Below are 57,671 nucleotides of genomic sequence, written 5' to 3'. Positions count from 1 at the left end.
ACGGGTTTGAACATGCAGTTGCTGGGCGGCGTGCAGCCCACCCGCAACGGCCAGCCTTTCGACCTCACGTCGTTGATGACATACAAGGGCCTGATGTTCTCCGGCGTGCCGAACTTCGCCATCACCTTCGGTTACACCAACGCATCCTGGACGCTGAAGGCCGACCTGGTCTCCGAATTCGTGTGCCGCCTGCTGAACTACATGGACGCCAACGGCTTTGACAACGTCGAGCCGCAGCAGCCCGGCAAGGACGTCAAGGAACTGCCGTTCATGGACTTCAGCCCGGGCTACTTCCAGCGGTCGGTGCACCTGCTGCCCAAGTCGGGATCACGCGCGCCGTGGCGGCTCAAGCAGAACTATTTGTTCGACATGCGCACGATCCGTCGCGGCAAGGTCAACGACGAGGGCCTGCGCTTCACGAAAAAGCGTGTGCCAGTATCGGTTTAGCGTCTAGACCACGACGATGCCGTCGTCGTCGCTGTAGGCGATCTCGCCGGGCACGAACGTCACCCCACCGAGGCTGACCTCGACGTCGCGCTCGCCGACGCCACTCTTGCCGCTCTTGCGGGGATTGGTGCCCAGCGCCTTGATGCCGATGTCGATGTCGCGCAATGCCGCGGCGTCGCGCACCGCGCCGTTGATGATCAATCCCGTCCAGCCGTTGGACCGGCCGAGTTCGGCGATGAGGTCCCCGACCAGGGCGGTGTGCAGCGAACCTGCGCCGTCGACTACCAGCACCCCGCCCTCACCCGGTTGTGACAGAACGGATTTCAGCAGGGCGTTGTCCTGGAAGCAGCGCACGGTGCTGATCGGCCCGGCGAATTCGGAACGGCCGCCGAACTGGCGGAACTGAAGGTCACAGCTGCGGACGTCGGGCCCGATGCGATCGACCAGGTCGGCCGTCGCCTCAAACGACACGCTCATCAGCGGCGCCGCAGCTGACGGATGAGCAGGATCGCGAGCAGGCTCAGCGCGACAGCGACCACCACTGGCACATACGACTGGGCTGGCGCCGACTGCGGTATGTTCGCGGAGACCGGGTTGTTGGCGCCGTCCACGGTAGACTTCGCCTGCGCCGCGGCATCTTTGGCGGCAGCGGCGATTTCGCCATTGGGCGGCTGTGGCGGTTTTGGTGGCGTGGGCGCGGGGCTGCCGGCCGGCGCCTTCGCGGGTGCTTTCTTGGCCGGTGCTTTTTTGGCGGGTGCTTTTTGGGCGGCCTTGGCGGGCGGCGTCTTCGCCGGCGGCGTCGCCGCGCCGTTGGCCTCGCGGTCGGGCTGGTCTTGAGGGTCTGCCATGCGGCCGCTCCTTCGCAGCTTGCTCTCGGCATTGCTAGCGCCACCAAAAGTTACTCGGACCCCATCATGCCAGCCCGGGCGATCAGGCCCCGCCGACCAGGGCATCAGGCCTTGCGGCGCACGGTCCACAACAGGGCCGCGCCGACGATCCCGGCGGCCGCCGCGACAAACGGCCAGACGGGCAGGTCGTGGCCGGAGTCGCTCCTAGCGGCGGCGGGTCCCGGCGTGCCGGTACCGGCCACCGTCAGCCGAAACGTCCAGGACCCGGACACCACATGGCCGTCGGCGGACGTCACCCGGTAGTTCACCGTGTAGCTGCCCGCCGGTCCCAGTGGGCGCACCGCGACGCCGACGATCGCGCCCTGCACGGTGGTGTCTCCGGTGGACCAGACGTTGCCGTCCGGTCCGACGACGGTCATGGTCGCGAAGGTGGTCTGCAATCGCTCGTTGAAGGTCGCGCTGACCCGGTCCGGGCCGGTCGTGAGTGCCGCACCGTCGGCGGGCTCGGCCGACACCCGGGTGGCGTGGGCCGCCGCGACCGGCGCCGTCAGCGCGGCGAGGGACAGCGTGCCGGCCAGCAGCAGGCCCGCCCAGGCGACGACGACCAGCCGCCTCATATCCTGGGGCGGCGGACCAGCACCAGGGCTATGCCGAGGGCGGCGACCACCAGGGCGGCCCCGCCGAGCACGCGCGCGATGTTGTCCCCTGACGTCGCCGCGCCGCCGTGGTCGGTGGACGTGCCCGGGTGGTGGTGCTCATGCGGGCCGGCCGGCCCGGCGCCGAGGGTCAGCATGGGCGCCGGATGCTCGGGTTCACCGCCGCCCGGCAGCGGCTGCTGATCCCACTTGACGACCGTGCCGTCCGCGTAGCTCTGGGTGGCGGGGAAGCTGACGGTATCGGTGTCGGGCAGCTTCACCGAGATACGGAACAGCGCGAACTGGTCGGCGCCGATGCCGCCGCCCGGGGCGGCCGTCCACGTCACCGATCGCACGGTGCCCGATGCCGCGTCGCGGTCCAGCTTGGCCGTCCACCCGGGCATGGCTTCGGTGCGCGCGGACGCGACATTCGGAAGCGTGACGGTCAGTGCCGTGGTCGCGGCGCCCTTGTCGGATTCGTTGGGCACCTGGAAAGTGACGATCGCCATCGCTCCGCGGGCCGCATTGTCACTGCTGGCGTGGACGTGCGCCGCCGCCGTGACACTGGCCGCGCCGGCGTACAGCGCGGCGGCCGCGGAACCGACAACCAGGGCACGCGAGATCCACCTGTCGCGGAATGGCATGTCAGAACACTACTTTCAGGTCAGTCCGAGCCGAGCCATCAGATCTGCCTCGATGCCGTCGAGCTGGGTCGAGATCGCCGAGTGCGCCGCGCGCCGGCGCGCGGCCGGCATGTTCTCCGCTGCGGTCACCGCGGCCGACAAATCGGTGAGCCGCTCGGAGATGGCGGCCACGAACTGCTTGGTCTCGGCATCCTGGGGCTTCTTGTCCTGCACCATGCGCAATGACTTCTCCGAGCCGGCGATGCGCGCCGACAGTTGCGCGCCATGTCCGGAGAATTGGCCGATCTGCGCCAGCGGTATCCCGAGTTGATCCGCGCGCCGCTGGTCGATCACCGCGCGGACGGACATCGCCGCGCGGTAGATCACCGGCGTCAGGATCGGTGCCAACAGTCGCGACACCGTGAGCACCCGCCGGATTCGCGTCGGCGACAACAGCTTGCCCTCGCGCGCGGCTTTGAGTTCGGTCTCGGCGACTTTCAACGCCGCGCGGTCACTGTCACGCTGCGACTTGATCTGCGCCTTGAGGGCCTTGTCGGCGGCGCGGCACTCGGCCTTGAACCTGCGCGCCTGGTTCTTGGCGGCGAGCTTGGCTTCCAACTTGGCTCGAGCCTTGATCGCCCGGGCTTCGGCACGGCGTGTGGCGCGAGTCTTTCGCTTGCGAAACAGGCCCATTCCCGGCCGCCTCCCGGTGTCTTGTGGACTATCGCTGTCGCGTGTACACGATCCGTGAGGCCAACCCTAATCGGACCACGCCGGCGGCAGCCCAACAGGGCGGGCCGCGATCGGGCTAGGCGTCGAGGTGTTCGGCGCGGCGCAGTTCGTCGACGTGCTCGACGATGTCCTGCTGCGCCTGCGGGGACAGCCCGGCGGCGCGCAGGGCGATGCGGCGTACCCCGTCATCGCGCATCGTCGACATCCACGTCAGCTCCTTGTCGAGCTTTTCGTAGTACTCGTCGTCGGTGAAGTAGGCCGCCTTGATGCGGAAGAAGTTGGCCAGCGCGGCCATGGTGGCCGACGACGGGTTCGTGCGATTGCCGGAGCGTAGCTGCGACAGGTAGGGAGCCGACATCGTGATGCCCTCCGCCTTGAGTGCCGCGATCACCTCCGCAGAGGTGTGCGGCCCGCGTCCGGGTGGATACACCGTGTCGAACAAGCGGTTCAGGCGGGCGGCAAACGTCGTGCTCATCAATATGACCTCCACTGGGCTGTAGAAGTGAAACTATTACCTAAGTGTATTTGCTGACCATGGTAGCGAGTCTTCGAGTCCGCAACCAGGTGCAAAGGGGGGTGGGTTCGCTGATGGCGGCCCAGGCGTTCGCTGCATCCACACGTGTCGAGCGTCCAACTAAATGACGGCAGTGTCCATAAAGCGAACAAAACTCACAGGTTATCCGCAGAAAGCAAGTCTGGTAGTCGAGTGCTTCAGCGCGGCGCCCCGCGGTAGCGCAGGGTCTGGCCGGATGGTGTCGGGCGGATATCTCGCAACGGGCTGTTAGAAAAAACCTATCGAAAGGCTACTTTGCTGTCCGGTCCGATTTCGGCCTCTGTTAGAGGGTGAGGGTGCACCAAATCGCCCTCAGAGATACCACTGGGGGCGACTGCCGGGCCAGGTCGCCCGGCGCGACTCGGTGCCGCTGGATCCTAGACGGTTTCCGGCGGCCTCCCGGCGAGACAAGCGTCGCTGCGGCGTCGCCGCAGAGTTTGCGCCGTGGCCGTGGAAACGGCCGCCAGTGCCACCGCCACGGTGGTAGCGATGGCCACCGATCGCCAGCCGAGCGCGCCGTCGAACAGCATCCACAGGCCGAACTCGAGGAACAGCATGCTGGCCAACAGGTGCAGCAGCTGCTGGGGCAGGCGTCGGTGTAGCAGCATCCCGGCCCCGATCGCGAGCGCGTCGGCCAAGACCATGCCCAGGGTGCTGCCGATCCAGACGCCGGCCCAGTCGCGATCGCTGGCCAGTGTCACGGTCGCCAAGGTCGTCTTGTCACTCAGTTCGGCGAGTGCGAACGACGACACCACGGTCAGTAATACGAAGCGGGGCTGGGGTGCGTTCGACACCTCTTCGTCGGCGGTGCCTTCGCGCCATGCCCACCCGGCGAAAATCAGGAACGCGATCGCGGAGGCGAAGGCCATCGGCCGCGCCGGCAGTGTGGCGCCGAGGAGGTGACCGATCGCCACCGAAATCCCGTGCACGAAAAGGGCGGCGATCGTCACCCCGGGCAGCACCACCCACCACCGGAACCGCAACGCGTAGGTCATCGTGATGAGTGGAGACCTGTCGCCCAGTTCGGCGAGAAAGACCACTCCGAGACTCAAAAGTGTGGCGGCAAGCATCTTGGGTGACCTTTCGACGCGTCGTCGATAACCGCTGCGGTCATCGAACACCGGTCGAAGGTCTCGCCCACCGATCTGCCGGATCGGTTCGCCGGCCGGTCTATTCGCCAGTATGTCGACACGACGATTTGGGGCTACTCCCCTTCGCTAACGGTCTCAGGTTAGCGGTCAAATCGACAGCACGCCAGCAGGCAGCAAAGTTCGGACACCCGTATCTGTGGACTCGGTAGTCGAACTAAAACGTTTGAAATCCCTTATGCCGCAAGCAGCATGGCCAGAATCGCGGTGTCGGGATGGCTGATGGGGTCGACGCCGACGCGGCTCACCATCGACGTGATGGTGCTGTCGGCCTCGGCTTCGACCCAGGCTGCCCGGTGCTCCAATCCCAGATACGGCAACCCCGGCAGCAGGACGCAGCCCGACGCCGCTCCCGTGCATTCCGGCAACGACGGCGTGGTCTCCGACGGGGGATGCAGCATCAGCAATGCTGGCGGTTGATGGTCCGCGAAATAGCCTGGCTGGATTGCTGATTCACCGAACACGGTGCCCTCGGCCAGCACCAGGCCGACGGTGTCTGGTTCGGGCTCGTCGGGCAATTCTTCGCGGGCGCCGAATGCCGTTGTAGTGGAAAGCAATCCGGGCAATGAGGCGACCCGCACGGCCACCATCAACAATTGCGCCCATTCTTTGGTCGAGTCGGGCCAACGGCCAGAGATCACGAACCCTTTCAGGGCACCTCGAGCATGGAAGGGGGCAACCCCTATCGGCTGGCCTGAACCAGTTCCATCTCGACCTCCGCGCGACGCCTGATTCGATATAACCACGCTGGTAGCTCGAATAATTAAGAATGCCTGCGGTTTAGACCCGGTGCAACTCGACACGGCCGCGGCCGCCGACCTTCCGGCGAGCGCGGCAACCGGGGAAAGGCAAGGGCGCCACGCGATCCGCGTGACGCCCGTCCCTACCGGTTTGAATCAGCCGAAAATCAAGCCCTGAGTCTTCGACGTCGCGGCCGCGTAGCGTGACTGCACGTCTTCCCAGTTGACGACATTCCAGAACGCCTTGACGTAGTCGGCCTTGACGTTCTTGTACTGCAGGTAAAAGGCGTGCTCCCACATGTCGACCTGCAGCAGCGGGATGATGCCCAACGGCACGTTGGCCTGCTGGTCGTACAGCTGGAAGGTCAGCAACCGGTCATCGAGGGTGTCATAGCCGAGCACTGCCCAGCCCGAGCCCTGCAGGCCGTTGGCAGCCGCGCTGAACTGAGCGCGGAACTTGTCGAACGATCCGAACTGCTCGTCGATCGCGGCGGCGAGGTCCCCGGTCGGCTTGTCCCCGCCGTTCGGCGACAGGTTCTTCCACCAGATCGAGTGGTTGACGTGGCCGCCCAAGTGGAACGCGAGGTTCTTCTCGTTCAGGAAGATCGCGGCGTGGTCGTCATTGGCCCGAGCGTCTTCGAGTTTGGCAATCGCGTCGTTCAAGCCTTTGACGTAAGTCGCATGGTGCTTGCTGTGGTGGATCTCGTTGATCTGACCGGAGATGTGTGGTTCCAGCGCTGCGTAGTCCCAGTCCAAATCGGGCAGGGTGTATTCAGCCACGGCATTCCTTTCCTCGATATCGTCTTAACGCGCATTCGCACGGAGTCCGCCACGCGACAGGCTCAGCGTAATCAACCCTGCTCCATGACTGCACGCGCCGCAAGGATGACCCCTAGGGACCGGTAACCGGAGTACCCGCTCGGCCGGGTTTCAAGAGAAAAGAATCAAGACAAGACGATGAGCGCGAGCACCGCGAGCAACGCGAACGCGATCAGCCCGCCGCGCAGCGCCGCGACGCTGTAACTGTGGCTCCAGGCAGGCGATCCGGAATACGAGTTCGACGCGGCCGGGCAACCCGGACCGAACGAGTGCATTGCCATCAATCGCCTTTCACCTTTCGGTCACTCGCGAGTGAGGTGAGTCACAACATTTTTAGTGATGGCGATCATAACCCCTCGTGATGAGGTTGAGAAATGTCCCCGCCAGCAGCGCCGTGAACTGCGGGTTCACGTCGTCCGGTGGGGACGAGACCCCGGCCGGGCCGCAGGCGAGCGCCGGCTTCGAGGGCGTGGATCCGATCGGGTTGCAACGGCGGCCAATTCGCTCGGCTACCTGCTGGCCTGTCGATGGCGTGCCGAAAAAGCCCGGTAATTATCCACAGCTGGGGCCGGGGTTAACCGCAAGTGGCTGATTGATTGCCTCTGAACCCCGCCGCCCATGTGGATAAACCTGTGGAAACTGTGGATAGCCATGAGGTAGCTGTGACCTCCGCAACAGCTGCCGACGGCCGATTAATGCGCGCGACGGGGCGGCCCCGCGCGCCCCTGCCGGGGCTACGCTGGTCCGGTGATCCAGGTATGCTCGGCGTGCGGCACTCGGTGGAACGTGCGCCAACGTCGCCGCGAGTGGTGCCCCCGCTGTCGCGGCGCGCTGCTCGCGCCGCTGCCTGACGTGTCGGCGGCCGACCCGCGCTGGAGTACGCACGCCGGCCCGGCGGTGCCCGCTCGGCAGGCCGCGCCGCATCGAACCCCGCCGCGGTTACCGCCGGGCTTGCGGTGGATCGCGGTGCGTCCGGGCGCCGCGCCTCCCCCGCGGCGGCGACGGCGGGCACTGGGCCCCACACCCCGCTACACGGCGATTCCGTGTTGGGGGTTGGTCGACCGCGTCGAGCAGACCCCGGCCGGCGCCGTCGGTGTGCCCCCGGCGGGACCGTCGGCCGCGATGGTGCGCCTGGTGCTGTTCATCAGCGTGCTCGCGCTGGGCGGTGCGGCGCTGGCGTACGTCGCCCGGTATGCGCTGTTGGTCTACAACCGCAAGACCCTGCTGAACTCGGTGGTGGCGGCGGCCGCGGACTGGTTGGGAATGTTGGCCAGTGTGGCGGCGCTCGGCGCGCTGATCACCTCGGGCGTGTTCCTGATCCGGTGGCTGATCGCCCGACGGGCGGCGGTGTTCGCGCATTACGGCCTGTCCGATCATCGCTCGGTCCGCGCGTTGTGGGCCGGCTGCGCCGTCCCGCTGGCCAACCTGTTCTGGGCCCCGGTCTACGTCATCGAGCTGGCCATTCTCGACGACCACTACGGCCGGGTCCGCCGTCCGATTCTGCAGTGGTGGATCGCCTGGATCTTCAGCTACGCGGTGTCGATCTGGGCCATGATCACCAGCTTTGCCACCGATCCGCAGGGCGTCGCGAACAACATCGTCCTGATGGTCTTCGGGTACCTGATCGCGGCCGCGACGCTGGCCGCCATCGCCCGGGTTTTCGAGGGATTCGAACGCAAACCCGTCGCCCGGCCCGCGCATCGCTGGGTCGTGGTGCCCCCGGATCTCCCGGATCGGCCCGGCGAGTCGCCGGCTGCTCCGGTTGAGTTGAAGGGGGAGGAACCGGCAGCATAGGGGTATGACGTGGGCCGACGAGGTGGTCGCTGGGCATCCGTTTGTCGTTGCCCACCGCGGCGCCTCGGCCGCTCGCCCCGAACACACGCCGGCCGCCTACGACCTGGCCCTCAAAGAGGGCGCCGACGGCGTGGAGTGCGACGTGCGGCTGACCCGCGACGGACATTTGGTGTGTGTGCACGACCGCCGATTGGACCGGACCTCGACCGGGGCCGGGCTGGTCAGCACGATGACCCTCGCTCAGCTGCGCGAGTTCGAATTCGGTGCTTGGCACGACAGCTGGCGGCCCGACGGTACCCACGGTGACACCAGCCTGCTGACGCTGGATGCGCTGGTATCGCTGGTGCTCGACTGGAACCGGCCGGTGAAGATCTTCATCGAGACCAAGCATCCGGTCCGGTACGGCTCGCTGGTGGAAAGCAAGCTACTGGCGTTACTGCACCGCTACGGCATCGCCTCGCCGGCCTCCGCGGACCGCTCCCGTGCGGTGGTGATGTCGTTTTCGGCCGCGGCCGTCTGGCGAATCCGGCGGGCGGCACCGCTGCTGCCGACGGTGCTGCTCGGCCGGAACGCTCGCTACCTCACCAGCAGCGCGGCCACCGCCGTCGGGGCCACCGCCGTCGGGCCGTCGCTCGACGCGCTGAAAGACTATCCGCAGCTGGTGGATCGCGCCGCCGCCCAGGGCCGGGCCGTGTACTGCTGGACCGTCGACGGGTACGACGACGTCGACTTCTGCCGCGACGTCGGGGTGGCCTGGATCGCCACCAATCACCCCGGCCGCACCAAAACCTGGCTGGAAACCGCGCGGACCCTCGACAACAGGGGCTAGACCGGCGAGACGAGATAGCCGCCCGCGGCCGGTGGGGCGCTGGCGCTGATGCCTTGCGTGGCCACCTCGCGGGCGACGAAGTTCTCCAAGTCGAAGAGGTTGGCTCCCGCCCGATCCGACACCGTCACCAGCGTCTTCATCACCGCTACCTCTTCGACCTGCTCCTGCAGGAACCACTGCATGAACTGTTCGCCGAGGTAATCGCCCTCGTCGCGGGCCACCCGCGCCAGCTGGGTTATCTGGTCGGTGACGACTCGTTCCTGCTCGAGGGCCAGCACCAGCGCGTCGCGCGGTTGGTCGAACTGATTGCGCACCGCGGCGACGCCGGTGATCTCGACCGGCACGTCGCGGTCCAGCAGATGCTGCACCAGCATCATGGCGTGATTGCGTTCCTCGAGCGCCCGGCCGTAAAAATGCTTCGCTAATTGTGGCAGTTCGGCAGCGCTGAAATAAACGGCAATTGCAACGTATTGCTGAGAGCTCGTGAATTCATGAGAAATCTGTTCCTGGAGTAATGAGTGGAACTTAGACTTGTAAGTGCCGGTCTCCGTCATGGCAGTAGCTTAGCGCAGCTCGTAGGCCATTGCAAAGCGTACCGGAGCGACTCAAAAAAGCCGCACGGCCGCTATTTGTTAAGGCCTGGTCTACCGAGGTATAGAAAGGCTGGATTACGCTGAGCGCATTTCGGAGAATTGCGCCGTGTATTAGTGTCGGAAAATCATTGTCCGTCGAGCGCGGCGGCGGGCACCGGTTCGTCGGCGGCCAGCGCGTCGAACAGCCTGCTCGCCACTTCGTGGTTCCACACCACCACCGAGCCGGAGCTGTTGCTGGTGAAGTCGCCGATTGGAACGGTCAGCGTGGTGGTGGATCCGCGCAGTGCCCAACCCAGCCGGGCCAGGTCCCACACGTGATCGCCGTCGTCGACCGTCAGCGCGTCGGCCGCGGCGTGCGGCACCGCATACCACCGCCACGGGTTGAGCCACACCGACGGGCTGGCGGCGCGCCGCAGCAGCGCCGAGACGAACTGCCGCTGGTTGACCATCCGGTCCAGGTCCGCGCGCGGGGTGTTACGGGTCCGGACGTACCCGAGTGCGGTGCGCCCGTGCAGCGTCTGGCAGCCGGCGGGCAGGTCGATGCTGGCCAGTGGGTCGCCGACCGGTGCGGTCGGGCAGACCGTGATGCCGCCGAGGGCGTCCACCAGATTCGCGAACCCGCCGAATCCGATCTCGGCGTAGTGGTCCAGGCGCAGGCCGGTGGCCTGCTTCACCGTCTGGGTCAGCAAAGCTGCCCCGCCGATCCCGAACGCGGAGTTGATCTTGTCCTTGCCGTGCCCCGGGATCGGCACGAACGAGTCGCGCGGTATCGACACCATGGTCGTCGGGGTGCGCGACGCGGGCGCGGGGAGGTGAATCAGCAGGATGGTGTCGGTGCGAGTGCTGCCCACGTCGCCGCCGGTGGCCAGGTCCTCCTGCTGTTGGGCGGACAGGCCTGCGCGGCTGTCCGAGCCGACGAGCAGCCAGTTGGTGCCGCGACCGGACGCGGGCCGGCCGGCGTAGCCCGTCAACACCGCCTTGCGATGCAGCGTCGTGTCTTACCACCAGCCGCCGCCCACCACGACGGCGCTGGCCAGCAGCACACCGACCAGCAACGTCGACGCGACGACCCGGCCCCAGCGGCGCTTTTTGCGCTTGCGGTGCACGCCGGGCAGGTCGGACCGGTGCACCGGCCGCGCGACGCGGGGAAGCGGCACGGTCTCGTCGGTGGGCCGACGGATCCTGGTAGCGGTGCAGCACCGGCGGCGGCTCAGGGCGCGGATCCCGCGGCGAAACCGGCCGCGGAGGCCGGCGGACGAAGCGGGGATCGGTCGCCGTTCACTCGGCTAACTTACGCGGCCGGCTCGTCGCGGCAACCGTACGGCGCGCCAGGCTACGGGCGGGCGCGCAGGCCGTTGATGAAGGGGCAACCCATCAGCACGCGAATGGCCTGGCTCAACCCGGTCATGTCGTCGACCGGTTTGTGGAACGGCAGCCGGATGTCGTGGTCGTCGCCGTCGCTGCCCTCGACGCGGAACCGCACGCCGTAGCGGTCCAGCCCGAGCGGGCGGACATTTCCGCGCCGCATCGGCGCCGGCAACCGGGACACCAAGCGGGCGACCACGTCGCCGTGGGCGTTGTCGAGGTGCCACAGCAGGCTCGACTCGATCGCGCAGAACGGGTCGGGCCGGGCCGCCAGCAGGTCGTGGATACTGAAAGGCTCGGCGCCGGTGGCGTCGGTGACCACGACGGAGGCGATCTCCAGCCGGAACAGCGTGTAACGGTTGTCGCCCGGGGTGGCCGGCATGCATTTCGGGGTTTCGACCTGCAGCAGTGCCGGATGCGGGCATTCGCTGGCGATCACGTCGAGGGTGGCGTTGACGTCGGACGGCGGGACCTGGCGCAGGTCGCCGCGGACCCACACCAGCGAGCGGACCGGCTCCCGCAGCGGCAGCGGCGCGTAATCGGTGAGCTCGAGCAGTGCCGGGGATCCGCAGACCCGGCCGCCGGTCGCACTGTCGCTGGGCAGGGCGACGGCGAAGGATCCGTCCTGCAGCAGGTGGTGCACCGGCGTGGGCACCGGGTCCTCGCGCTCGACCGCGAGCAACGCACCGCCGGCCCGGGCGCAGGCGCTGCGGATACGTTCGGCAGTCGTCGGCGCGGCGCTGGTCAGCGGTAACATCGTTCTCCTCGTCGCTTAGGTAAGCCTACATTAACTTAGATCGTAGGTCGAAGCAAGGCCCCTTTTCGGTTGTGGCCACTAGGGTTGTCCTCGTGGTTGGCATCACTTACCTCGGTCCCGAAGGGACTTTCACCGAGGCGGCCCTGTTGCAGATGCTGGCCGCCGGCTTGATCCCCGACCAGCAGCTGGGCCCGGTCCAGCGGACACCGATCGACAGCACGCCCGCGGCGCTCGAGGCCGTCCGCAACCGCGAAAGCGACTACGCGTGCGTGCCGATCGAGAACTCGATCGACGGCACGGTGGTGCCGACCTTGGACAGTCTGGCGAACGGCTCGCCGATGCAGATTTTCGCCGAGACGACGCTGGATGTGGCGTTCAGCATCGTCGTCAAACCCGGCCTCGGGAAAACACTCAGCGCCGCGGATATCAAGACGCTGGCCGCCTTTCCCGTGGCCGCGGCCCAGGTGCGCCGCTGGTTGGCCGCCAACCTGCCCGGCGCCGAGCTGTGGCCGGCCTACTCCAACGCCGACGCCGCGCGGCAGGTGGCCAAGGGCGGGGCCGACGGCGCGGTGACCTCGCCGCTGGCCGCCACGCACTGGAAGCTCGAGGCCCTGGCCGAGGGCGTTGTCGACGAAGCCAACGCCCGGACGCGGTTCGTCTTGGTGGGCCTGCCGGGACCGCCGCCGGTGCGCACCGGAGCCGATCGCACTTCGGTGGTGCTGCGGATCGAGAATGCCCCGGGCGCGCTGCTCGCCGCGCTGGGTGAGTTCGCCATCCGCGATATCGACCTGACCCGCATCGAATCCCGGCCGACCCGAACCGAACTCGGCACCTATCAGTTCTTCGCCGACTGCGCCGGCCACATCGACGACGATGCCGTCGCCGAGGCACTCAAGGCGCTGCACCGACGTTGTGTGGATGTGCGGTATCTGGGTTCCTGGCCCACGGGTTCGGCCACGGGCATCGGGCCACCACCACCAGACGAGGCGTCGCGTTGGCTCGCGCGGCTGCGGGAGGGTAAACCCGAGCAGACCGATGCGTCCGGCGGGGGGATTTAGACGATGAGCGGTCGGTTGGTGCTGGTTCGGCACGGCCAGTCCTTCGGCAATGTCGAGCGGCGGCTGGACACCCGGCCCCCCGGTACGGATCTGACGCCGACGGGCCGCGACCAGGCCCGGGCGTTCGCCCTCGACGCCGGACGGCCGGGGCTGCTCGCCCACTCGGTGGCCAACCGGGCGTCGCAGACGGCCGAGGTGATCGGCGCACAGCTCGACGTTGCTCCGCGGGAAGTCGCGGGGATACACGAAGTTCAGGTCGGCGTCCTGGAGAACCGCAACGACGACGAGGCGGTCGCGGAGTTCAACGCCATCTACGAACGGTGGCAGCACGGCGAGCTCGACGTGCCGTTGCCCGGCGGGGAAACCGCCAACGAGGTGCTGGATCGCTACGTGCCGGTGCTCACCGACTTGCGGATACGCTACCTCGACAACCACGACTGGACCAGCGACATCGTCGTCGTCAGCCACGGCGCGGCGATCCGGCTGGTGTCCGCGGTGCTGGCCGGGGTGGACGCGAACTTCGCCCTGGACAACCACCTCGGCAACGCCGAATCGGTGGTGTTGGCCCCGATCACCGACGGGCGGTGGAGCTGCCTGCGGTGGGGCACGCTGACGCCGCCGTTCTACTCCGAACCCGAGGCGACACCCGTCGCAGACGCGCTGCGCTCGGGCACCGATCCGATGGGCTGATCAGACCGCCAGCGCGATCAATTCCGCGCAGGTGCAGCCGACGGCGTCGCAATCGATGACGAACGTGTGCGCCAGCAGCTCGGGGCTGACGCAGTCCGGCTCGGTGCACTCCGAACGGCGCAACGCGTGGCGAATGATGGTGCCGTGGCAGTGTTCTAGGCCTGCCCGGCAGTCGCGGCATTCTGCGCTCATAGCCCGTTCCTAGCACCCGGGGCCGACAAATCGGCGACGCCGCGCCCGGCCAGCGGCGGATTTCTAACCCCAACCGAGTTCCTCGAGCCGCGCGTCGTCGATGCCGAAATGGTGGGCGATTTCGTGGATCACGGTGATCGCCACCTCCTCGACGACGTCGTCGTCGGAGTCGCAGATATCCAGCAGCGCCTCACGGTAGATCGTGATCGCGTCCGGCAGGGATCCGCCGTAGTCGGAGTCGCGTTCGGTCAACGCCACCCCTTCGTAGAGGCCCAACAGGTCGGGCTCCTCGGGATTGCGGTCTTCGACGAGTATGACGACGTTGTCCATCGCGGCCGCCAACTGCTCGGGGATCAGGTCGAGGGCGTCGGAGACCAGTTCGTCGAACCGCTGCGGATCCATCCGCACGGCCACCGCGGTTAACCTGCCGGCGCCGGCTCGGCTGGCGGGGGTGGGGCGCCCGGTGGGGGTGCGTCCGGCGCCGGCGGCGGCGCCTGGTTACCCGCCGGGGGTGCGCCGGCGTCGGCCGGCGGTGCCGGAACGTCTTGCGGCGCTTGGCTGGCCGGGGCTTGCGTGGTGGTGGCCCGCGGCGGCGTCACTACCGGCTGCTGGGGCAGGTGCTGATTGCCCGGCGGCATCTCGGGCGGCGTGTTGGACTGCTGCGGCGGGCTGGCCGGTACCTGCGCCGGAAGCTGCGGCAGCTGCGGCATCGTCAGCCGCTCTTCGGGGATGTCGGGTGGGGGCACCGGTGCCTGGCCGTTGATCAGCAGCTGACCCTTGGCACTGTTGACCAGGGTGGCCCAGCCCCCGTTGCCCAGCGTGGCGCCGATGCTGCAGGCGACCTCGCGGCTACCCGCCGACCAGCTCGGCAGCGACACCGTCGGATAGATCAGCGTCAGCGTGGTGGTGCGCAATTTGATCGGCGCGAGGTAGGCGTCGGTCATCTTGGTGCAGGCGTCCTTGATGTAGCCGTCCTGGTCGGGTTCGGCCGGCAGCGCGCCCGGGAATTTCTCGGCCAGGTTGACCGTGCCGGTGACCTCCATGGCGTGCGGGGCCTTGCAGTCGACCGGGGCATCGACGGGCTGGTTGGCCGTGGTGTCGATGCCCAGGCAGGTGCCGGCGGGCCACACCTTGGACTGGTCGACGTCGGCGACCTTGCCCTTGAAGGCGGCCTGCTCGTTGTTCGCGCCGGGCATCTGCAGCCCGCACAACATCCGGCGCTCACCGGACTGACGCCAGGCCCGGTCCCCCGCCCACAGCAGGCTGACGCTGAATTTGCTGTTGGGGTCGTACTTGGGTCCGAGGTAGCGGCGCACCGCGGCCTCGCATTGCTCCTGGCTGATCTGCTGGATGCGAGCCGGCGACGGCGGCGCGGCGGTGGGACCGTACTCGGAGCCGGGGAAGGTCCGCATGTCGATGGACTCGGCGACCTCGAACTTGTGGTCGTCGGCGCACTTGACGATGCTCGCGGACTCCGGCGTGACGTCCGGCCACATCAGGCAATCGCCGCTTTTGGCGTGGTTGAACGCCGCGTCGGTCTTCGCCCCGGTGCTGGGCACCGGGTTGCCGTCCAGGTAACCGGCAAGCCGGCCCTGCCCCGGCCCGCCGACCGGCAGGGCGGTCACCAGTCCGGCGATCAGCAACCCGCCGAGCGCGAAGAGCAGCAACGCCCGCCGGGTCGCGGTCGCCTGCAAGCTGCGCGGTAATCCGGAGCCGGCCGCCGGCTGCTCCGCCTCGGCGGCGGGCGAGCTGGGTGCGGCGACTTCCGTCTCGAGCGTGTCCGACATCGAGTCCATTCTGACAAAGCACCCGGGCGAACGTGACAAACGTTACAGATGTGAGTCCTGGGGCTAGCTCGGGCGGACGCTGCGCGCGCGGGGTGCCGAGCCGAAAGTAGTCTTGCCGCCGTGATCGACCTCAAGCTGCTCCGCGAAGACCCCGACGCCGTTCGCCGCTCCCAACTCAGCCGCGGCGAGGACCCGGCGCTGGTCGACGCGCTGCTGGCGGCCGACGCCGCCCGCCGGGCCGCGATCTCGACCGCCGACACTTTGCGCGCCGAACAGAAGTCGGCCAGCAAGAGCGTCGGCAAGGCGTCGCCCGAGGAGCGCCCGGCGTTGTTGGCGCGCGCGAAGGAGCTCGCCGATCAGGTGAAGGAAGCCGAAACCGCCCAAGTTGATGCGGAGACGGCGTTCACCGCGGCGCACATGGCGATCTCCAACGTGGTCATCGAGGGGGTTCCGGCCGGCGGCGAGGCCGACTTCGCCGTCCTGGACATCGTCGGTGAGCCGACGGCGATTGCCAACCCGAAGGATCACCTGGAACTGGGCGAGTCGCTGGGCCTCATCGACATGCAGCGCGGCGCCAAGGTGTCCGGATCGCGGTTCTACTTCCTGACCGGCAAGGGCGCGCTGTTGCAGTTGGGTCTGCTGCAGCTGGCGCTGCGGCTGGCCGTCGAGAATGGCTTCATCCCGATGATCCCGCCGGTGCTGGTACGCCCCGAGGTGATGGCCGGCACCGGGTTCCTGGGCGCTCACGCCGAGGAGATCTACCGGGTCGAGGCCGACGACCTGTACCTGGTCGGCACCTCGGAGGTGCCGCTGGCCGGCTACCACTCCGACGAGATCCTGGACCTGTCCGGCGGCCCGTTGCGCTACGCGGGCTGGTCGTCGTGTTTTCGCCGGGAGGCCGGCAGCTACGGCAAGGACACCCGCGGCATCATCCGGGTGCATCAGTTCGACAAGGTCGAAGGCTTCGTATACTGCACGCCCGCCGAGGCCGAGGCCGAACATCAGCGACTGCTGGGCTGGCAACGCGAGATGCTGGCGCGTATCGAGGTGCCGTACCGGGTGATCGACGTCGCCGCGGGCGACCTCGGCTCGTCAGCCGCCCGCAAATTCGACTGCGAGGCATGGGTTCCCACCCAGCAGACCTACCGTGAGCTGACGTCGACGTCGAACTGCACCACGTTCCAGGCGCGCCGGCTGGCCACCCGCTACCGCGACGACAATGGCAAGCCGCAGATCGCGGCCACGCTCAACGGCACGCTGGGCACCACCCGCTGGCTCGTCGCGATCCTGGAGAACCACCAGCAGCCCGACGGCAGCGTGCGGGTGCCCGCCGCGCTGGTGACGTTCGTCGGCAGCGAAGTGCTGGAACCCTAGGCGTCGACCGTGGCGCGCTCTTGTTCGTGGCGGCGCTGCCGTTCCATCGTCGCGAAGTAGAACGCGAACGCGAAGCTGGTGAACAGGCTGGACACGAAGTGCAGCCAGGGCCGCCGATATCCGCGGCGGTACCCGTCGACGATGGTAAAGATCGGCAGCAGAACAACATTCGCGATCGTGTAGTCCTGGCTGGCCGAGCTGGCCGCGGGGGTAGTGAACATCAGCTTGATGTATTCGGCCCAGCTCCCGTGCTCGCCCCACAGCGGGTTGGTGGATCCGTGCGAGTACTCCGCTACGTAGGTGATGTTGAAGTACCAGCCGAGTGCGACCGAGGCGATCCCGACGACGTAGTAGACGATCTCCATCGTCGAGAAGAAGGGGCCGCCGGCGGGGCGAGCGAAGACGTTCGAGTTGGACCTGACGATCCAGATGATGACGGCCAGTCCGAGTACCGCGTGCGTGATGAGCGAGACCATCCGCGCAATCTCGCCCCCGCCGCGAAGTGTTGTCAATATTGTCAAAAGAATTCTTGGTACCTTACTGCAATGGTCAGGCCCGCCCAGACGGCACGCAGCGAGCGCACTCGTGAGGCGTTGCGCCAGGCTGCGGTGGTGCGATTCCTGGCCCAGGGCGTGGAAGACACGTCGGCCGAGCAGATTGCCGCCGATGCCGGGGTGTCGCTGCGCACGTTCTATCGCCACTTCACCTCCAAGCACGACCTGCTGTTCGCCGATTACACCGGGCTGCACTGGTTTCGCGCGGCCCTGGATGCCCGGCCGGCCGACGAACCGATCATCGATTCGGTGCAGTCGGCCATCTTCTCGTTCCCGTATGACGTCGACGCGGTGACCAAAATCGCCGCGCTGCGCCACGACGAGCTCGACCCCGGGCGCATCGTCCGCCACATCCGGGAGGTTCAGGCCGACTTCGCGGATGCCATTGGGGCGCAACTGCAACGGCGTCGCTGCGGGGTCGACGGAACTGCGGAACCCGGCGTCGACCAACTGGTGCACACCGCGGTGACCGCCCGCTGCATCGCCGCCGCGGTGTTCGGCGCGATGGAGGTCTGGATGGAAAGCGACGACCGGTCGCTGGGTGAGCTCGCGCGGGTGTGCTACGCGGCGCTGGAGTCGCTCCGGGCCGGCATCACCGACTGCTGGAACACGGCGGCCACCCCCCAAGTTTCGTCATAATTGACAAAACTTTGTCTGCGTGCGAGCCTCCTTTCCGGAGGGCACATGACTGGTTATGACGCGATCGTTATTGGTGCAGGGCATAACGGCCTGACGGCAGCGGTGCTGCTGCAAAAGCCAGGCTGCGCACGCTGTGCCTGGATCTCAAGCTCTCTACGCGGGGGGCATGGCCTCCACCGTCGAGTTGTTCGACGGGTATCAGTTCGAGATCGCCGGCTCGGTGCTGTTCCCGACCTCGTCGGAGGTGGTCAAGGAGCTGGGCTGGACACCATGCCGACGATCGACCTGGACGTCATGTCGGTGGCGGTGCGCGGGGTGGGCGACGATCCGCTGATCCAGTACAGCGACCCGATCAAGCTGTTCACCCACCTCAACGAGGTGCACGGGGCCGAGGCCGTCAACGGCATGGCCGGGCTGATGGGCTGGGCGCAGGCGCCCTGCCGCGCGTTGGGCCGGTTCGAGGCCGGTGTGCCACCCAAGAGCATCGACGAGATGTATGCCTGCGCCACAAACGAATTCGAGCGTTCGGCCATCGACGACATGCTGTTCGGCTCGGTCACCGAAGTGTTGGACCGCTACCTGCCCGACCGCGAGAAGTTCGGCGCGATCCGCGGCTCGATGACCGTGCTGGCCGTCAACACCCTCTACCGCGGTCCGTCCACGCCCGGCAGTGCGGCGGAGCTGGCCTTCGGGCTCGGCGTCCCGGAGGGCGACAGCATACAGATGAAAAAGCTGCGCGGTGGCATCGGCGCGCTCACCGAGCATCTGCGCCGGGTGTTCGAAAGCCACGGCGGCGAAGTCCGGTTGCGTACCACGGTGACCGACATCCTGGTCGCCGACGGTCGGGTGACCGGGGTGCGCACCGAGTCGGGCGAGACGTTCGACGCCCCGATCGTCGTTTTGGGCATCGCGCCGGACGTCACCGTCAACAAGATGATCGATCCGGCCGCGCTGCCCGCCGATATCCGGGAACGGTATGCGCGCATCGACCACCGCGGCAGCTATCTGCAGATGCACTTCGCGCTGGACGAGGCTCCCGAATTCGCCCCGCCGTATCAGGTTCTCAACGACCCGGCCATGCAGGCCTCGATCGGTCTGTTTTGTACGCCGGAGGAAGTCCAGCAGCAGTGGGAGGACGCTCGGCGCGGCATCGTTCCGGCCGACCCGACGGTGGTGCTGCAGATCCCGTCGCAGAACGACCCGGCCCTGGCTCCCGACGGCAAGCACGCCACGTCGGCCTTCGCGCTGTTCTTCCCGATCGAGGGCAACGTGGACTACGGGCAGGCGAAAATCGAAATGGGTCAGCGGGTGATCGACAAGATCACCCGGCTCGCACCGAACTTCGAACGCAGCATCATCCGCCACACCACCTTCACCCCGCGGCACATGGGGGTGATGTTCGGCGCGCCCGGCGGCGACTACTGCCATGGCCTGTTGAACGCCAACCAGATCGGCCCTAACCGGCCCGGGCCGAAAGGCTTTCTCGGTCAACCGATCCCGATCAAGGGGCTGTACCTGGGCAGTGCGGGCTGCCATGGCGGGCCCGGGATCACGTTCACCCCGGGCTACAACGCCGCTCGGGCGGCGCTGGACGACCGCTAGCGGTTCAACAGCGCGTCGAGCAGCGCGATGAACTCCTGCGGGCGCGCCGGAGTGAACGCCGGGTTCGGCCGGGTGCCGGGAACGTCCAGGGTGATCAACGTCGACTTCAGTGGCCGGCGGATGTCCAGCGGCAGCCAGTGGCGCGGGTCCGGTCCGCCCCAGAAGGTGAACCGGGCCATCAGCCAGCCCAACGACTGCGCCTTGTAGCCGCGAATGGTGTCCAGCGCGATGACCTTCGACGTGCCGTCGGGAAAGTGATACCGCCGCAACGTGATCGCCGCCCGGTCCAGCTGCACCAGACCGTCATCGTAGGTGTCGTTCATGTCCGGCGGCTTCGCAGCTCGTGACCGCGGGTGGTCAGGCAGCGACCGTTGTCCAGCCGCCACTGCCAGCCGTGCAGATTGCAGGTGAGCGTATCCCCTTCGACCACACCGAATTTCGACAGATCGGCCTTCAGGTGAGGGCAGCGGCGCTGAATCTCCCAGCCGTCCATCGTGATCGACGCGGAGTCGTCGTGGGTTTCGGCGAACCATCCGTCGGCGTAGGCGATGCGTTCGTCGGTCAGGCACTTGAAGAACGTGTACAGGTATTCGTTGTAGCCGCCGACCCGCCACGCGGTAAAGCGCGTGGACAAGAAGATGGTGTTGACCCAGTCCGGTTCGTGATCGCGCAGCACGGTGCGCACCAGCTCCGGTGCGATCGCGAAGCCGTAGCGAACCTTCTTGTGGGGAATGCGGTCGCGCACGGTTCGTTTCGGGAAGTCCAGCACCACGGTCTCCGGGCCGATCACCAGCTCGACGGGATAGCCGATGCCATCGCAGATCTCGTTGCTTTGCAGCATGATCGGCTCGAACAGGGCGCGCAGTGGTTCCAGCAGTGGCTCACCGGCCGCGGGCGCCCAGCTCGCCCGCTCGGCGGTCAAGACCGGAGCCATCCGCTCGGCGTAGTCGGCGATGTAGTCCGCCTTGCCGGTGGTGAAGATGGCCTCCACCTGTTCGTCGGGCAGCGGATGCCGTAGCGAAGTCAGGGATTTGCCGGTGAAATCGGCGACCGACCCGGGAATCATCAGCAAACCGCGGTCATGGCCGTGCCGGCGCATCTGATCCAGGAACACCATCTGGTCGGGGAAGATGTTGGTCGGGTCCCCGCGATCGTCGTTGAGGTGACGCAACTCGGGGTCCAGAAAGCACGGCGGGCCCGCGGACGGCACCACCCAGGTCGCGTCCACCTGGGCGATGTACTGGCGCGCGCGATCCATCTGGCGCTGCCGCTTCTGGGTGCCGAACGACTCCTTGGCCCGGGCCGGCATGTCGTAGACCATCGGGTACCAGATCGCTCCGGAGTACTGCAGCAGATGGACGTCGATATGCCCGAACTCGGTTGCGAGCATGTCCAAATCGACCGGCCGGGCGTCGTTCATGTTGAAAATCGTTGTCGTACCGTCGGATACGACCAGGGCCGAGTCGCCGATCGGACCGTCCGCGGGTGCTCGCAGCGCGACGATCATGACGTCGAGGTCACCCTTGGGTCCGCCGACCTGATGCTTGACCGAGTTGCTGGTCTCGAAGAAGCGATGAAAACCTAACTCCTGCAGAGCGTTTCGAAGATCGGGTACCGGGAAGTCGGGCAGCAGCACCACCGCATCCTTGTTGACGTGGTCGCGCAGCAGCTTTGCGTCGAAATGATCCTTGTGCAGGTGTGAGACATACAGGTAGTCGCAATCGCCGAGGGCATCCCAATCCAGTGCGGTGTTATCCGGGAACGGGAACCACGACGCGAAGTAGGCCGGATTCACCCAGGGGTCGCACAGAATGCTGCCCGCCCGGGTTTGGATCAGAAATCCGGCGTGGCCGACGCTCGTGACCTGCACAAATGCCTTTCGAATGGTTTTAGGGATCGGTTCGAGCTTAGCGTGAGCCGCCCTCGGCGGTGGGATCCGACGCCTGCCACAGCCGCCGGTAGTAGTCGATGCGTGCCGGGTCCGGTTCGACGCCGTAGGCGTCGAAGAACTCGGGCTCCCAATCGCGGCCGCGATAGTTCCAGCCCAACGACAGCGTCGCGACCGCGAGGTCGGCCCACCGGTCGGCCAGCCCGAGTTCGCCCAGGTCGACGTGCCCGCAACAGCGACCGTCGTCGTCGATCAAGGTGTTGGGGGCGCACGCGTCGCCGTGGCAGACCACCAGCCGGTCGATCGGTGGCGGAGCGCCGACGCGTAGCCGGGCGGCCGGTGCCAGCGCGGCCAGCCGGTCGGCCGCCGACCATTCGAAAGGGCATGTGCGCGTCGGCAATCCGTCGTGTAGTGCGCGTAGTCCGGCACCGATCGCGCGGACCGCCACCCGCGGGACCGCCCGCCGGCGCGGATGCACCGCGGACAGGCCGGCCAGCCCGCGGGTATGCAGCCAGGCAACGCCCGCGTCGACCCCGAATCCGAGCACCCGCGGCACCGTCACGTGGCGAACGGCCCAGCGCAGCCGTCGCGCCTCGGCGGTGAAGTCGGCGCCGGGGGCCACCTTGACGAAATCCGGGGCCGAGGCGCGCGAGCCCAGCCGGAAGGTCGTCCCGCCTTCCTCGTTGACCCAGACCGCGCGCACCGGCCGGCCGGCAGCTAACCGCGCGACGATCGCCGGCGGCGGGGAGGGCGGAAAGGTCACGGGCACCTCTTTTCACCACTTCAGACGGCTGGATACCGGTGGCACTAGGCTGAGAAGCTGTGGAACCGGTATACGGGACTGTCATCCAGCTTGCTCGCTTGGTCTGGCGTCTCCAGGGCCTGAAGATCACCGTCTCCGGGGTCGAGCATCTACCGGCCACCGGCGGCGCGGTGATCGCGATCAATCACACCGGTTACCTCGACTTCACGTTCGCCGGGTTGCCGGCGTATCAGCAGGGCCTCGGCCGCAAAGTGCGCTTCATGGCCAAGCAAGAGGTGTTCGACGGCAAGATCACCGGCCCGATCATGCGCAGCCTGCGGCACATCCCGGTGGACCGGCAGGACGGAGCGGCGTCCTACGAGGCAGCCGTCCGCAACCTCAAGGACGGCGAGCTGGTCGGCGTCTACCCCGAAGCGACGATCAGCCGCAGTTTCGAGATCAAGGAATGCAAGAGCGGTGCCGCGCGCATGGCCGTGGAAGCCGGAGTGCCGATCATTCCGCACATCATCTGGGGTGCGCAGCGGATCTGGACCAAGGATCATCCCAAAAATCTGCGTCGCCCGAAGGTGCCGATCACGGTGCTGGTCGGCGAGCCGATCGAACCGACCCTGGGCGTACCGGAGTTGCGGGGGCTGCTGCACTCGCGGATGCAGCATCTGCTGGAACGCGCGCAGGAACAGTACGGACCGCACCCGGCCGGTGAGTTCTGGGTGCCGCACCGGCTGGGCGGCGGCGCCCCGTCCCTGGCCGAGGCCGCGCGCCTGGATGCCGAGGAGGCGGCCGCGCGGGCGGCACGGCGTGCTCAAGCCGCGGGGGCGCCGGAGTAGCCGTCGATGGTGGAGCCGATCTATCGCACGTTGGAGATCTTGTCCCAGTTGGGAGTGTTCGTCTCGGGTACCAGGATCAGCTACGGCGGGGTCGAGAACATCCCGCGGCGTGGGGGTGCGGTGGTCGCCATCAACCACACCAGCTACGTCGACTGGCTGCCGGCCGGGCTGGCGATGCACCGCCGCGGCAGGCGGCTGCGGTTCATGATCAAGGCCGAGATGCAGCAGGTGAAACTGGTCAACTTCTTGATCAAGCACACCGGAACCATTCCGGTGGACCGCAATGCCGGGGCGGCTGCCTACGCGGTGGCGGTGCAGCGGCTTCGCGAGGGGGAGCTGGTCGGCGTCTATCCGGAGGCCACCATCAGCCGCAGCTTCGAGCTCAAGGAGTTCAAGACCGGTGCTGCGCGGATGGCCCGGGAAGCCGGCGTCCCGATCGTGCCCGTCATCGTGTGGGGTGCCCAGCGGATCTGGACCAAGGATCATCCCCGAAAGATCGGCCGCCACAACGTGCCGATCACCGTGCGGGTTGGCCCGCCGTTGCAGGCCGGCGACGACATCGCGCGGACCGACGACGCGCTGCGCGAGGCGATGACCAAGCTGCTCTACGAAGCGCAGCAGCAGTATCCGCAGCCGGCCGGGGAGTACTGGGTACCGAACCGGCTCGGCGGAGGGGCGCCGACGATGGCCGAGGCGGCTCGGATCGAGGCCGACGAGGCCGCGGCGCGGGCGGCCAATCGCATCCCGCGCCAGTAGCCTTAGGGCGAAGGAGAAGACATGGCAGAGGGGTTCTACCGGTTCGGGGAATTGATCGTTCCCCCGCTGGTGGCGATGAACGGGACCAAGTTCACGTTCCACGGGCTACAGAACATTCCGCAACGCGGCCCGGCGCTGATCGCGCAGAACCACACCAGCTACCTGGACTGGCTGCCGTCCTTGTTCGCCGCGCGGGAACGCGGCCGGCGGATGTACTTCATGATCAAGGCCGAGATGGCCGACGTGAAGGCCGTCGACTACGTGATCAAGCACGCCCGGCTCATTCCGGTGGACCGGCGCAATGGGCACGACGCCTTCGCGGCGGCGGTGCAGCGTCTGCGGGCCGGTGAACTGATCGGGATGCACCCCGAGGCCACCATCAGCCGCAGTTTCGAGCTCAGGGACTTCAAGTCCGGGGCGGCGCGGATGGCGTTGGAGGCGCAGGTGCCGATTGTCCCGCTGATTGTCTGGGGGGCGCACCGGATTTGGCCCAAGGATCATCCAAAGAAGTTGTTCCGCAACAAGATTCCCATCACGGTGTCGGCGGGTGCGCCGATTCCGCCCCGTGGTTCCGTCGAGCAACTCAACGCGACACTGCGCGAGTCGATGAACACGCTGCTCTACCGGGTGCAGGAGGAGTATCCGCATCCGCCGGGGGAGTTCTGGGTGCCGCAGCGCCTCGGCGGTGGTGCGCCGAACCGCGATGACTCGCAGGCGATCCGACTGGTCGAGCTGCAGCAGCGGGCCCAGAAATACGGGACCGACGGAGTGACCCGGCCGGGCGAGAAACAAAGCGGGCGGCATTGACGAGCGCGACCGGCCGGGCGGGCGGAACGCCTGCGTGACGGCTCAATGACGGCGCCGACTTCGCGGCCGGCGCTCATCGCGTGCGACGTCGACGGCACCCTGTTCGACGACGACGAAACCATCACCCCGCGCACGCGTGCCGCGGTGCGCGCCGCCGTCGAGGCGGGCGCCGAATTCGTTGTGGCAACCGGCCGTCCGCCGCGATGGATACGGCCGATCGTGGAAGAGCTGGGGTTCGCGCCGATGGCCGTGTGCGCCAACGGCGCCGTCATCTACGACCCCGCAACCGACCGGGTGGTGTCGGCCCGCACCCTGCCCGTCGACACGCTGGCCGAGCTGGCCGAGCTGGCGGCCCGCGTCATCCCGGGCGCCGGCCTGGCGGTGGAGCGGATCGGGCGCAGCGCCCACGACACGGCGACGCCGCAGTTCGTCAGCTCGCCGGGCTACGAGCACGCCTGGCTGAACCCGGACAACACCGAGGTGTCGATCGAAGACCTGCTCAGCGCGCCGGCGATCAAACTGTTGATCCGCAAGACCGGTGCCCGCAGCGCGGACATGGCCGCCGAGCTCGTCAAGCACGTCGGCGTCGAGGGCGACATCACCTACTCCACCAACAACGGCCTGGTGGAGATCGTGCCGCTGGGCATCAGCAAGGCCACCGGCATCGAGGAGATCGTCTACCCGCTGGAGATCGTCAGCGGCGAAGTGGTGGCGTTCGGGGACATGCCCAACGACCTGCCGATGCTGCGGTGGGCCGGTCACGGCGTGGCGATGGGCAACGCGCATCCCGAGGTGCTCGCGGCCGCCGACGAGGTCACCGCCCGCAACAGCGACGACGGGGTGGGACGTGTGCTGGAACGGTGGTGGGGCTAGCCGCCGCGCGCCGGTGCTGACCTCTGCCGAACCTGTAGCAAATGTGGCAGACTGCCCGCGTGCCCGCGTTCTGGCCCCTTGCCGCTCCTCAGGTGTTTGCCGGCGCCGATCGGTCCGGGTCGAAGGAGCGGTAGTGGCGGCGGATGAAGAGCCGCCGAAGGGCGGCGAGCCGCTAAACGACAAGGCGGATGACAGGCCGGACGAGGAGTCGGAGCCGGAGCAGCTCACCGGCGGCGGTGACGCCGGGCAACCCGCGGACGAGGACGAGTCGCGGCTGCCGTCCGGCGGCAGCGTGGAGTTTCAGGATGCGGCGACGACCAAGCCGCGTCCGCCCACACCGGCCGAACAGCGGGCCCGGGCCAAGTACGAGAAGAAGCAGCGGGAGCTCGAAGAGGCGCGGCAGGCGGCCGAGGAGAAGCGGCGCCATCAGCGCCGGGTGTTGATGGGTGCCGCGGCCGCCGTCGGCGTGGTGGGCCTGGTGGCCGGCCTGGGGTATTGGGCGCTGTCGGAGCCGAACGTCACGGCCCAGTGCGTCCAGGACGATCCGAGTGGTCAGCCGGTGATCGTGCCGGACAGTTACTGCACGGGTCATACCGCGGGGCTCAACGGCTTCTTCTTCTACGGCGGCCACCAGTACCGTTACTACTACGGCAGTTCGGGCTCGGTGGGTTCGCGGCCGAGCGGCGGAACGACCGTCGCTCCCAAGGGCGCCAACATCACCACCAAGTCGGGGACCAGCATTTCGCGCGGCGGCCTGGGTGGCTCGTCGCCCGGGAAGAGCAGCGGCTCGTGAAGCGCGCCAGGCGGCGGCCGCGGCCGAACTGGCAGACGATCGTGGAATCGCAGGGTCTGGTGTACGGGACGCCCGCGCGTGATGCCAGTGGCCGTAGTCGGCCGTATTGGGACGAGTCGGTGCACTACGAGTTCGAGATGGACGAGATCCTGGCGTTGGAGGCCGACGTCGAACTGCTGCACTCGATGTGCCTGAACGCCGTCGAGCAGGTCGTCCTGATGGAGCGCTACGCGGAATTCGGTCTCCCGGAATGGAGTTGGCAGCCAATCGCCGAATCATGGCGGCGCGCCGACCCACACGTCTACGGCCGCTTCGATTTACGCTACGACGGACGACGACCCGCGGTGCTGCTTGAGTACAACGCCGATACCCCGACGACGCTGCTGGAAGCCGCGATTCTGCAATGGTATTGGCTCAAGGATTGTTATCCCGACGACGACCAGTGGAACTCGTTGCATGAACAGCTGGTCGACCGCTGGAAGCAGCTGCGCGATCTGCTGCCCAACGACGAGCTGCACCTGAGTTGGTCAGGCATGGAAGCCACTGGCGAGGACCAGATTACGACCACCTATATGCAGGAAACGGCCGCGGAGGCCGGCTTTCACACCGTCGGGCTGACGATCGAGGACATCGGCTGGGATTCCGCGCTGGAGCGTTTCGTCGATCTGGAAGAGTCGCCGATCCACGCGGTGTTCAAGCTCTACCCGTGGGAATGGGTGCTCGACGACGAGTTCGGCAAGCATGTGGTGTCCAGCCTGCCGCAGACGGCGTGGATCGAACCGTTGTGGAAGACGTTGTTGTCCAACAAGGCGATTCTCGGCATCTTGTGGGAGATGTACCCGGGCCACCCGAACCTGTTGCCGGCCTACATCGACGATCCACACGAGCTGACCGAATACGTCCGTAAACCCAAGCTGGGACGGGAAGGCGCGAACATCAGTGTCGTCGGCGCCGGCGTCCAGACCGCCACCGGCGGCGTCTACGGCGAAGAGGGATACGTCTATCAGCTGGTGGATCCGCTGCCGGAATTCGACGACATGCGGCCGGCCCTGGGCGCGTGGATCGTCGGCGACACCGCGGCCGGTCTCGGCATCCGCGAGACGGCGGGACTGATCACCGACGACGGCGCGGCCTTTGTCCCACACCGGATCCCCCAGAAGTGAGCCGCCGAGCAAGTGAACGGAGTTGATCATCGATGACAAGAAACGTCGTGGCGCTGAATTCGGGCTACTGGGACCACGGCTATTGGGCGGTGCTCGGCCGGGGCGCGGCCGCCATCATTCTCTACGCGATCGTCGGCCTGGTGCTGATGCTGGTCGGGTTCTACGCCATCGACCTCACCACGCCCGGGCCGCTGCGCAGCATGGTCAACGTCGGAAAGCCGAATGCGATCATCGTCTCCGCCGCGGGCATGGTGAGCATGGCGCTGATCGTGGTGCTGGCGATCTACTCGTCGTCGGGAAAGCTGGCCGAGGGCCTGGTCGGCTCGGCGGTGTTCGGGCTGGTGGGCATCGTCACCCAGGTGGTGATGATGCGCATCGCGGCCGTGGTGATCGGCATCGACATGGACGTTGTTCAACTCCGACGATTTCAACTACGAGGTGCTGATGGTGGCCGCCGCTCAGGTCGTGCTCGGCATCGTGGTCGCCGTCGCGATTCTCTGACGGGAAGGCGGATCTAGACGGCCCGCAAGCTTTTCGGCGGCACGGTGGAAGCGATCAGCGTGTCCGCGTCGATGGTCAGGGGTCGGTAGGGCAGCGCCGGCAGTTGTGCCGCCATCCGTGCGACGGGGTCCTCGCACGCTTCGGCGAGCCCGGAAAGAAACGCCCATTCGTGTTCGTCGCTGCCGAAATAGACGACGGTGGAGAAGGTTTCGCGAAATCTCTGCCACGACGAGCGCAGTGATTCGTTGCGCCACAGCGTGGGACAGCCGGCCTGAGCGACGACGACACGCCCGACGTCTCGGCAGCGCCGCAGGAAGTCGGCGTGGTAGAGCCGGTTGTGCTGCACGGCCTCGGTGCGCTCGTCGGGCAGATCGATCACCACGACGTCGTACGGGGTGGCGCAGCGATCGACGAACTCCCAGCCGTCGCGGTAGTGCATGGTTATCGGCCCGGATCCCATTTCCGCCCTGCGTAGCTCGTCTTCGGTGTAGCCGTAGGGAAGGTGCTGTGCGCACAACCGGACGGCCTCGCGGTCGATGTCGACGTGATCGACCTGGGTGGCCCCGGCCGATACCGCCTGCTGGCTGACCACGCCCTCGCCCGAGCCGATGACGAGCACTCGCTTGACCTCGCCGGCCAGCAGCAGCGCCGGTACCAGCAACGCCTCGTGATAGACGTGCTGGCTGAATTCGGTACTTTGGCGTTCGCCGTCGCTGAACAACGAGATACCTTGCTGGGTGCGCCCGATCACCAGGTTCTGGAATTCGGTGTCGACGTCGCAGATGACCTCGGACACATCCCAGATCCGGGTCAGCCCCGGCGCCAGCGGTTCGGCGATCTCCCAGCGGTTATCTGCGGCACTGTCGAAATAGGTTGGTAATGCGCAAAATCCGTTGACGTTCACCGATGCGTAGCTCGCGGTGTATGCGCCGGTGTCGGGGATCTGGACCCGGTCGCCGGGACTCAGGCTGACCGGAAGCGTATAGCTTTGGTAGAGTACGTCGTCGCCGTCGCACGTCGGGCCCGCGACGACCGCATCGTCGACGGGGTCGCCGTCGCGGTCGGTGAGCAGCCGGTAGCGGATGTACTCGTTCTCGGTCTCGGCAAGACCGCCGTAGGGACCGATGTCGAGGTACACCCAGCGCCGGGCGTCGGTTCCGGTGCGCACCGCCACCACCTCGCAGCTGATCGTGCCCGCCGACCCCGCGATCGCCCGCCCGGGTTCGACGACCAACTGGGGCGGGCTTACCCCGAAATGGCTGCCCAGCGCCGACTCGACGGCCGCGGCGATGACGTCGAGATCCGGTGCGGCGCCGGCGTAAGCCAACGGGAATCCGCCGCCGACGTTGAGCGTGCTCAGATCGCCGAGCTCGTCGAAAATCGCTGCGGCACAACGTATTCCCAACTCCCACGCCGCGGGGTCGAGTTGCTGGGAGCCGACGTGAAAGCACACACCTTCGGCGCGCAGCCCCAGCCGCTGAGCACGTTTCAGCAACTCCGCGGCGGACTCCGGGGCGCAGCCGAACTTGTGCCCGAACGGCGTCACCGAGGAGAGAAACTCCGCTGCGATGCGGCATTCCACGGCCGCACCCGGGGCGTGCTCGGCGATGGCCGTCATACCCTGGCTGGTGTCGAACGCGAACCGCCGAACCCCGCGCGCGTACGCCGGGGCGATATCGGCGGGCTTCTTGACGGTATTCCCGAACGTCATCAGGTCCCCGTCGACGCCGGCCGAGGCGCATGCGGCGATCTCGCCGACCGATGCGACGTCGAAGGCCGAGCCCTCCGCGGCCAGCACTCGCAGCACCGGTTCGGCCGGGTTCGCCTTGACGGCGTAGCGAATCTGCGCTTGGGGAAACGCGGCGCGCAGCGCCCGAAAGTTCTTGCGCACCCGACGAAGATCGATGCTCAGATACGGCGTCTCGGGCACAGGTCGCACACTAGTACGCCTGTCGGCGGTGTGCTGGGGGCGTCAGGCGTCCGGGTGGGTAGGCAAGGAGAAGTATTCCGGCGGGACGGCCGGGGCGCTGGGTTCCTGTCCCGAGAGCTTGGTGGTGATGCCGTCGAGGATCTCGCTGACGTCGCCGGTGAGGCGGTTGTAGTTCAGCGTCCCGTGCTGGAAGTTCTGCGTGATCTGCAGCGGCTCTTGGATTTCGGCGCTGGTCGGCAAGCCCAGCGGGCCGCGCTCGTACCTCTGCGAGGCCCAGGCGTCGTAGATCGCGCCGGTGACGGGCTGTGCCCCGGTCACCGGGGACCAGTACATTGCACCCTTGGCGAAGGTGGAGTAGCGGGCATCGCCTTCGGCGTTGTCTTCCGGCGACGTGGGCGCGCCCAGCACGCTGTTCATCCCGCCGAGTTCCTGCCAGTGCTGGTAGATGGCGCCGCCCTGCAACGCCTTGATCAACTCCTCCGGAGGATCGTTGAAATGCGATGCGATATCCCGGATTTCGTTCATCAACGCATACGCGGCGTTGCCCGGGCAGTCGGTGTTGCCGACGTCGCGGTGGGTGAAGATGGTCGGCAGCGCCGCGACGGTGCCGGCTGGAAACGTCGTGTAGTGGCTACCCGCGGACTCCAACGACACCGTGCCCTTGGGGTCGACGCCGTCCAGGCCCAGCCGCCAGCCCAGCAGCCGTCCGACGGCGCGAAGCTGCAGCGGTGTCGGCGGTACGTCGTCGAAGTTGCCGATCATCGCGACACCCCAGGTGTTGCGGTTGAATCCGCCGGTGTGGAAGCCCTCGACGGCCTTGGTCAGACCGCCGGCGCTGCCCTCGAACACCTGGCCGTACTTGTCGACCAGCGCGTTGTAGGCGATGTCGCACCATCCCAGCGTCTTGCTGTGGTAGGTGTAGATCGCTTTGACGATGCCCGCCGATTCCAGCGGCGAGTAGTCGTTGCTGCCGGCGGTGTGGTGAATGACGGCCGCGCGAACCCCGTTGTCGTACTGCGGACTACCGCACCGCAGCGACTCGTCGGCACCCCATTCCGCCCGGCTGATGATGGCGGGCGCCTGGCCGGGCATCAGCACTCCCGACGGCGGCGTCCACGTCGTCTTGACCGGCGCCTGCGGCGAGGAGATCAGGATCGCGGAGATGTTCTGCCCGAGCGGATGTTCCTTGGAAGCCGGCCGATAGCCCAGATTGTCGGCCGGTGCCGCGGGAGTCGGCCCCAGGGTCACCGCGGCATCGAGCGGGCGGGTGACCGCGATCTGCACGGTCATCGTGGTCCCGACGAACACCGGATCGGTGCTACGAGGTCCCTCGGTGGGTCCGACTGCCGCGGCCGATTCGCCGGCCGGCGGTCGGTCCGGCGCCGCGGTCTCGTACTCGGTCCGGTACCAGGGCCCCCACGACCCGTCGGGGTGTTTAGCCCGCACCCGGGTGGAGGTGCCGGCCAGGTCGCCGGTGAGGGCGACCAGCGAAAACGGCGTCTGCTGGGTGACTTCGCGAACCGTGACACCGCCCCCGAGCCCGACCAGAGGCTGCTCGGTCAGCTTCGTTTCGCGAGGCGGATTGGCGGTGGCGGGGGCGTCGTGGTCGCGGGTCAGGTCCGCGACCGCCGAAACGAGGACAACCGTGGCCGCGATGGCGGTAAGCAACATCGTCGGCGGACGGTTACGAGACGACACCAGCCGATGTTACGTGTGTTTCTGGTGGTATTAATGAGGCGACACGAGTTTTCGCGGGCCCAAAACCCGTTCGACGGCACCGCAGAGGATTGGTGACTCTGCGGTGCCGTCAGGTAACAGGACCCCCGAATGTTCTAGACCGGAGGCAGCGCCGGGGGGAGCGCCGCGGTCGCACCCGGGAGAGCACCGGCCGCGCCCGGCAGGGCGCCGACGGCACCGGGCAGGGCACCGGCGGCACCGCCCTGAGCCTGCCTGATGGCCGGCATCACCAGGCCCTTGAGCAGGTCGATGGCCTGACCGGCACCAAGCTGGTTGGCGGCTTGCATCACGTCGTTGACGAGCCCGCCACCGCCGCTGCTGCCGCTGCCCGCCCCGCCGATCGGCGAGGTGCCACCCAGCGTCGACGGGTCACCCAGGATCGGGTAGGTGCCGTCGACACCCGGCTCCAGCGGCGCGCTGATCGGCACCTCGCCGGGGGCACCCAGACCACCGGGGGTGAGACCGGCCGGGCTGGTCAGCCCCGGGTTGGCCAGTGCGGGGTTCAGCCCCGCGCCCGGCATGGTCGGCATACCCGGAGTGGTCGGCATGCCGGGCGTGGTCGGCACACCGGGTGTCAGCGCACCGGGCGCGGCACCCGGCGTCAGGCCCGGGCTCGTCAGACCGGGGCTGGTCAACCCGGGGTTCGTCAGGCCGGGACTCGTCAAGCCCGGAGTGCCCAAGCCGGGAGTGCCCAGGCCGGGACTGGTCAGGCCCGGGTTGGTCAAACCGGTGGTGCCGAGGCCAGGACTGGTCAGGCCCGGGCTGGTCAGGCCGGTAGTCCCCAGGCCCGTCGTCCCGGTCCCGGTACCGCCCAGGGCGGGCACGGGCGGCAAATTGATCCCGAACTGGGACAGACCCTGGGTCAGCGCGCCCACCAGCTCGCCGGGCAGGTCGGACATGACGGCTGCCTGCTTGAACTCGTGGTGCTCGACCGGCTTGTTGCTGGCGGTCGATTCGTAGACAAGGAAGTAAGCGCAAGGACTCGCCACTGCCAGGGCGGCGACCGCGCTCATGGCTGTCGAGAGCTTGCGACGGCGTCGGTTCGGCACGGAAGTCTCCTCAATTCATCGGTTGTGTCGGCGGACCCCGCCGGTCCGTATCCGGGGGAACCACACAGGTTCGATGGTACGAGTTGGGAGACCTGTTACTAGAGTGGAGATATGGAATCGTGAGGTATTTGCGACCCTGCGCGTTACGTGCGCAAACCAGCCTCGCCAACTGGGGTGCGCCCGCGGGGTCCGATACCCTAGGCAACCGATGACCGCTCGTTTTGACCTCCTCGTCGTCGGGTCCGGATTCTTCGGCCTCACCATCGCCGAACGTGTGGCCAGCCAACTCGGAAAGCGTGTGCTCGTCGTCGAGCGGCGTCCGCACATCGGCGGCAACGCCTATTCCGAACCCGAGCCGCAGACCGGCATCGAGGTGCACAAGTACGGCGCTCACCTGTTCCACACCTCGAACAAGCGGGTCTGGGACTACGTGCGGCAGTTCACCGAATTCACCAACTACCAGCACCGCGTCTTCGCGATGCACAACGGGCAGGCCTATCAATTCCCGATGGGGCTGGGCCTGGTGTCGCAATTCTTCGGCAAGTACTTCACCCCCGATCAGGCCCGGCAGCTGATCGCCGAGCAGGCCGCCGAAATCGACACCGCCGACGCGCAAAACCTCGAGGAAAAGGCGATCTCGCTGATCGGCCGGCCGCTGTACGAGGCGTTCGTCAAGGGCTACACCGCCAAGCAGTGGCAGACCGATCCGAGGGAGCTGCCCGCGGCCAACATCACCCGGCTGCCGGTGCGCTACACCTTCGACAACCGCTACTTCAACGACACCTACGAGGGCCTTCCGGTCAACGGGTACACCGCGTGGCTGCAGAACATGGCCGCCGATGACCGCATCGAGGTCCGGTTGAACACCGACTGGTTCGACGTTCGCGATCAACTGCGCCAGGAGTCCCCGGTTGCCCCGGTCGTCTACACCGGCCCGCTGGACCGCTACTTCGACTACGCCGAGGGCCGGCTCGGCTGGCGCACCCTCGACTTCGAGCTCGAGGTGTTACCCGTCGGCGACTTCCAGGGCACGCCGGTGATGAACTACAACGACCTCGACGTGCCCTACACCCGCATCCACGAGTTCCGGCACTTCCACGTCGAGCGCGACTACCCCACCGACAAGACGGTGATCATGCGCGAGTACTCCCGGTTCGCCGCGGACGACGACGAGCCCTACTATCCGATTAATACCGAGGCCGACCGCGCCCTGTTGGCCGCCTACCGGGGGAGGGCGAAGTCCGAGACCGCTGCTTCGAAAGTACTTTTCGGCGGGCGGCTGGGCACCTATCAGTATCTGGATATGCATATGGCCATTGCCAGCGCACTGAACATGTACGACAACACCCTCGCGCCACATCTGCGCGACGGAACGCCGCTGACCGAAGAGGAAGGCCCGCGCGGATGACCGCCGTGAGCTTGCTGTCCCGCATCATCTTGCCGCGTCCGGGGGAACCGCTGGACGTGCGCAAGCTCTACTTCGAGGAGTCGACCACCAACGCCCGGCGGGCGCACGCCACCAGTCGCACGTCGCTGGACATCGGCAAGGAGTCCGAGGTCTCCTTCGCCACGTACTTCAATGCCTTCCCGGCCAGCTATTGGCGCCGCTGGTCGATCTGCACCTCGGTGGTGCTGCGCGTCGAGCTCACCGGAACCGGGCGCGTCGACCTGTACCGGACCAAGGCCACCGGCGTGCGGATCTCGGTGGAGGGCCGTCAATTCGTCGGCACCAACGAGCAGCCGGCCGTCGTCGAGATCGAGGTGCCGCTCAAGTCGTTCGAAGACGGCGGCTGGATCTGGTTCGACATCACCACCGACACCGCCGTGAACCTGCTCAGCGGTGGCTGGTACGCAACCGAGCCCGCCCCGGGCACGGCCAACATCGCCGTCGGTATCCCGACGTTCAACCGGCCCGCCGACTGCGTCAACGCATTGGTCGATCTCACCGCAGATCCGTTGGTGGACAAGGTAATCGGTGCGGTGATCGTCCCGGACCAAGGCACCCGGAAGGTGCGCGACCACCCGGACTTCCCGATGGCGGCCGCCGGCCTGGGCAATCGGCTCTCCATCCACGACCAGCCCAACCTCGGCGGTTCCGGCGGTTACAGCCGGGTGATGTACGAGGCACTGAAAAACACTGACTGCCAACAGATTTTGTTCATGGATGACGACATCCGCATCGAGCCGGACACCATCCTGCGGGTGCTGGCGATGAGCCGCTTCGCCAAGAAGCCGACGCTGATCGGCGGTCAGATGCTCAATTTCCAGGAGCCGTCGCACCTGCACATCATGGGCGAGGTCGTCAACCAGTCGAACTTCATGTGGACCGCCGCGCCGCACGCCGAATACGACCACGACTTCGCCCAATTCCCGTTGAACGACAAAAACGATCGCAGCGCGCTGCTGCACCGTCGCATCGACGTCGACTTCAACGGTTGGTGGACGTGCATGATCCCGCGCCAGGTCGCCGAGGAGCTGGGCCAGCCGCTGCCGCTGTTCATCAAGTGGGACGACGCCGAGTACGGCCTGCGCGCCGGCGAGCACGGCTACCCGACGGTCACGCTGCCCGGCGCCGCGATCTGGCATATGGCGTGGAGCGACAAGGACGATGCGATCGACTGGCAGGCCTACTTCCACCTGCGCAACCGGCTGGTGGTCGCCGCGCTGCACTGGGACGGAGACGTCACCGGCCTGGTCCGCAGTCATCTCAAAGCAACGCTGAAACACCTTGCCTGCCTTGAATATTCGACGGTAGCGATTCAGAACAGGGCCATCGACGACTTCCTGGCCGGTCCGGAGCACATCTTCTCGATCCTGGAATCCGGGCTGCCGGAAGTGCATCGGTTGCGCAAGGACTACCCGGATGCCGTCGTGCTGCCCGCGGCGAGCGAATTGCCTGCGCCGCAACACAAGACGAAGGCGATGAAGCCGCCGGTGAACCCGGTGTCCATCAGCTACCGGCTGGCTCGCGGGATCTTGCACAACCTCAAGACCGCTGACCCGGAAAGCCGTCAACGTCCGGAGTTCAACGTGCCGACCCAGGACGCGCGCTGGTTCCGGCTGTGCACCGTCGACGGTGTCACCGTCACCACGGCCGACGGGTGCGGCGTGGTCTACCGGCAGCGCGACCGGCGCAAGATGTTCCGCTTGCTGCTGGGATCGCTGCGCCGCCAGCGGCAGTTGTTGAGCCGGTTCGACGAGATGCGCCGGGTGTACCGCGGCGCGCTGCCGGTGCTGTCCAGCAAGCAGAAGTGGGAAACGGTGCTGCTTGCGGAAGCAAGCCATGCCTGAAGTGGCGCCGCGCGGCGAAGTGGCCGCGATGGTTGCCGTGCAGTCGGCCCTGGCCGACCGTCCCGGGGTGTTGGCGACCGCGCGCGGCATGTCGCACTTCGGGGAGCACAGCGTCGGTTGGCTGATCGTCGAACTGCTGGGCGCCCTGTTGTGGGAGCGCCGCCGCCGGGAATGGCTGGTGGCCGCCGCCGGCATGTTCGCCGCGCACGCGGCCGCCGTGCTGATCAAGCGGGTGGTGCGTCGCAGGCGCCCGCACGACCCGGCCGTGCGGGTCAACGTCGGCACCCCCAGCGAGTTGAGTTTCCCGTCGGCGCACGCCACCTCCACGACGGCCGCGGCCGTGCTGATGGGCCGGGCCACCGGGCTGCCGCTGCCGGTGGTGCTGGTTCCGCCGATGGCGCTGTCGCGGATACTGCTGGGCGTGCACTATCCCAGCGACGTCGCTTTCGGCGTGGCGCTCGGCGCCGCCGTCGCGCGCCTTGCACTCTGGCTCGATAGGAAGTCGAGGTAGGTGTGACCGAAATGAGCGAAGAGGTGGTGACCGGGCGACCCCCGGGGAACCTGATCACCGGGGTCATCAAGGCCGTGCGCCCGCGGCAATGGGTGAAGAACGTGTTGGTGGTGGCCGCCCCGGTGGCGGCGGCCGGCCGCGGCGTCCGCTACGACTACGCCGAGGTGGCGACCAAGGTCGGAGTGGCCTTCGTGGTCTTCTGCCTGGCCGCCTCGGCGATCTACCTGATCAACGACGTGCGCGACGTGGACGCCGACCGAGAGCACCCCACCAAGCGGTTCCGGCCGATCGCGGCCGGCGTGGTGCCCGAATGGCTGGCCTATGCGCTGGCCGTGGTGCTGGGTGCGGCCTCGCTCGGGATTTCCTGGTGGCTGACTCCCAATCTCGCGGTGGTGATGGGCGTCTACCTCGCCATGCAGCTGGCCTACTGCTTCGGCCTGAAACACCAAGCGGTGATGGACATCTGCATCGTGTCGTCGGCGTATCTGCTGCGGGCGATCGCCGGCGGTGCGGCCACCGACATCCCGCTGTCCCAATGGTTCTTGCTGACCGCGGCATTCGCGTCGCTGTTCATGGTCGCCGGCAAGCGCTACGCCGAGCTGCAGCTGGCCGAGCGCACCGGAGCAGCGATCCGCAAATCGCTGGAGAGCTACACCAGCACCTATCTGCGATTCGTCTGGACGCTGTCGGCGACGTCGGTGGTGTTGTGCTACGGGATGTGGGCATTCGAGCGGGACCGCTACTCGGGTTCCTGGTTCGCGGTCTCGATGGTCCCGTTCACGATCGCGATCCTGCGCTATGCGGTCGACATCGACGGCGGGCTGGCCGGCGAGCCCGAAGACATTGCGCTGCGGGACCGGGTGTTGCAGCTGCTGTTCCTGGCGTGGATCGCAACAGTAGGTGCCGCCGTTGCCTTCGGCTAGCCCGGGGGTGGAGGCGCTGAAGCGCTTCAACGGCACTGTGCTGCGCGGTCGGGCCAGGGTTGGTCGGGGTGTCCGGCCGCCGTTCCCGTACGACCCCGTGGTTCGGATCAGCCTGTGGGTGTGCGCGGCGCTGATCGCCGGACTCTTCGGTTGGGGAGCATGGCAGCGGCGCTGGATCGCCGACGACGGACTGATCGTGCTGCGCACGGTGCGCAACCTGCTGGCCGGCAACGGCCCGGTGTTCAACCAGGGCGAGCGGGTCGAGGCGAACACCTCCACGGCGTGGACCTACCTGATGTACCTCGGAAGCTGGATCGGCGGGCCGCTGCGCATCGAGTACGTGGCGCTGACGCTGGCGCTGGTGCTGTCCGTGTCGGGGGTGGTGCTGCTGATGCTCGGCGCGGGTCGGCTCTATGCCCCCAGCCTGCGGGGACGGCGGGCGATCATGCTGCCGGCCGGCGCGCTGGTCTACGTCGCGCTGCCCCCGGCGCGGGACTTCGCCACCTCGGGCCTGGAGAACGGGCTGACGCTGGCCTATCTGGGGTTGCTGTGGTGGATGATGGTTCGCTGGTCGCAGCCGCTGCGCAACCGGCCCGACAACGACGTGTTCCTCGGGCTGCTGGCCTTCGTTGCGGGGTTCAGTGTGTTGGTGCGTCCCGAGCTCGCGCTGATGGGCGGACTGGCGCTGATCATGATGCTGATCGCGGCCCGGACGTGGCGTCGGCGGGTGCTGATCGTGGTGGCCGGCGGGCTGCTTCCGGTGGCGTATCAAATCTTCCGGATGGGCTACTACGGCCTGCTGGTGCCGGGGACGGCACTGGCCAAGGACGCCGCCGGTGACAAGTGGTCCCAGGGCATGATCTACCTGTCGAACTTCGTCTCGCCCTATGCGGTGTGGCTGCCGGTGCTGCTGCTGGTGCCGCTGGGGGTGCTGCTGATGCTGGCGCGGCGCCGGCCGTCGTTTCTGCGCCCGATGCTCGCGCCCAACTACGGGCGGGTGGCGCGCGCCGTGCAGAGCCCGCCGGCGGCGGTGGCCTTCGTCCTGGTGAGCGGGGTGCTGCAGGCCCTCTACTGGACCCGGCAGGGCGGCGATTTCATGCACGCGCGGGTGCTGCTGCCACCGCTTTTTTGTTTGCTGGCCCCGGTCGCCGTGATCCCCGTGCTAATCCCCGACGGGCAGGACTACTCGCGTGAAACGGGCTACTGGCTGGCCGGTGCGGCCGGCCTGCTGTGGCTCGGAATCGCGGCCTGGTCGCTGTGGGCAGCAAACTCTTCGGGGATGGGTTACGAGGCCACCCACGTCACCTACAGCGGCATCGTCGACGAGCGGCGCTTCTACGCCCAGGCGACCGGCCACGCGCATCCGCTGACCGTCGCGGATTACCTCGATTACCCGAGGATGGCGGCGGTGCTGGCGGCGTTGGACAACACGCCGGACGGGGCGTTGTTGCTGCCGTCGGGCAACTACATCCAGTGGGACATCGTGCCGCAGGCGCAGCAGCCGCCGCCGGCCCCGGGCAGCCCCCCCGACAGCAAACCGCCGCAAAAGCCGCAGCACGCAGTGTTTTTCACGAACCTGGGCATGCTGAGCATGAACGTCGGGCTCGACGTGCGGGTGATCGACCAAATCGGGCTGGCGAACCCGCTCGCCCAACACACCCAGCGCCTGGCGCACGGCCGGATCGGGCATGACAAAAACCTGTTCTCGGACTGGGTGATCGCCGACGGCCCGTGGGTGAAGGTGTACCCGGGCATCCCGGGCTATCTGGACGCGAATTGGGTTGCCCAGGCGGTGGCAGCCCTGCAGTGTCCGGAAACCAAGGCGGTGCTGGCGTCGGTGCGCGCCCCGATGTCGCCGCACCGGTTCGTCTCAAACTTCTTGCACTCCTTCGAGTTCACCGCGTACCGGATCGACCGGGTCCCGCTGTACGAACTCGCCAGGTGTGGGCTGCCGGTGCCCGAACCCGGCCCGCCGCCGCCCCGCGAGTGAATATTGCGTAGATAAATGCCACACATCGCGAAACCATCACAATCCCGTCCGCCGGCGATACGTACAGCAAATTCACATCTGCTGCGTCACCAGTGGGCGCGCACCGCTCGGCACATGCGGAAATGCCGCCATCAGGTGTCGGGACCGGCGCGAAAACCCCGGGAAATCACGGCCCGGCGAGGGTTTGCGGAGCGTCCTCGATGCGAGCCCGTTCGGGTTCGTGTGGTTGACTACACGAGCACTGCTGCGCCTACGCGTAGGCCAGTACGACCCCAATCAACGATGCGCCCTGGTAGCAGGATGCGCCGAAAGGATGAGGAAGCAAGAATGACGCTTGTTGACAGGTTTCGCGGCGCCGTGGCTCGGATGCCACGTCGGCTCGTGGTGGGTGCCGCAGGTGCGGCTCTGCTCGCGGGTCTGATCGGCGTCGTGGGGGGCCCGGCGACCGCGGGGGCGTTCTCACGCCCCGGCTTACCCGTGGAGTACCTGCAGGTTCCGTCGGCCGCGATGGGCCGTGAAATCAAGGTTCAGTTCCAGAGCGGTGGCGCCAACTCGCCGGCGCTGTACCTCCTTGACGGCATGCGCGCGCAGGACGACTTCAACGGCTGGGACATCAACACCCCGGCCTTCGAGTGGTACAACCAGTCCGGCATCTCGGTTGTCATGCCGGTCGGCGGCCAGTCCAGCTTTTACTCCGACTGGTACGCCCCGGCCTGCGGTAAGGCCGGTTGCACCACCTACAAGTGGGAGACCTTCCTGACCAGCGAGCTGCCGCAGTACCTGTCGGCCCAGAAGCAGGTTAAGCCGACCGGCAGCGCCGCCGTCGGTCTGTCGATGGCCGGCTCGTCGGCGCTGATCCTGGCCGCCTACCACCCCGAGCAGTACCCGTACGCCGGCTCGCTGTCGGCGCTGCTGGACCCGTCGCAGGGGATGGGCCCGTCGCTGATCGGCCTGGCCATGGGCGACGCCGGTGGCTACAAGTCCAACGACATGTGGGGCCCGTCCAGCGACCCGGCGTGGCAGCGCAACGACCCGTCGCTGCAGGTCGGCAAGCTGGTCGCGAACAACACCCGGATCTGGGTGTACTGCGGTAACGGCAAGCCGTCCGACCTCGGCGGCGACAACCTGCCCGCCAAGTTCCTGGAAGGCTTGGTGCGGACCAGCAACCTGAAGTTCCAGGACGCCTACAACGCGGCCGGCGGTCACAACGCGGTGTGGAACTTCGACGCCAACGGCACTCACGACTGGCGGTACTGGGGACCGCAGCTGCACGCGATGCTGCCCGACCTGCAGTCGACGCTGGGCGCTACCCCGGGCGCGGGCCCGGCCACGGCCGCTCCGGCTCCGAGCCAGGGCACCTAAACCCGATTAAGCACGCGATTGGCGGCGGGAACCTTCGGGTTCCCGCCGTTAGTCGTTGCAAGGTGTGACCTGTTTCACTACCCTGCGGGTCGGCCCGACTCCGGCGCTGGTTACTGTGCAAACACAGCGACTACACGGTGGAGGGCGGACATGGGTGGCGTGCGGATGCTTTTGCGGGTGCTCTGCGTTGCCGCGCTGACACTCGCATTCGGCGGTGTGGCGGCGAAGATCACGGGCAAGGCCAAAGCGGCGCCGTACGAGACGCTGATGGTGCCGTCCGGCGCGATGGGCCGCGACATCCCGGTCGCCTTCCAGGGCGGCGGTCCGCACGCGGTGTATCTGCTGGACGCGTTCAACGCCGCCCCCGACGTCAGCAACTGGGTGACCGCGGGCAACGCGATGGGCGCGCTGGGCGACAAGGGCATCTCCGTGGTCGCCCCCGCCGGTGGCGCCTGGAGCATGTACACCAACTGGGAGCAGGACGGCAGCAAGCAGTGGGACACCTTACCTGTCCAGCGAGCTGCTCGACTGGCTGGCCGCCAACAAGGGACTCGCACCGGGCGGCCACGCCGCCGTGGGCGCTTCCCAGGGCGGCGTGGCCGCGATGGCGCTGGCCGCCTTCCGGCTTCGCCGGCTCGCTGTCCGGGTTCCTCTACCCGTCGAACACCACCACGAACGGTGCGATCCTGGCCGGCCTGCAGCAATTCGGCGGCGTGGACGGCAACGGCATGTGGGGCGCCCCGCAGCTGGGCCGGTGGAAGTGGCACGACCCGTACGTGCACGCCGCGCTGCTGGCCCAGAACAACACCTGGGTGTGGGTGTGGAGCCCGACGAACATGGGTGGCGACGCGGCCGCGATGATCGGGCAGGCCGGCGAGGCGATGGGTAACAGCCGGATGTTCTACCAGCAGTACCGCAGCGTCGGCGGGCACAACGGCCGCTTCGACTTCCCGGCGGGCGGCGACAACGGCTGGGGTTCGTGGTCGGGCCAGCTGGGCGCCATGTCCGGCGACATCGTGGGAGCCATCCGCTAGCCACGCGGCCCGCCGGCAGGGCGGACGGCGACCGCGCGCCGAGCCGGTACCGTGTATTGAGCAGCAGAGGGCGGGATGCTCGCTTGCCTGGCAACAAGCTGCGACCACTCGACTCTGCTAGCGGGAGACCATGACCACCAACGCCCAGCGCAAGCGTCGCCGAATCCTGGCCTGGGTGGCCGCGCTTTCCATGGCAGGTGTCGTGTTGTTGGTGATCGTGGCCGTGGTGACGATGCTGCGCAGCACCGAAGCGCCGCCGAGCGCGGTGCCGCCGGGCATCCTGCCGCCGTCCTCGACGACGACGCATCCGCACAAGCCCCGGCCGGCCGCGCAGGACGCGTCCTGCCCCGACGTGCAGATGATGGTCATCCCCGGCACCTGGGAGTCATCGCCGACCGACGATCCGCTCAACCCGATGCAGTTCCCGAACGCGTTGCTGCACCAAGGCACCCTGGCGATCAGCCAGCAGTTCCCGTCGTCGCGGGTGCAGACCTACACCGTCCCCTACACGGCTCAATTCAACAATCCGCTCGGCGGCGTCAAGCAGATGTCGTACAACGACAGCCGGGCGGAGGGCACCCGCGCGGCGGTTCAAGCGCTGACCGACATGACCAACAAATGCCCGCTGACCAGTTACGTGCTGATCGGGTTCTCGCAGGGAGCGGTGATCGCCGGTGATATCGCCAGCGACATCGGCAACGGCCGCGGTCCCGTCGACGACGACCTGGTGCTGGGCGTGACGCTGATCGCCGACGGTCGCCGCCAGCCGGGCGTGGGCAACGACGTCGGCCCCAACCCACCGGGGCAGGGCGCGGAGGTCACCCTGCACGAGGTGCCGATGTTGTCCGGGCTCGGGTTGACCATGACCGGCCCCCGGCCCGGCGGCTTCGGCGACCTCAACAGCAAAACCAACGAGATCTGCGCGGCCGGGGATCTGATCTGCGCCGCCCCGGACGAGGCGTTCAGCATCGCGAACCTGCCGAACACCCTCAACACGTTGGCCGGCGGGGCGGGCCAACCCGTCCACGCCATGTACGCCACCCCGCAGTTCTGGAATCTGGACGGGGCCACGTCCACGGATTGGACGTTGAACTGGGCGCGTAATCTCATCGAAAACGCGCCGCACCCCCAGCACAGATAACACGGAGTGCCGGCGAGGGGACACAGCGGTCAGGTGGGCGGTACCGAGGGCAATCGGCGGTACCTTGAGATTTGGTCTGCCGCGCGCCGCCGCCTAACATTAAGAGAAAATTAAGAGCGATCAGAGTTTGGCGGTTCCCGACCGGGTCGAAGCTCGGACGGACCGGCGCAAATTTGCGCCGCGTACGAGGCCGGCCCGCGCGCGGAGGACATCGTCGGCGAAGCCGACACCAGGACCGTCGGAGTAGCTAACCGGCGAGTGTGTAACAGGAGAGGGCGGCATGGCGTACCACAACCCGTTCATCGTGGACGGACGAATCAAGTTCCCGGACAACACGAACTTGGTCAAGCACGTCGAGAAGTGGGCGAAGGTTCGCGGTAACAAGCTGGCCTACCGGTTCATCGACTATTCCACCGAGCGCGACGGCGTCGAGCGCGACATCGTCTGGTCGGAGTTCAGCGTGCGCAACCGCGCCGTGGGCGCGCGCCTGCAGCAGGTCACCGAGCCCGGTGACCGGATCGCCATCCTGTGCCCGCAGAACCTGAACTACCTCATCGCGTTCTTCGGCGCGCTGTATGCGGGGCGGATCGCGGTGCCCTTGTTCGACCCCAGCGAGCCGGGCCACGTCGGTCGCCTGCATGCCGTCCTCGACGACTGCACACCCTCGACGATCCTGACCACCACCGAGGCCGCCGAAGGCGTGCGCAAGTTCATCCGGGCCCGGGCGGCCGAGGAGCGGCCGCGCGTCGTGGCCGTCGACGCGGTGCCCGACGAGGTCGCCGTCACCTGGGTCGCGCCCGAGGCCGAAGAGGACACGATCGCCTACCTGCAGTACACCTCCGGCTCCACCCGGACCCCGACCGGTGTGCAGATCACCCACCTGAACCTGCCCACCAACGTGCTGCAGGTGCTCAACGGCCTGGAAGGCAAGGACGGCGACCGCGGTCTGTCCTGGCTGCCGTTCTTCCACGACATGGGACTGATCACCGCCCTGCTGTCCCCGGTGCTCGGCCACAGCTTCACCTTCATGACGCCGGCCGCGTTCGTGCGCCGTCCCGGCCGCTGGATCCGGGAGATGGCGCGCAAGCCGGACGACGCCCCGGACTGCGAGGTCTTCACCGTCGCACCAAACTTCGCGTTCGAGCACGCCGCCGTGCGCGGTCTGCCCAAGGACGACGAGCCGCCGCTGGACCTGAGCAACGTCAAGGGCATCCTCAACGGCAGCGAGCCGGTGTCCCCGGCCTCGATGCGCAAGTTCTACGAGGCGTTCGAGCCCTACGGTCTGCGCAAGACCGCGATCAAACCGTCCTACGGCCTGGCCGAGGCGACGCTGTTCGTGTCCACCACGCCGATGGACGAGGCGCCCACCGTCATCCACGTCGACCGGGAGGAACTGAACAAGCAGCGCTTCGTCGAGGTCGCCGCGGATTCCCCGAACGCGGTCGCCCAGGTGTCCGCCGGCGTGATCGGCGTCGACGAGTGGGCCGTCATTGTCGATCCCGACACCGCCAGCGAGCTGCCCGACAGCCAGATCGGCGAGATCTGGCTGCACGGCAAGAACCTGGGCACCGGCTACTGGGGCAAGGAAGAAGAAACCAACTACGTCTTCCGTAACATCCTCAAGTCGCGGATCCCCGAGTCGCACGCCGAGGGCGCCGACGACGACGCGCTGTGGGTGCGCACCGGCGACTACGGCACGTACTTCAACGGCCACCTCTATATAGCGGGCCGCATCAAGGACCTGGTCATCATCGACGGCCGCAACCACTACCCGCAGGACCTCGAGTACTCGGCGCAGGAGGCCAGCAAGGCGCTGCGCACCGGATACGTCGCCGCCTTCTCGGTCCCGGCGAACCAGTTGCCACAAGCGGTGTTCGACAACCCGCACGCCGGGCTCAAGTTCGACCCGGACGACACCTCCGAACAGCTGGTGATCGTCGCCGAGCGGGCCGCCGGGACACACAAGCTCGACTACCAACCCATCGCCGACGACATTCGCGCGGCCATCGCCGTGCGGCACGGGGTTACCGTCCGAGACCTGCTGCTGGTGCAGTCGGGGACGATCCCCCGCACCTCCAGCGGCAAGATCGGGCACCGCGCCTGCCGGGCCGCCTACCTGGACGGCAGTCTGCGCAGCGGCGTCGGCTCCCCGACCGCTTTCGCCAGTGCCACAGACTGAAGGAACCATGGCTGACACAGAATCTGACCTGCCGGACAACTCCGAAAACGCGGCGGCTGGCGGGCTTGCTGAGGATGCGCCCGCCAAGCGGACCGACATGACGGTCCCCGAGATGCGGGAGTGGCTGCGCAACTGGGTGGGCCGCGTCGTCGGGCAATCGCCGGACACGATCGACGAGTCCGTCCCGATGGCGGAGCTGGGCCTGTCTTCCCGCGACGCGGTGGCGATGGCCGCCGACATCGAAGACATGACCGGTGTCACGCTGTCGGTTGCGGTGGCCTTCCAGCATCCGACCATCGAATCGTTGGCCACCCGCATCATCGAGGGCGAACCCGAACGCCCCGACGACGTCGGCGACGTCGACTGGACCCGCACCGGACCGGCCGAACGTGTCGACATCGCGATCGTGGGGCTGTCCACCCGGCTGCCCGGCGGCATGAACAGCCCCGACGAAACCTGGCAGGCCCTGATGGAGGGCCGCGACGCGATCACCGATCTGCCCGAGGGGCGCTGGTCAGAGTTCCTGGAAGAGCCGCGTATCGCCCAGCTGGTCGCCAAGGCGCGCACCCGCGGCGGCTACCTGAAGGACGTCAAGGGATTCGACTCCGAGTTCTTCGCGATCGCCAAGACCGAGGCGGACAACATCGACCCGCAGCAGCGGCTGGCGCTCGAGCTGACCTGGGAGGCCCTCGAGCACGCCCGGATCCCCGCGTCGGCGCTGCGCGGCGAGGCCGTCGGCGTGTACGTCGGCTTCTCCAACCACGACTATCAGCTGCTGGCGGTGTCCGACCCGACGGTCGCCCACCCGTACGCGATCACCGGCACCGCGAACTCGATCATCGCCAACCGGGTGTCCTACTTCTACGACTTCCGGGGCCCCTCGGTCGCACTGGACACCGCGTGCTCGAGCTCGCTGGTGGCCACGCATCAGGCGGTGCAGGCGCTGCGCAACGGCGAATGCGACGTCGCACTCGCCGGCGGCGTCAACGCGTTGCTCACCCCGCTGGCGACGCTCGGTTTCGACGAGATCGATGCGGTGTTGTCGCCGGACGGCCGGATCAAGTCGTTCTCCTCGGACGCCGACGGATACACCCGCTCCGAGGGTGGCGGCATGTTCGTGCTCAAGCGGGTCGACGACGCGCGTCGTGACGGTGACCAGATCCTGGCCGTCATCGCCGGTAGCGCGGTCAACCACGACGGCCGGTCCAACGGTCTGATCGCCCCCAACCAGGACGCGCAGGCCGAGGTGCTGCGCCGGGCCTACAAGGACGCCGGGATCGACCCGCGCAACGTCGACTACATCGAGGCGCACGGCACCGGCACCATCCTCGGCGACCCGATCGAGGCCGAGGCGTTGGGCCGGGTGGTCGGCCGCGGTCGGCCCGCCGACCGTCCGGCGCTGCTGGGTGCGATCAAAACCAATGTGGGACACCTGGAGTCGGCCGCCGGCGCGGCCAGTCTGGCCAAGGTCGTGTTGTCGTTGCAGCACGACAAACTGCCGCCGTCGATCAACTTCGCCGGCCCTAGCCCCTGCATCGACTTCGACGGCGCCCACCTGAAATTCGTTGACAGCGCGACGGATTGGCCGCGCTACGGCGGCTACGCGCTGGCCGGGGTGTCGAGCTTCGGCTTCGGCGGGGCCAACGCCCACGTGGTCGTCCGCGAAGTCCTGCCGCGCGATCTGGCACCCGGGCGCGAACCCGCGCCCGAGATGACCCCGGCCGCCGAGACCGAGCAGGCCGAGGCGCCGACGCTGGAGAGCCACTCGCTGCGGTTCGACGACTTCCGCAACATCATCACCGACGAGTACGAGGTCCCCGACTTCGAGCCCGAGCTGCCGGGCCTCACCGACGAGGCGCTGGAGCTCAAGGCGGCGGCGCTGGAAGAGCTTGCGGCGCAACAGGAGTCGGAACCCACCAAGCCGCTGATCCCGCTCGCGGTGTCGGCGTTTTTGACCTCGCGCAAGAAGGCCGCCGCCGCCGAACTGGCGGACTGGATGGAAAGCCCCGAGGGTCAGGCGTCGTCGCTGGAGGCGATCGGGCGGTCGCTGTCGCGGCGCAACCACGGTCGTTCCCGCGCGGTGGTGCTGGCCCACGACCACGAGGAAGCCATCAGGGGCCTGCGCGCGGTCGCCGAGGGCATGCAGCGCCCGAACGTGTTCAGCGTCGACGGGCCGGTGACCAACGGTCCGGTGTGGGTGCTCGCCGGATTCGGCGCCCAGCACCGCAAGATGGGCAAGAGTTTGTACCTGCGCAACCCGGTGTTCGCCGAGTGGATCGAGAAGGTCGACGCCCTGGTCCAGGACGAGCTGGGCTACTCGGTGCTCGAGCTGATCCTCGACGACTCGCAGGACTACGGTATCGAGACCACCCAGGTCACCATCTTCGCGATCCAGATCGCGCTGGGTGAGTTGCTCAAGCATCACGGCGCCAAGCCGGCCGCGGTGGTCGGGCAGTCGCTGGGTGAGGCCGCGTCGGCCTACTTCGCCGGCGGATTGTCGCTGCGCGACGCCACCCGGGCGATCTGCTCGCGTTCGCACCTGATGGGCGAGGGCGAGTCGATGCTGTTCGGTGAGTTCATCCGGCTGATGGCGCTGGTGGAGTACTCCGCCGACGAGATCAAGACGGTGTTCGCCGACTTCCCCGACCTGGAGGTGTGCGTCTACGCGGCCCCGACCCAGACCGTGATCGGCGGCCCGCCCGAGCAGGTGGACGCGATCATCGCCCGGGCGGAATCCGAGGGCAAGTTCGCCCGCAAATTCCAGACCAAGGGCGCCAGCCACACCTCGCAGATGGATCCGCTGCTCGGCGAGCTGGCCGCGGAACTGCAGGGCATCAAGCCGATGAGCCCGACGTGCGGCATCTACTCGACCGTGCACGAGGGCAGCTACATCAAACCCGGCTCCGACCCGATCCACGACGTCGACTACTGGAAGAAGGGGCTGCGCCACAGCGTCTACTTCACCCACGGCATCCGCAACGCCGTGGACAGCGGGCACACCACGTTCCTGGAGCTGGCGCCCAACCCGGTGGCGCTGATGCAGGTGGGCCTGACCACGGCGTCGGCCGGCCTGCATGACGCGCAGCTGATCCCGACGCTGGCCCGCAAGCAGGACGAGGTCTCCTCGATGGTCTCGACGATGGCGCAGCTGTATGTCTACGGACACGACCTGGACATCCGGACCATGTTCAGCCGCGCCCAGGGGCCCGGAGATTACGCCAACATTCCGCCGACCCGATTCAAGCGCAAGGAGCACTGGCTCGACGCGCACTTTTCCGGCGACGGCTCGATCGTCATGCCCGGGAACCACGTCGCGCTGCCCGACGGCCGTCACGTCTGGGAGTACGCACCCCGGGACGACACCGACCTCGCGGCGCTGGTGCGCGCGGCCGCGGCGGCGGTGCTGCCCGACGCGCAGTTGACGGCGGCCGAGCAGCGCGCGGTGCCGGGCGAAGGCGCCCGGTTGGTGACGACGTTGACTCGCCACCCCGGTGGGGCGTCGGTACAAGTACACGCCCGCATCGACGAGTCGTTCACGTTGGTCTACGACGCGTTGGTCTCCCGGGCGGGTCAGGCCACCGCGGCGTTGCCCGCCGCCGTCGGCGCCGGGGTGGCGGTCGAGCCCGCGACGGGATCGGCCCAAGCACCAGTCACCGTGCCCGTCGAAGAGGTCGAGGACGCCGAAACCCTGTCGGACAGCCTGACCAATCGATACATGCCGTCGGACTTCGTGAAGTGGTCGCCGGAGTCCGGTGAGACCATCGCCGAGCGGCTGGGCCGGATCGTGGCGGCGGCCATGGGTTATGAACCCGAGGACCTGCCGTGGGAGGTGCCGCTGATCGAGCTGGGCCTGGACTCGCTGATGGCGGTGCGGATCAAGAACCGCGTGGAGTACGACTTCGACTTGCCGCCAATCCAATTGACGGCGGTGCGGGACGCCAACCTCTACAACGTCGAGAAGCTGATCGAGTACGCGATCGAACACCGCGACGAGGTCGAGCAGCTGCACGAGCACCAGAAGACCCAGACGGCCGAGGAGATCGCCCGGGCGCAGGCCAGCCTGCTCAGCGGCGCGACGCCGGAATCCGTTGTCGCCGCACCTAATCCGCAGGCCGAACCGCAGACCCAGCCGGCGCCGCCGCCGTCGGATACGGCGATTCCGCCGCCGCCGACGGATCCGACCGGTCCGGCGGGCAACGCCTCGGGCAATGGTGTCAAGCCGAACCTGACCGGCGCGGCCGAGGCGCTCAGCCAGGAGACCGTCGCCAAGGTGCTGAACTCCGATGTGCCGCCGCGCGATGCCGCCGAGCGGATCACGTTCGCCACCTGGGCCATCGTCACCGGCAAGTCCCCGGGCGGCATCTTCAACCTGCTGCCCAAGCTGGACGAGGCCACCGCCGCCAAGATGGCGGAGCGACTGTCCGAACGCGCCGAGGGGCCGATCACCGCCGAGGACGTGCTGACCGCGGAGAACATCGAGGCGCTGGCCGAGAAGGTCCGCCAGTACCTGGAGGCCGGCACCATCGACGGGTTCGTCCGCACGTTGCGGGCCCGCCCCGAAGGGTCGACCAAGACGCCGGTGTTCGTGTTCCACCCGGCCGGCGGTTCGACCGTGGTGTACGAGCCGCTGCTCAACCGGTTGCCCGCCGACACTCCGATGTACGGCTTCGAGCGGGTCGAGGGCAGCATCGAAGAGCGTGCGGCGCAATACGTTCCGAAGCTGATCGAGATGCAGGGCGACGGCCCCTACGTCCTGGCCGGCTGGTCGCTGGGCGGTGTGTTGGCCTACGCGTGCGCGATCGGGCTCAAGAAGATGGGCAAGGACGTCGCCTGGGTGGGTCTGATCGACGCGGTGCGCGCCGGCGAAGAGGTCCCGCAGACCAAGGAGGAAGTCCGCGCCCGCTGGGACCGCTACGCCCGCTTCGCCGAGAAGACCTTCCAGGTCACCATCCCGGCGATCCCCTACGAGCAGCTCGAGGAGCTCGACGACGAGGGCCAGATCCGGTTCGTGCTGGAGGCCGTCAAACAGAGCGGGGTGCAGATCCCGGCCGGGATCATCGAGCACCAGCGCACGTCGTACCTGGACAACCGGGCGATCGACACCGCCGAGATCCAGCCTTACGACGGGCATGTGACCCTCTACATGGCGGATCGCTACCATGACGACGCGATCATGTTCGAACCGCGATACGCCGTTCGTAAGCCGGACGGAGGCTGGGGCGAGTATCTCGCCGACCTCGAGGTCGTGCCGATCGGTGGCGAGCACATCCAGGCCATCGACGAGCCGATCATCGCCAAGGTCGGCGCGCATATGACCCAGGCGCTGAACACGGTCGAGGCAGAGCATGCCGGCCGGACGACGTCGAACAGTTAGGTAGGCAAGTAGTGACGGGTGAAGTGCCCTCGCGCGCGCACACGACCGCCGAGAAACTGGCCGAGCTCAACGCTCGTCTGGAACTGGCCAAGGAACCCGGCGGCGAGAAGGCGGCCGCCAAGCGTGACGCGAAGGGCATCCCCAGCGCCCGGTCCCGCATCCATGCGCTGGTCGACCCGGGCACCTTCCTCGAGGTCGGTGCGCTCGCCAAGACGCCGAACGATCCGAACGCGCTCTACGGCGACGGCTGCATCACCGGCCATGCCATGATCGACGGCCGGCCGGTCGGGGTGTTCTCCCACGACCAGACCGTGTTCCAGGGCACCGTCGGGGAGATGTTCGGCCGCAAGGTGGCCCGGCTGATGGACTGGTGCGCGATGGTCGGCTGCCCGATCATCGGGATCCAGGACTCGGGCGGCGCCCGCATCCAGGACGCGGTCACGTCGCTGGCCTGGTACGCCGAACTGGGCCGCCGCCACGAAGCCCTGTCCGGGGTGGTGCCGCAGATCTCCCTCATCTTCGGCAAATGCGCTGGGGGAGCGGTCTATTCGCCGATCCAGGACGACCTATTGGTCGCGGTGCGCGGCCAGGGCTACTTCTTCGTCACCGGGCCTGACGTGATCAAGGAAGTCACCGGCGAAGAGATCACGCTCGACGAGCTGGGCGGCGCCGACGTGCAGGCCCGCCATGGCAATATCCATCACGTCGTCGACACCGAGGCCGAGGCGTTCCAGTACGTCCGTGACTTCCTGTCGTTCCTGCCGTCCAACGTCTTCGAGAAACCGCCGATCGTCAATCCCGGGCTGGAACCGGAGATCACCCCGACCGATCTGGAACTCGACACGATCATCCCGGACAACGACAACGCGGCCTACGACATGCACGAGATCCTGCTGCGGATCTTCGACGACGGCGATTTCCTCGACGTCGCCGCGCAGCAGGGGCCGGCGATCATCACTGGGTTCGCCCGGGTCGACGGGCGCCCGGTCGGCGTGATCGCCAACCAGCCGATGTTCCTGGCCGGGTCGATCGACAACGAAGCTTCCGACAAGGCAACGCGTTTCATCCGGTTCTGCGACATCTTCGAGCTGCCGCTGATCTTCGTCGTCGACACGCCCGGCTTCCTGCCGGGGGCCGAGCAGGAGAAAAACGGCATCATCAAGCGCGGCGGGCGGTTCCTCTCCGCGGTCGTGGAGGCCGACGTGCCCAAGGTGACGATCACGATCCGCAAGTCCTACGGCGGCGCGTATGCGGTGATGGGATCCCGGCAGCTGACCGCCGATTTCAACTTCGCCTGGCCCACCGCACGCATCGCCGTGATCGGCGCCGAGGGCGCCGCCCAGCTGCTGATGAAACGGTTCCCCGACCCGACGACGCCCGAGGCGCAGCAGATCAAGAAGGACTTCATCGAGGGCTACAACCTCAACATGGCGATCCCGTGGACGGCCGCCGAGCGCGGCTTCATCGATGCGGTCATCGATCCCCACCAGACCCGGCTGCTGATCCGCAAGTCGTTACATCTGTTGCGCGACAAGCAGATCTGGTTCCGCGTCGGACGCAAGCACAGCCTGCTGCCGCTCTAGCCTGACGCGTGGGCTGCTACTTGCGCAGCGTGAATTGGTTGAGATCGGTGTAGCCCTTGCGGAAGAGGTTCGCGCAGCCGGTGAGGTACTTCATGTACATCTCGTAGACCTCTTCGGACTGAATCGCGATGGCCTCGTCCTTTGTGCTGACAGGTTAGCGGCCCACACGTCCAGCGTCTTGGCGTAATGCCGCTGCAGCGACTGGCGACGCTTCAGCTTGAAGCCGGCCTTGGCCGAGAACTCCTTCACCATGTCGATGGTCGGCAGGTAGCCGCCGGGGAAGATCTCGGTCTTCATGAAGTCGCTGAACTCGACGATCGCCGGAGTCAGCGGCAATCCCGACGCGATGATTTCCTTCTCCGACAAGACGGTGATGGTGTGCAGCAAGAAGGTGCCTCCGGCCGGCAGCAGCTCGTAGGCCCTCTCGAAGAAGGCGGCGTACCGGTCGTAGCCGACATGCTCGAGCGGGCCGATCGCCACGATGCGGTCCACCGGCTCGTGAAACCGCTCCTAGCCTTCCAGCAGCACCCGCTTGGAGCGCGGGGTGTCCAGTTCGTCGAGCATCTTCTGGGCGTGGGCGGCTTGATTCTTCGACAACGTCAGGCCGACGACGTTGACGTCGTATTTCTCGATGGCCCGCTTCATGGCGGCACCCCAGCCGCAGCCGAGGTCCAGCAGCGTCATGCCGGGCTGCAGGCCGAGCTTGCCGAGCGACAGGTCGATCTTGGCGATCTGCGCCTCTTCCAGCGTCATGTCCTCGCCGCCAAGCCAATACGCGCAGGTGTACATCTGGGTGCGGTCGAGGAACAGGCGGAAGAAGTCGTCGGATAGGTCGTCGTCGGATAGGTCGTAGTGCGCCTGCACGTCCTCGAAATGCGGCGTCACCTCCTCAGCCATCTTCGGGTTGCCTTTCTCCGGACTCCGGGGTCGTGATGCACCTTAGGGCGAACCCGGATCGAGGTCCGGACGGGCGTCACAGCGCCAGCGCGCCGTCCACCAACTCGTCGAAGCGCTCCAGCGTCACGTCGGAGTCGGCGTCGATACCGCGTAGCGGCCCGCGGTCGGCTAGATACTGCTGCGCGTAGGCGGCGGCCACCAGCGCCTTGCGCTCGCCGCCGCGGGTGTGCCGCTCCCAGGCCGGTTGCTCGATCAGCAGCGCACCGGCGTACACGTCGCCCATGAACTGGGCCAGGCTGAACAGCCGGGCCTCGGCGACGGGGCCGTCGAGTTTGGTCCAGGCCGTGATGGCGGAGTCGAGATCGTCGATGCGGCGCGCCACCAGGGCGGTGGTCTCGTCGACGTCCGACACCGATACCGCGTCGTGCAGCCGCGCCAACAACGTCTCGTGCGCCCGGGTCTGCTCGATGCCGCGGCGCACGTCGAGGCACAGGATATTGTCGGGCCCTTCCCAAATCGTGTTCACCTGCGCGTCGCGCAGCAGCCGTGCCACCGGCCAGGTCTCGATATAGCCGTTGCCACCGTGGATTCCGATTGCATCTGAGGCCGCGGTGATCCCCAGCCGGCACACCTTGAGTTTGGTGACGGGCAACCGCGATGCGCTGCCGCAGGCTGCGCGGCTGGCGATGGTTGGGTGCGCCGGTGCCGTCGAAAACCATTGCCTGCGCGGCCTCGACGTCGACGATCAGTTCGGCCAGCTTGCGCCGCATCAGCGGCTTGTCGATCAGCGCACCGCCGAACGCATGGCGTTGCCGCGCATAGCACAACGACTCGACCAATGCGCGGCGCGCATTGCCCAGCCCGAACAACGCGATGCCCAGGCGCGCGGCGTTGGTCAGCTCCATCATCCGGCCCAGGCCCCTGCCGTCGGACGTCCCGCCTCACCCGTCGGTTCGCCGGACAGCAGAAACGCCTCGGCGTCGACGAACTCGACCTCACCGGAGGCCACCGAGCGGGTGCCGAGCTTGTCCTTCAACCGCCGCACCCCGTTGCGCGAGCCGCGGCGGGTGCGCAGCACCAGGAAATTCGCCACCCCGCGCGAAGAGTCCGGGGCGCCTTCGGGTTTGGCCAGGACGACGAACGCCTCGCCGGCGCAGTTGGACGCAAACCATTTGAAGCCGTTGAGAAGCCAGGCGTCTCCGCTGCGTGTCGCCGTCGTCTCCAGCGCGCCCAGGTCGGAGCCGCCGGTGCGTTCGGTCAGCAGCTGCGCGGTCTCGCCGGCCCACTCGCCGGAGGCGAACTTGGCCGTCACGTACTCGGCCACGTCGGCCGGCGCATACGCGGCCACCAGCGACTGGACCATCCCGCCGCCGGTGCCCAGCGCGCACCCCATCCCGATGTCGGCCTGGTTGAGCAGATAGTTGGACGCGAACAGCGCCAGCCCGGAGCTCACCTGCGCGGCGCGCGCGTCGGCGCGCAACGCCTGCTGGGCGTCCAGCACCGCGCGTTTGGACTGTGTGAACGACGCCGGCATGACGACCTGACTCACGTCGTGCCCCCACCGGTCGTAGCGCTCCAGCCGGGGCGGGTTGCGGTCCGTCTCGTCGGCTCAACGGGCCACCGGGCCGCCCATCAGTTCACCGATGCTGGTCAAATGTGGCTCCACGACGGCTAATTCGTCGGGCCGCAGGTAGTAGCTCATCATGAACTGCAGCGTGGGGTCGGCCAGGTACCAGTTCAGGCCGACCGCGCCGGTGTAGTTGTCCGTCCGGTAGCGCTGCGACTTTTCCGGCGTGGAGAAGGGCAGCCGATCCACGGCCTCCAGGTCGTACTCGCTCATGGCTTTCTCCTATGTCAAGCCGCTGGCTCCGGCCTACGCCGATTGTAGGGTTAGCGGCTTCTTGTCGGTCAGGACGCGTTTCACCGATCGACCTCGTTAGGCCAATTGGCGTACGCCGGAACGTAGTACGTTTCGCAAACTCCGACGGAAGGTGAATGCGAATGCAGCTACCGCTAGAAGCTGAACTCAATGCCATTTTCGACCACGTCGCCGGCATACATCAGGGCGAGGTCGCCGACTATATCCCCGCGCTGCAAGCCGCCGACCCGGACTGGTTCGGCGTCAGCCTGGTGACCGTGGATAACCACCGATATGACATCGGCGACTTCAAGCAAGGCTTCACCATCCAGTCGGAGTCGAAGCCATTCGCCTATGCATTGCGCTGGAACAGCGCGGCATTGACGCGGTGCTGCAGCGAATCGGCGTCGAACCATCGGGCGATCCGTTTAACGCCATCGAGTTCGACATGAACACCCGCCGCCCGTACAACCCCATGGTGAACGCGGGCGCGATCCTCACCACCAGCCTGCTCGGTGACACCGATTCGGTCGCGGCGGCTTTTGCCCGGTTCGCCGGCGCGCGCTCGAACTCGACGAGGTGGTGCGTCGCTCCGAATCCGACAGCGGCGACCGCAACCGGGCAATCGCGTATTTGATGCGCAACTTCGGCATGCTCGAGACCGAAGTCGAGACCACCCTGCAGGCATATTTCCGGCAGTGCGCCCTGCTGGTCGACACCCGCGATCTCGCAACGATGGGTGCGACGCTGGCCAACCGCGGCGTCAACCCGATGACCCGTGAGCGCGCGGTCGGCGAGCGAATGTGGTGCGCGTGCTGAGCGCGATGAGCACCTGCGGCATGTACGACTACGCGGGCGAGTGGCTCTACAGCGTGAAACTTCCGGCGAAGAGCGGTGTATCCGGGGCGGTGCTCGCAGTGCTGCCGGGCCAGTTCGGCCTGGCGATCTTTTCGCCCCCGCTCGACGGACATGGCAACAGCGTGCGCGGGCTCGCATTCTGCCGGGAGATCTCGGACCGTTTCAGCTTGCATCTGTTGAGCCCGCCGGCCTCGGACACATCCGTGGTGCGTCGCGCCTACGGCGGCGATGCCGTCCGGTCGAAGCGGCATCGGCTGGCCGCGCAAGACGATGCCCTCAAGGCGGCTCGGGAGCACCACGAAAGTGTTTGAGTTGCAGGGTCAGCTGCGCTTCGGTTCGTGCGAGGTGCTGAGCCGGGCCGTCGCCGCGGAGCTGGACCGCGCCGAGGTGTTGATCCTGGATTTCCGCCGGGTCAATACCGTCGATCGCAGCGGCGCCTCGCTACTAGGCGCCATTGGCGCGTTGGTGGAGTCGTCACGGGCTGAGCTGGTGCTGGTCGGCGCCCCACCCGAAGTGACGGAGATCCTCGATGCGGTGTCGTTCGAGTCCCACAGCGACGCGCTCGAATGGCGAGAGAACCAGCTGCTCGAAAGATCGAATCTCGAACCGGGTATGGCGCCCTGCGCACTCGCCGATGTCGAGGTGCTGGACGGCGCCGACGCCGACTTCTTGGCCCTGCTCACGCCAGCCGACACCTACACCGACTACGAAAAGGGCGCGATGATCTTCGACGTGGGCGACCACGCGGACTGGATCTATTTTGTGATAGCGGGCTCCGTCGACGTCGTGTTTGCCATGGGTGAGTCGTTTCACCGGGCGACCACGTTCGGGCCGGGTGCGACGTTCGGTGAAATGGCCGCACTCTATGGCGGCACCCGAACCGCCAGAGTCCGCGCCGCGACGCCCAGCGTCTGCTTCGAGTTGGAGGTCGCCGCGCTCAACGAATTGAGCCGTGACCGGCCGGGCATCGCGCTGCAGATTCACACGACCATCGGCCGCGTATTGGCCCACCGGGTGGCCCAGCTCAGCGAGGAAGTCCTGACGCTCAAGTGAGCACGCGCGGCACCCCCATCAGACCGGCGCCACGAACTCGGATGTGTAGAACTCCGCCGGGTTTTGGGAATTCGGATTGGGACGCTGGACAATTACCCACACGCCCGTCGTGCCCGGCCGAATAGTGTCCGAAACGGTCACTTCTCCGTTGCCTGCCGCGTCGGTATCCAGGCCGGAAAAGGCGGTGCCCGGGTCCCCGGGTCCGCAATTGCCCGCGGGTGGATGGGGCTCCTGGATCAGACCGACGTCGAAATGGGTTCCCGGGGCAGGCGCGTCGGACAGATGGACCTCCGCGTACGCTTTGCCCCCCGAGGTATGAACGATGACCTGACCGGTGCCCAGGGCGGACCGCGGAACCATCGGCTCGGTCCTGACCAGGCTGAAACCACACCGTCTAAGCTTGCTGTCCAACACGACGATCGTCCCGCTTTCGGCCCCGGCCATGGCGATCCCCACCGTCGCCACCGAACACATCGCCGCCGTGAATGCCGCTCCGCACGCGGCTCGTAGCGTGAGCATGAACTTCGGATCCTCCCCCGCTGTGTTACCCGGATCACAGCGGAGTAGATATTGACCTCTATTTGCCGAATTTAAGCCGATTCGACGAATTACTGAGGCGTCAATTAAATGCGTTTATTCGACCGGTGACTAATGCGGGCGGTTTCGCCGGGCCTATTTAGGGCTTGATCCGGATTTGGCCGGGCGACCACCATCCGCTGCGGGTCGCGGTGCCCAGGTCGATCTGCGCGCG

Annotated in this window: 50 protein-coding genes and 6 pseudogenes (2 of these 56 cut by a window edge); 28 read left to right on the top strand and 28 right to left on the bottom strand. The window is 67.4% G+C overall.

Annotated elements, in window-relative coordinates:
- On the top strand, positions 1-447 hold the end of the coding sequence (locus tag T428_RS0119715) for a flavin-containing monooxygenase (RefSeq protein WP_025737845.1). The gene continues 1,023 nt to the left of window position 1, outside the view; 447 of the gene's 1,470 nt are visible here — the last part of the coding sequence; its start codon lies beyond the left edge, outside the window; it ends in the stop codon at positions 445-447.
- Positions 448-450: 3 nt separating this feature from the next.
- Here the strand turns inward: T428_RS0119715 and rraA are convergent, their stop codons facing one another.
- The 10 genes from rraA to T428_RS33315 all read right to left on the bottom strand — a co-directional run bounded on the left by rraA (position 451) and on the right by T428_RS33315 (position 6,820).
- A complete protein-coding gene (rraA, locus tag T428_RS0119710) occupies positions 451-924 on the bottom strand; it encodes a ribonuclease E activity regulator RraA (RefSeq protein ID WP_025737844.1) in 474 nt (157 codons plus the stop codon).
- Positions 924-1,295: an Rv3852 family protein gene (locus tag T428_RS0119705; protein WP_025737843.1), complete on the bottom strand. Its 372-nt coding sequence runs from the start codon at positions 1,293-1,295 to the stop codon at positions 924-926. Before T428_RS0119705 ends, rraA begins: the two co-directional genes overlap by 1 nt.
- Before the next feature lie 104 nt (positions 1,296-1,399).
- The gene (locus T428_RS0119700) at positions 1,400-1,912 is read right to left on the bottom strand and encodes a copper resistance CopC family protein (protein WP_025737842.1); all 513 of its coding nucleotides are present in this window, start codon (positions 1,910-1,912) and stop codon (positions 1,400-1,402) included.
- Positions 1,909-2,574 carry a YcnI family protein gene (locus tag T428_RS0119695; protein WP_025737841.1) on the bottom strand — a complete coding sequence of 222 codons (666 nt, stop codon included), beginning with the start codon at positions 2,572-2,574 and terminating at the stop codon, positions 1,909-1,911. Before T428_RS0119695 ends, T428_RS0119700 begins: the two co-directional genes overlap by 4 nt.
- 15 nt (positions 2,575-2,589) lie before the next feature.
- Positions 2,590-3,246, bottom strand: a complete 657-nt coding sequence (locus tag T428_RS0119690) for a DUF6474 family protein (protein WP_025737840.1) — start codon at positions 3,244-3,246, stop codon at positions 2,590-2,592.
- 115 nt (positions 3,247-3,361) lie between these two features.
- Positions 3,362-3,760: a helix-turn-helix transcriptional regulator gene (locus tag T428_RS0119685; RefSeq protein WP_025737839.1), complete on the bottom strand. Its 399-nt coding sequence runs from the start codon at positions 3,758-3,760 to the stop codon at positions 3,362-3,364.
- 455 nt (positions 3,761-4,215) lie between these two features.
- On the bottom strand, positions 4,216-4,908 hold the full coding sequence (locus T428_RS0119680) for a TMEM165/GDT1 family protein (protein ID WP_025737838.1): 693 nt from the start codon (positions 4,906-4,908) through the stop codon (positions 4,216-4,218).
- 254 nt (positions 4,909-5,162) lie between these two features.
- Positions 5,163-5,726: a hypothetical protein gene (locus tag T428_RS0119675; RefSeq protein ID WP_051465289.1), complete on the bottom strand. Its 564-nt coding sequence runs from the start codon at positions 5,724-5,726 to the stop codon at positions 5,163-5,165.
- Between the two features lie 156 nt (positions 5,727-5,882).
- Entirely contained in the window at positions 5,883-6,506 is a 624-nt protein-coding gene (locus T428_RS0119670; RefSeq protein ID WP_025737836.1) for a superoxide dismutase, read from the bottom strand.
- Between the two features lie 164 nt (positions 6,507-6,670).
- Positions 6,671-6,820 (bottom strand): hypothetical protein, encoded by a 150-nt coding sequence (locus T428_RS33315; protein ID WP_169733677.1) that lies wholly within the window; start codon positions 6,818-6,820, stop codon positions 6,671-6,673.
- Positions 6,821-7,292: 472 nt separating this feature from the next.
- On the opposite strand from T428_RS33315, the gene T428_RS0119660 reads away from it, so the two are divergent.
- Both T428_RS0119660 and T428_RS0119655 read left to right on the top strand, forming a co-directional pair.
- Positions 7,293-8,339: a DUF4328 domain-containing protein gene (locus tag T428_RS0119660; RefSeq protein ID WP_084298800.1), complete on the top strand. Its 1,047-nt coding sequence runs from the start codon at positions 7,293-7,295 to the stop codon at positions 8,337-8,339.
- 4 nt (positions 8,340-8,343) lie between these two features.
- Positions 8,344-9,168: a glycerophosphodiester phosphodiesterase gene (locus tag T428_RS0119655; RefSeq protein ID WP_025737834.1), complete on the top strand. Its 825-nt coding sequence runs from the start codon at positions 8,344-8,346 to the stop codon at positions 9,166-9,168.
- Here the strand turns inward: T428_RS0119655 and T428_RS0119650 are convergent.
- From T428_RS0119650 to T428_RS0119640, 4 genes are all read right to left on the bottom strand, one after another.
- Positions 9,165-9,722 carry a ferritin gene (locus T428_RS0119650; RefSeq protein WP_025737833.1) on the bottom strand — a complete coding sequence of 186 codons (558 nt, stop codon included), beginning with the start codon at positions 9,720-9,722 and terminating at the stop codon, positions 9,165-9,167. The two genes, T428_RS0119655 and T428_RS0119650, sit on opposite strands and share 4 nt — an antisense overlap.
- Before the next feature lie 164 nt (positions 9,723-9,886).
- Complete coding sequence (locus tag T428_RS29605) at positions 9,887-10,735, bottom strand: LCP family protein (protein ID WP_245604994.1); 849 nt, start codon at positions 10,733-10,735, stop codon at positions 9,887-9,889.
- 24 nt (positions 10,736-10,759) lie between these two features.
- A complete protein-coding gene (locus T428_RS36180) occupies positions 10,760-10,918 on the bottom strand; it encodes a hypothetical protein (RefSeq protein ID WP_245604993.1) in 159 nt (52 codons plus the stop codon).
- Positions 10,919-11,094: 176 nt separating this feature from the next.
- On the bottom strand, positions 11,095-11,883 hold the full coding sequence (locus T428_RS0119640) for a DUF2470 domain-containing protein (protein WP_025737832.1): 789 nt from the start codon (positions 11,881-11,883) through the stop codon (positions 11,095-11,097).
- A gap of 92 nt (positions 11,884-11,975) precedes the next feature.
- Between T428_RS0119640 and pheA the strand changes: the two genes are divergently transcribed.
- Both pheA and T428_RS0119630 read left to right on the top strand, forming a co-directional pair.
- Positions 11,976-12,941, top strand: coding sequence for a prephenate dehydratase (gene pheA / locus T428_RS0119635; RefSeq protein ID WP_025737831.1), 966 nt, complete (start codon positions 11,976-11,978; stop codon positions 12,939-12,941).
- A 3-nt stretch (positions 12,942-12,944) separates the two neighbouring features.
- Positions 12,945-13,631, top strand: a complete 687-nt coding sequence (locus tag T428_RS0119630; protein ID WP_025737830.1) for a histidine phosphatase family protein — start codon at positions 12,945-12,947, stop codon at positions 13,629-13,631.
- On the opposite strand, the gene T428_RS0119625 is transcribed toward T428_RS0119630, so the two are convergent.
- The 3 genes and pseudogenes from T428_RS0119625 to T428_RS0119615 form a co-directional block, all read right to left on the bottom strand.
- The gene (locus tag T428_RS0119625) at positions 13,632-13,823 is read right to left on the bottom strand and encodes a hypothetical protein (protein ID WP_025737829.1); all 192 of its coding nucleotides are present in this window, start codon (positions 13,821-13,823) and stop codon (positions 13,632-13,634) included.
- A pseudogene (locus tag T428_RS0119620) lies at positions 13,820-14,237 on the bottom strand (metallopeptidase family protein). Before T428_RS0119620 ends, T428_RS0119625 begins: the two are co-directional and overlap by 4 nt.
- A gap of 5 nt (positions 14,238-14,242) precedes the next feature.
- Positions 14,243-15,619, bottom strand: coding sequence for a septum formation family protein (locus T428_RS0119615; RefSeq protein ID WP_036468483.1), 1,377 nt, complete (start codon positions 15,617-15,619; stop codon positions 14,243-14,245).
- Positions 15,620-15,730: 111 nt separating this feature from the next.
- Between T428_RS0119615 and serS the strand changes: the two genes are divergently transcribed.
- Positions 15,731-16,984, top strand: coding sequence for a serine--tRNA ligase (serS, locus tag T428_RS0119610; protein WP_025737826.1), 1,254 nt, complete (start codon positions 15,731-15,733; stop codon positions 16,982-16,984).
- Here serS and T428_RS0119605 read toward each other — a convergent pair.
- Positions 16,981-17,460: a DUF2834 domain-containing protein gene (locus T428_RS0119605; RefSeq protein WP_025737825.1), complete on the bottom strand. Its 480-nt coding sequence runs from the start codon at positions 17,458-17,460 to the stop codon at positions 16,981-16,983. The two genes, serS and T428_RS0119605, sit on opposite strands and share 4 nt — an antisense overlap.
- Positions 17,461-17,529: 69 nt before the next feature.
- Here T428_RS0119605 and T428_RS0119600 point away from each other — a divergent pair, with 69 nt between their 5' ends.
- Positions 17,530-18,177 carry a TetR/AcrR family transcriptional regulator gene (locus T428_RS0119600; RefSeq protein WP_025737824.1) on the top strand — a complete coding sequence of 216 codons (648 nt, stop codon included), beginning with the start codon at positions 17,530-17,532 and terminating at the stop codon, positions 18,175-18,177.
- Between the two features lie 45 nt (positions 18,178-18,222).
- Positions 18,223-19,779, top strand: a pseudogene (locus T428_RS29600) (phytoene desaturase family protein).
- Here T428_RS29600 and T428_RS0119590 read toward each other — a convergent pair.
- From T428_RS0119590 to T428_RS29595, 3 genes are read right to left on the bottom strand one after another with little or no spacing between them, the layout of a single operon-like run.
- Complete coding sequence (locus T428_RS0119590) at positions 19,776-20,102, bottom strand: hypothetical protein (protein WP_025737823.1); 327 nt, start codon at positions 20,100-20,102, stop codon at positions 19,776-19,778. The pseudogene T428_RS29600 and the gene T428_RS0119590 overlap by 4 nt on opposite strands.
- Entirely contained in the window at positions 20,099-21,649 is a 1,551-nt protein-coding gene (locus T428_RS0119585; RefSeq protein WP_025737822.1) for an MBL fold metallo-hydrolase, read from the bottom strand. The genes T428_RS0119590 and T428_RS0119585 overlap by 4 nt, the downstream gene beginning before the upstream one ends.
- A gap of 37 nt (positions 21,650-21,686) precedes the next feature.
- On the bottom strand, positions 21,687-22,430 hold the full coding sequence (locus T428_RS29595; RefSeq protein ID WP_036468517.1) for an aminoglycoside phosphotransferase APH(3'): 744 nt from the start codon (positions 22,428-22,430) through the stop codon (positions 21,687-21,689).
- A gap of 59 nt (positions 22,431-22,489) precedes the next feature.
- Between T428_RS29595 and T428_RS0119575 the strand changes: the two genes are divergently transcribed.
- The 7 genes from T428_RS0119575 to T428_RS29585 all read left to right on the top strand — a co-directional run bounded on the left by T428_RS0119575 (position 22,490) and on the right by T428_RS29585 (position 28,167).
- Entirely contained in the window at positions 22,490-23,257 is a 768-nt protein-coding gene (locus T428_RS0119575; RefSeq protein ID WP_025737821.1) for a lysophospholipid acyltransferase family protein, read from the top strand.
- A gap of 6 nt (positions 23,258-23,263) precedes the next feature.
- A complete protein-coding gene (locus T428_RS0119570) occupies positions 23,264-24,013 on the top strand; it encodes a lysophospholipid acyltransferase family protein (protein WP_025737820.1) in 750 nt (249 codons plus the stop codon).
- A 21-nt stretch (positions 24,014-24,034) separates the two neighbouring features.
- Positions 24,035-24,820, top strand: coding sequence for a lysophospholipid acyltransferase family protein (locus T428_RS0119565; protein WP_025737818.1), 786 nt, complete (start codon positions 24,035-24,037; stop codon positions 24,818-24,820).
- A 45-nt stretch (positions 24,821-24,865) separates the two neighbouring features.
- Complete coding sequence (locus tag T428_RS0119560; protein ID WP_025737817.1) at positions 24,866-25,693, top strand: Cof-type HAD-IIB family hydrolase; 828 nt, start codon at positions 24,866-24,868, stop codon at positions 25,691-25,693.
- A 133-nt stretch (positions 25,694-25,826) separates the two neighbouring features.
- Positions 25,827-26,486, top strand: a complete 660-nt coding sequence (locus tag T428_RS29590; protein WP_025737816.1) for a hypothetical protein — start codon at positions 25,827-25,829, stop codon at positions 26,484-26,486.
- Positions 26,483-27,649 (top strand): glutathionylspermidine synthase family protein, encoded by a 1,167-nt coding sequence (locus T428_RS0119550; protein ID WP_025737815.1) that lies wholly within the window; start codon positions 26,483-26,485, stop codon positions 27,647-27,649. The genes T428_RS29590 and T428_RS0119550 overlap by 4 nt, the downstream gene beginning before the upstream one ends.
- Before the next feature lie 32 nt (positions 27,650-27,681).
- Positions 27,682-28,167, top strand: a complete 486-nt coding sequence (locus tag T428_RS29585) for a DUF350 domain-containing protein (RefSeq protein WP_342666350.1) — start codon at positions 27,682-27,684, stop codon at positions 28,165-28,167.
- Here T428_RS29585 and T428_RS34910 read toward each other — a convergent pair.
- From T428_RS34910 to T428_RS0119530, 3 genes are all read right to left on the bottom strand, one after another.
- The gene (locus T428_RS34910) at positions 28,164-30,080 is read right to left on the bottom strand and encodes a spermine/spermidine synthase domain-containing protein (protein ID WP_025737814.1); all 1,917 of its coding nucleotides are present in this window, start codon (positions 30,078-30,080) and stop codon (positions 28,164-28,166) included. The genes T428_RS29585 and T428_RS34910 overlap by 4 nt on opposite strands.
- Before the next feature lie 42 nt (positions 30,081-30,122).
- Positions 30,123-31,778, bottom strand: a complete 1,656-nt coding sequence (locus T428_RS0119535) for an N-acetylmuramoyl-L-alanine amidase (protein ID WP_025737813.1) — start codon at positions 31,776-31,778, stop codon at positions 30,123-30,125.
- A gap of 134 nt (positions 31,779-31,912) precedes the next feature.
- Positions 31,913-32,866: a hypothetical protein gene (locus T428_RS0119530; RefSeq protein WP_025737812.1), complete on the bottom strand. Its 954-nt coding sequence runs from the start codon at positions 32,864-32,866 to the stop codon at positions 31,913-31,915.
- A 208-nt stretch (positions 32,867-33,074) separates the two neighbouring features.
- Here T428_RS0119530 and glf point away from each other — a divergent pair, with 208 nt between their 5' ends.
- From glf to T428_RS0119475, 11 genes and pseudogenes are all read left to right on the top strand, one after another.
- Entirely contained in the window at positions 33,075-34,274 is a 1,200-nt protein-coding gene (glf, locus tag T428_RS0119525; RefSeq protein ID WP_025737811.1) for a UDP-galactopyranose mutase, read from the top strand.
- Entirely contained in the window at positions 34,271-36,157 is a 1,887-nt protein-coding gene (locus T428_RS0119520) for a glycosyltransferase (protein WP_025737810.1), read from the top strand. The genes glf and T428_RS0119520 overlap by 4 nt, the downstream gene beginning before the upstream one ends.
- Entirely contained in the window at positions 36,150-36,668 is a 519-nt protein-coding gene (locus tag T428_RS0119515) for a phosphatase PAP2 family protein (RefSeq protein ID WP_025737809.1), read from the top strand. The genes T428_RS0119520 and T428_RS0119515 overlap by 8 nt, the downstream gene beginning before the upstream one ends.
- Positions 36,669-36,679: 11 nt before the next feature.
- A complete protein-coding gene (locus T428_RS0119510) occupies positions 36,680-37,591 on the top strand; it encodes a decaprenyl-phosphate phosphoribosyltransferase (protein WP_025737808.1) in 912 nt (303 codons plus the stop codon).
- Positions 37,578-39,581 carry a terminal beta-(1->2)-arabinofuranosyltransferase gene (gene aftB, locus T428_RS0119505; RefSeq protein WP_036468506.1) on the top strand — a complete coding sequence of 668 codons (2,004 nt, stop codon included), beginning with the start codon at positions 37,578-37,580 and terminating at the stop codon, positions 39,579-39,581. Before T428_RS0119510 ends, aftB begins: the two co-directional genes overlap by 14 nt.
- Positions 39,582-39,908: 327 nt before the next feature.
- On the top strand, positions 39,909-40,943 hold the full coding sequence (ag85B, locus tag T428_RS0119500; RefSeq protein ID WP_025737805.1) for a diacylglycerol acyltransferase/mycolyltransferase Ag85B: 1,035 nt from the start codon (positions 39,909-39,911) through the stop codon (positions 40,941-40,943).
- 150 nt (positions 40,944-41,093) lie between these two features.
- Positions 41,094-41,977 (top strand): annotated as a pseudogene (locus tag T428_RS29570) (alpha/beta hydrolase-fold protein).
- A 130-nt stretch (positions 41,978-42,107) separates the two neighbouring features.
- Positions 42,108-43,118: a carboxylesterase Culp6 gene (culp6, locus tag T428_RS0119490; RefSeq protein ID WP_025737804.1), complete on the top strand. Its 1,011-nt coding sequence runs from the start codon at positions 42,108-42,110 to the stop codon at positions 43,116-43,118.
- A gap of 280 nt (positions 43,119-43,398) precedes the next feature.
- Complete coding sequence (gene fadD32, locus T428_RS0119485; protein WP_025737803.1) at positions 43,399-45,297, top strand: long-chain-fatty-acid--AMP ligase FadD32; 1,899 nt, start codon at positions 43,399-43,401, stop codon at positions 45,295-45,297.
- Positions 45,298-45,394: 97 nt separating this feature from the next.
- Entirely contained in the window at positions 45,395-50,671 is a 5,277-nt protein-coding gene (gene pks13, locus T428_RS29565; RefSeq protein ID WP_245604999.1) for a polyketide synthase Pks13, read from the top strand.
- Between the two features lie 23 nt (positions 50,672-50,694).
- The gene (locus T428_RS0119475; protein WP_156943004.1) at positions 50,695-52,254 is read left to right on the top strand and encodes an acyl-CoA carboxylase subunit beta; all 1,560 of its coding nucleotides are present in this window, start codon (positions 50,695-50,697) and stop codon (positions 52,252-52,254) included.
- Positions 52,255-52,270: 16 nt separating this feature from the next.
- Here T428_RS0119475 and T428_RS29560 read toward each other — a convergent pair.
- A pseudogene (locus tag T428_RS29560) lies at positions 52,271-53,151 on the bottom strand (cyclopropane mycolic acid synthase family methyltransferase).
- Positions 53,152-53,227: 76 nt separating this feature from the next.
- A pseudogene (locus T428_RS29555) lies at positions 53,228-54,991 on the bottom strand (acyl-CoA dehydrogenase family protein).
- A 155-nt stretch (positions 54,992-55,146) separates the two neighbouring features.
- Here T428_RS29555 and glsA point away from each other — a divergent pair.
- Together glsA and T428_RS29545 are read left to right on the top strand one after the other, a co-directional pair.
- A pseudogene (gene glsA / locus T428_RS36175) lies at positions 55,147-56,178 on the top strand (glutaminase A).
- Complete coding sequence (locus T428_RS29545; protein WP_169733678.1) at positions 56,171-56,920, top strand: cyclic nucleotide-binding domain-containing protein; 750 nt, start codon at positions 56,171-56,173, stop codon at positions 56,918-56,920. The pseudogene glsA and the gene T428_RS29545 overlap by 8 nt, the downstream one beginning before the upstream one ends.
- An 18-nt stretch (positions 56,921-56,938) precedes the next feature.
- Here T428_RS29545 and T428_RS32905 read toward each other — a convergent pair whose 3' ends face one another.
- Positions 56,939-57,439, bottom strand: coding sequence for a hypothetical protein (locus T428_RS32905; RefSeq protein WP_025737801.1), 501 nt, complete (start codon positions 57,437-57,439; stop codon positions 56,939-56,941).
- Positions 57,440-57,596: 157 nt separating this feature from the next.
- Positions 57,597-57,671: the 3' end of an arabinosyltransferase domain-containing protein gene (locus T428_RS0119450; RefSeq protein ID WP_025737800.1), read on the bottom strand. Its footprint extends 3,147 nt past the window's final position; 75 of the gene's 3,222 nt are visible here — the last part of the coding sequence; the start codon falls outside the window, past its right edge; the stop codon is at positions 57,597-57,599.

This window comes from Mycobacterium genavense ATCC 51234, assembly GCF_000526915.1.
Classification (GTDB): Bacteria; Actinomycetota; Actinomycetes; order Mycobacteriales; family Mycobacteriaceae; genus Mycobacterium; species Mycobacterium genavense.
Note: the sequence above shows the minus strand (reverse complement) of the source record. Positions and strands in the feature narration are given on the sequence as shown.

Excerpts from the sequence above, each read along its gene's own strand:
- rraA (WP_025737844.1), bottom strand. The coding sequence starts at position 924 with ATGAGCGTGTCGTTTGAGGCGACGGCCGACCTGGTCGATCGCATCGGG.
- T428_RS0119560 (WP_025737817.1), top strand. The coding sequence starts at position 24,866 with ATGACGGCGCCGACTTCGCGGCCGGCGCTCATCGCGTGCGACGTCGAC.
- T428_RS0119510 (WP_025737808.1), top strand. The coding sequence starts at position 36,680 with ATGAGCGAAGAGGTGGTGACCGGGCGACCCCCGGGGAACCTGATCACC.
- T428_RS33315 (WP_169733677.1), bottom strand. The coding sequence starts at position 6,820 with ATGCACTCGTTCGGTCCGGGTTGCCCGGCCGCGTCGAACTCGTATTCC.
- T428_RS0119515 (WP_025737809.1), top strand. The coding sequence starts at position 36,150 with ATGCCTGAAGTGGCGCCGCGCGGCGAAGTGGCCGCGATGGTTGCCGTG.
- T428_RS0119650 (WP_025737833.1), bottom strand. The coding sequence starts at position 9,722 with ATGACGGAGACCGGCACTTACAAGTCTAAGTTCCACTCATTACTCCAG.
- T428_RS0119690 (WP_025737840.1), bottom strand. The coding sequence starts at position 3,246 with ATGGGCCTGTTTCGCAAGCGAAAGACTCGCGCCACACGCCGTGCCGAA.
- T428_RS0119605 (WP_025737825.1), bottom strand. The coding sequence starts at position 17,460 with ATGGTCTCGCTCATCACGCACGCGGTACTCGGACTGGCCGTCATCATC.
- T428_RS0119705 (WP_025737843.1), bottom strand. The coding sequence starts at position 1,295 with ATGGCAGACCCTCAAGACCAGCCCGACCGCGAGGCCAACGGCGCGGCG.
- T428_RS0119630 (WP_025737830.1), top strand. The coding sequence starts at position 12,945 with ATGAGCGGTCGGTTGGTGCTGGTTCGGCACGGCCAGTCCTTCGGCAAT.
- T428_RS0119700 (WP_025737842.1), bottom strand. The coding sequence starts at position 1,912 with ATGAGGCGGCTGGTCGTCGTCGCCTGGGCGGGCCTGCTGCTGGCCGGC.
- T428_RS0119640 (WP_025737832.1), bottom strand. The coding sequence starts at position 11,883 with ATGTTACCGCTGACCAGCGCCGCGCCGACGACTGCCGAACGTATCCGC.
- T428_RS0119565 (WP_025737818.1), top strand. The coding sequence starts at position 24,035 with ATGGCAGAGGGGTTCTACCGGTTCGGGGAATTGATCGTTCCCCCGCTG.
- T428_RS29585 (WP_342666350.1), top strand. The coding sequence starts at position 27,682 with ATGACAAGAAACGTCGTGGCGCTGAATTCGGGCTACTGGGACCACGGC.
- T428_RS0119685 (WP_025737839.1), bottom strand. The coding sequence starts at position 3,760 with ATGAGCACGACGTTTGCCGCCCGCCTGAACCGCTTGTTCGACACGGTG.
- fadD32 (WP_025737803.1), top strand. The coding sequence starts at position 43,399 with ATGGCGTACCACAACCCGTTCATCGTGGACGGACGAATCAAGTTCCCG.
- T428_RS0119590 (WP_025737823.1), bottom strand. The coding sequence starts at position 20,102 with ATGAACGACACCTACGATGACGGTCTGGTGCAGCTGGACCGGGCGGCG.
- T428_RS32905 (WP_025737801.1), bottom strand. The coding sequence starts at position 57,439 with ATGCTCACGCTACGAGCCGCGTGCGGAGCGGCATTCACGGCGGCGATG.
- T428_RS0119655 (WP_025737834.1), top strand. The coding sequence starts at position 8,344 with ATGACGTGGGCCGACGAGGTGGTCGCTGGGCATCCGTTTGTCGTTGCC.
- T428_RS0119600 (WP_025737824.1), top strand. The coding sequence starts at position 17,530 with ATGGTCAGGCCCGCCCAGACGGCACGCAGCGAGCGCACTCGTGAGGCG.
- pks13 (WP_245604999.1), top strand. The coding sequence starts at position 45,395 with ATGACGGTCCCCGAGATGCGGGAGTGGCTGCGCAACTGGGTGGGCCGC.
- T428_RS0119520 (WP_025737810.1), top strand. The coding sequence starts at position 34,271 with ATGACCGCCGTGAGCTTGCTGTCCCGCATCATCTTGCCGCGTCCGGGG.
- glf (WP_025737811.1), top strand. The coding sequence starts at position 33,075 with ATGACCGCTCGTTTTGACCTCCTCGTCGTCGGGTCCGGATTCTTCGGC.
- T428_RS0119615 (WP_036468483.1), bottom strand. The coding sequence starts at position 15,619 with ATGGACTCGATGTCGGACACGCTCGAGACGGAAGTCGCCGCACCCAGC.
- T428_RS0119680 (WP_025737838.1), bottom strand. The coding sequence starts at position 4,908 with ATGCTTGCCGCCACACTTTTGAGTCTCGGAGTGGTCTTTCTCGCCGAA.
- T428_RS0119625 (WP_025737829.1), bottom strand. The coding sequence starts at position 13,823 with ATGAGCGCAGAATGCCGCGACTGCCGGGCAGGCCTAGAACACTGCCAC.
- ag85B (WP_025737805.1), top strand. The coding sequence starts at position 39,909 with ATGACGCTTGTTGACAGGTTTCGCGGCGCCGTGGCTCGGATGCCACGT.
- T428_RS0119570 (WP_025737820.1), top strand. The coding sequence starts at position 23,264 with ATGGTGGAGCCGATCTATCGCACGTTGGAGATCTTGTCCCAGTTGGGA.
- T428_RS0119695 (WP_025737841.1), bottom strand. The coding sequence starts at position 2,574 with ATGCCATTCCGCGACAGGTGGATCTCGCGTGCCCTGGTTGTCGGTTCC.
- culp6 (WP_025737804.1), top strand. The coding sequence starts at position 42,108 with ATGACCACCAACGCCCAGCGCAAGCGTCGCCGAATCCTGGCCTGGGTG.